This window comes from Brevibacterium yomogidense (genome assembly GCF_900163715.1).
In the GTDB taxonomy this organism is placed as follows: Bacteria; Actinomycetota; Actinomycetes; order Actinomycetales; family Brevibacteriaceae; genus Brevibacterium; species Brevibacterium yomogidense_A.
Genome location: NZ_FWFF01000001.1, coordinates 519043 through 576304 on the forward strand (window position 1 = coordinate 519043; position 57262 = coordinate 576304).

Below are 57262 nucleotides of genomic sequence, written 5' to 3' on the forward strand. Positions count from 1 at the left end.
CGACGGCAATGAACCGCCACCTGAGGAGGAACCGGAACCCGAACCGGAACCCGAACCGGGTTCAACTAACTGATCGCAGATAGTCACCTGAAGGTGGCCCCGCAGCACGCGGGGCCACCTTCGACGATTCACAGCCCCGTCCGCTAGCAGAACCGCCGAGAGCGCAACATCCGAGTGATTCCACGGCGCGGGTTCTAGGGGTGATCGCAACACCCCTAGAACCCGGAGGTGTGCGCGATGGCTGTCAATCGACCTGGGAAACTGCGATGGGCTGTGAAATACCCCGCAAGAGCCCAGCAAGCGTGGGATCTTTACCAGATGGGAACCACGCACAGCGAGATCAGCAAAGAAGTCGCTGCTCCACGTTCAGCCCTCCACGAGATGTTCCACACCGCAGGCGGCATCCGGCCCGCTCACCCGAAAGACCCGGATCGCTTCCTGTGCTTGGAAGAACGCTTCCGAATCAAGGAACTCCTGACCGAGAAGCACTCTCTACGGGCGATCGCGAGAATACTCGGCCGCAACGTCTCGACAATCTCCCGCGAGGTCAAACGAGGAAGCTATCGACCAGGCCGATCTTCCTATCGACCCACCCGAGCCCAGCGTGCGGTGTGGGAGAACCGCAGGCGTCCGAAACCGTTGAAGATCCCCTCCGACCCCGAGCTGCTGGCCCGAGTCCAGGCCGGTTTGGAGGAGAAGCTCTCACCTGAGCAGATCGTGGGACGATTGCGCCGTGATCATCCCGACGACCCGCGATTCCACGTGAGCCACGAAACGGTCTACAAAACGATCTACCTGCAGGCCAGGGGCGGGCTGAAGCGAGAATTGGCTGCCCTGACCCGCACCGGGCGCACGATCCGTCATCCGCACCGGAAGACCGGTGAGCGCCGCGGCAGGATCCGCGGGATGGTCTCAATCTGGGACCGACCTGATGAGGCTTTGGACCGATCGATTCCTGGCCATTGGGAAGGCGATCTGATCATCGGGAAGAACGGTCACTCCGCGATCGGCACGGTCGTGGAGCGCCACTCGAACTACCTTCTCCTGGTCCATCTGGAGCCGACGAAGAACCGCGTCGAGGCACTATCCGACGGGCTGGTGTCCAAGCTTGCAGAGTTGCCCGAGGCGCTCAAGCGCTCGTTGACCTGGGACCAGGGAACAGAGATGTACGCTCATCAACGAATCGCGCAGATGGCCGGTATCGACATCTTCTTCGCGGATCCTCATTCGCCGTGGCAGCGAGCGACGAATGAGAACACCAACGGTCTGTTGCGTCAGTACTTTCCCAAGGGCACTGATCTCAGCGTCCACAGCCAGATCGATCTCGACCACGTCGCCGATCAGATGAACCGCCGACCACGTCGGCGTCTGGAATTCGCGACTCCCTACGAAGTACTCTCAGACCACCTGTTGCGATGACCCGTTGAAACCGCCGGCTCGAGGCGTCCAGGTGTTGCGCATTCGAATCGCCAGCCCAGTCCCTCTGGTTCCGTTCCCGTCGGACCCGTGCGCGCCCGGACCCGCCCCCGCGTCACTTAGGCTGACTCCTATGGACAGGATCCCCGTGAGCAGCAAGCAGCCGGTGTCGCCCGCGCAGGTCGCCGCGCCTCTGCTGGGTGGTGCGGGAACCCGCTTCGCCCGTGCGGATCGCCGCGGTGCGACCAGCATCGCCTGGGCCCTGATGGGCCTGTTCGGGCTGTCCGTGCTCGTGGGTCTGCTGCTGCAGGTGCCGTGCCAGACAGGCGGATACGAACTGCCGCGTGCGGGGTTCCGGCTGTGTCAGTCGCCCGTGGCGCTGGCGATGGGCAGCGACGCGCTCCCGGACGCCGCAGGACGTGTCACCTCAGGCCTTGCCGGCTTCGCGCCTCTGACCTACTGGTTCGTCATCCTCATGTCGAGTCTGGGCGCCACCGCGGGAGAGGCCATGGGCTTCCTCCTGGTCCTCAACACCGCAGCGTTCGCCGCCATGGGGGTGGGCGTGCTCGCACTGGCCCGGGCGCTGGGCTTCGGCGCACCCCGTTCGCGTGCGGTGAGCCTGTCGTGGGCCATGGTCGCCTTCGTGTCCCCGGTGATCGTGTTCAGCATCGGCCAGTCACTGGACCCCGTCGGCGTCGCGCTCGCGGTCTGGGCCTGCGTCCTGCTGAGCGGCGCACGCACCACCCCGACGCTGCTGTCCGCGGGTGCGATGCTCGCCGTGGCGGCCTTCACCGGTCCGCTCGGGCTCATCGTGCTGGTGGGGGTCCTCATCGGTGCTTCACGCGATCGGGGGAACGCGATCCTCGTGCTCGCCGGCTTCGCTCTCGCCTCGGGTCTCCTGACCCTGGCAGACGGACGGCTCCCCTCACGCCTGTCAGTCTGGATGGCCGACGCGGTGGATCGCGGATCGATCGCCTCCGTCGTCCTGGCTCAGGGGTGGGGCGACGAACCCACCTTCGTGACGGGTCTGCTGGTCGTCTGGACGCTGGGCGTCGTCGCGATCACCGCTATGGCCGCGTCGCGGATGATGCTCGCCCCCACAGCCGCCGCCGAGGTCGCAGACACCGATGCTGACAACGCCACTGCGGAAGACCTGTCCTCTTCCACGTCCTCTCGCCTGGATCTGCTGAGGAGGCTGGAGAAGACGGACGACGTCGCCCACCTGCAGCAGACGGTGCTCACCATCACGGCCCTCCTGGCGCTGTCCGTGGTGGTGGCGCCCGGCTCGTCGACGTCGATGTCCCTGTGGCTGCTGCCGTTCGCCGCACTGTCGGTGCGTCTGCTCCCCGTGATGGGACTGTGGTTCCTCACAGAGCTCGGCTTCGCCATCGCGGTGCCGCTCGCGGATGTCACAGCACTGGACGAGTCTGCGGGACTGGATTCGACGTGGATGGGGCTGCTGACCCTGCTGCGCTTCTTCGCACTGACCCTCATCATGGCCTTCGCGCTCGACGAGCTCTTCCGCGCAGGCCGCAAGCGGGTCGCACGACGGCAGGAGGCTGCGCGTGCGATGGAGCTGAACCCGGCGCCCGGTCAGGCGGGTGCGGAGACGGCGCCCGATCAGGCTCCTGAGGAATCGTCGGGCACCGCGTAGCGACCCCCGACTGCGAGGAAGACGCAGTAGCCGATCATCGCAGCCAGATAGATCGAGACAGCGATGACTGATGTGATCCCGAACGGACCTGCTGACTCAGTCCGCTGAGCCGTGAGTGCCACGGTGGTGCTGATGATCGCGACGAAGACGAATGTGATGCCCATGAGGAAGTCGATGTCGGCACGCATACGACGATTGAACGTCGGACGATTGTCCGGCGCCGTCCAGTAGGCGTGCGCGGCGCGGTCCGGCAGGTTGATCCACGACGCGTCGACGCGTGACACCAATGCCTTCGAACCGACGGTGACGAGCAAGAGGAATGCTCCCAGCCCCATCATGACGAGGACGTGGCTCGACTTCGAGGCCCACGCGTTCACCTCACCGCTGGAGCCGACGTGCTGGGGGACGGTGTCCGGGCCGATCAGGAGGGTGAGCAGCAGCCCGCAGACGTAGACGACGATGCCGATCCGCAGAGTGAGGCGGCGGAGTGGGTCTCTCATGGATCCAGCGTGCCACGCCGGAAGCGTGTGACGGCACGAGTCGTCGTGTGTCGTTCCGTGACGTTCCCGCCCGGACAGGATGGACGGGTCCCTAGCGTGCAGGTGAGGAGCGATGCACGGTGACCCGTCCATCGCGCAGGAATGTCCCGATCCACGAGGAGGACCCATGTCCGTCGCCACTGACACCACCACTGACACCGCCACTGACACCACCACTGCCAGCCCGGCCGTGACCGGATTCGATCGTGTGAGCCCGCTCGAACCGCTCGAGCTCCCCGGCGACGTCATCGCCGGGCTCCCACCCACGAACACCGATGCGATCCCCCCGCTTGCCGACCACTGGAAGCAGCTGGACCTGCGGGAGATCCTCAGGCGCCCCGCAGCCTTCGTATCCATCGGGCAGTCGAACTCCTGCTATCGGCCGGGCGGAGCTCAGTACGCCGAGGGGCACGCGCATCGTGGCACGCTGGACAAGACCGTGCGAGCCGCTGCCGCCGCGCGGCGGGCCGGGAACTTCGCTTTCAACTGGGTGGGCTACTCGATCTTCCGCGACGACTACCCGAAGTCCGATTTCGACCGCGTGCAGTACCACTCGTGGACCGGAGCGATCGACGCGACGCCGGAGCAGATCGCGTGGGACAACACCCTGGTGGGCGAACTGCGTGAACTCGTGGAGCCTGGTGACCGGGAATTCTTCGAGACGGCGTTCCAGACCGCCTTCGTCGGGACCGACCTCATGGGTGACCTGGCACGTCGCAGGGTCGAGGTCATCGTGCTCGCCGGCATCCACCTGGACTGGTGCATCGAGGGCAACGCGCGAGCAGCGCGGGACAACGGCTTCCTGCCGATCGTCATCGGCGACACCACGGGAGCCCAGAAGCCCGAACAGGAGCAGGCCGCCTTCGAGCGCATCAACGAGTTCTTCGCTCCGGTCATCTCCACCGAGGAGTTCGTCGGCCTCCTGCAGGACTGACGGCTGCTGAGCTGCCGGCTGCTGAGCTGCCGGCAGCTCAGCAGCTGACGGCTGTTCAGCAGCCGGGTGTTGAGCCGTCAGCTCCGCTGCTCACTGCGGGTTGCCGCCGCCGTGCGGCCGCGGGGCCGATAAGACGTCGCCCAGGGAGCCCCACTCATTGCGACCCAGACGGGCCAGGGGATCCAGGTCCTGCGCGAGCGGCAGGGTGCGTCCCCGCGCATCGGTGCTCAGCGTGCGGGTGTCCACAGCGACGTGGACGACCCGCCCCAGCACCATGAAGCTGTCGCCCACCGGGATGATGCGTTCGACGGTGCACTCCATGACGGCTGGGGACGATGCCACGCGCGGCGGGGCGACGACGGCGGAGGGCTCCTGGGCGACCGCGGCGGCCTCGAACTCGCTGACCTCCGGCGCGTAGCCGGCGGACGTCTGGTTGGCCTCCTCGAACTGCGGCCGGGAGACGAGCGAGACGGTGAACTCGCCGGTCGCCTCGGCGTTGGCGAGGGTGTCCTTGCGGCCGGTGGAGGAGAACATGACGACCGGCGGCGTCTCGGAGACCATCGTGAAGAACGAGTGCGGGGCGAGGTTCGCGACGCCTGCGTCGTCAGTCGTGCCCACCCACGCGATCGGGCGTGGGATCAGGATCGACTTCATGAGCAGCGTCGTCTCGCGGTCGCCCAGTGCGATCGGCTCGAATTCTGTACGTTGTGGTCGCATGAGGTCAGTATGCCAGGCGGTTCGCCGGATCCTCTGCGTTGAGCAGATGCACGGCTCTGACCTCGACGTATCTGTGCCACCTCCGGACGAACCGCCGCATGCCCGGTTCATGAGGCGCACATCTCTCTTTCGAATCACGAAACGTTGAGCTATCTTGAAGGCGGCGCTCGAGGTGGCCGAACGGACCATCATCGGGCCGCGAGCGCACGCTTCGTGCCTGCCCGCAGTCGCAGGAGTGCAGTGCACTCGCTGTGGAGAGTCGCACAACCGAGCGGACTCGCGGGGCGGGGAACTGACAGAGAGTGGACTGGTAGTGAGAACTGAACGTGTGAAATGGGGCGCTCTGGCAGCAGCGTCCGCGCTGATCTTCGCCGGCCTGGTGCCGACCGCGGCACAGGCGAGCCCAGCCGCAGCCTCGGCTGAACGATCTGCTGCGGCGGCAGCAGACGGAGATGTGGAAGCCGCGTCTCCCGGCCAGGAGGCCACGGATCTGACGAGTGGCGACCTGACCGCCGATGATCTGGTGGAGACGCTGATCGGCGAGGGCATCACCTACTCGAACGCCGTGTACACGGGCGCCGCCGAGGGTGCCGGTGAGGTGACCGGCATGAGCGCTGTCGGTGTGGAGGGCGGCGTCGCCCTGTCCTCGGGAAGCATCGCGGACAGCGACCTCGGTCCGTCGTCGGTCCTGGGGCCGAACGAACTCACCGGGAACACCTCTGTTCTCGGAGTGCCAGGCGATTCTGACCTGAATCTGATCGTCGATCCCCTGACCACCATGGATGCGTCAGTCCTCGAGTTCGACTTCGTTCCGGATACGGACCAGGTGAAGTTCACGTACGTGTTCGGATCTGATGAGTACAACGAGTACGTCGACTCGGACTACAACGACGTGTTCGGCTTCTACGTCAATGGCAGCAACTGTGCTGTCGTCGACACGGACGAGGGCACTGCTCCGGTCACGATCAACACGATCAACAACGGCGTGAACTCGTCCCTGTACAACGACAATGATGCGGAGGCCGGCCACCCCCACGAGACGGAGATGGACGGCTTCACCGAGCCGTTGGTCTGTGCTTCCGACGTCACACCCGGTGAGACGAACCACGTGAAGCTGGCAATCGCTGATACGGCTGACGCCACCCGTGACTCCGCAGTGCTGATCTCTGCGGGGACATTCGCGGCGAACACTGCGCCGACCGCGGAGGACGCGACCTACACGACCACCATCGACACCCCCGTCAGCACACCGCTGGTGGCCTCCGACCCGGACGGTGACGAGCTCACCTACACGGTGGTCGAGGAGCCGGCGGAAGGCACCCTGAGCGGGGACGCTCCGGATCTGACGTACACGCCGGCCGAGGGCTACGAAGGGCAGGAGACCTTCACATTCACGGCGAACGACGGCGCGGAAGACTCGAACGTCGCGACGGTGACGGTCAACGTCGTTGACGAGGCTCCTACGGCCGAGCCGACGGTCGAGCCCACGGCCGAACCGACACAGGAGCCGTCCGCGGAGCCCACTGACGATCCGACCACGAGCCCATCGCCGGCTCCGTCGGAGACGCCAGCACCGGCGCCTGAGCCCGAGCCGTCCGCGGATCCCCAGCCCGGCGAGGATCTGCCGCGCACGGGTTCAGATATCGGTGTCGCACTGACAGCGGGTGGCCTGCTGACCGCCGCAGGTGCAGTGTTCCTGTTCATCGCCCGTCGTCGCAGGGCATGAGTCTGAGTCGAGCCAGGGCCTCACACTGAGAGGCACCGGCGCGAGGAGCTGAAGGGGTGGGGCACTCGACAGAGTGCCCCACCCCTTCTGACTCCCGGCAGCAGAGGTGCGAGGCTCTCTACTCGTGCGGTAGACTCAGACGGCTGTCCTGTGCGCCCCTGTGCGCAGAACCACTGGGCAGCGCAACGCAATTACCCTCCTGCCACGGATGGACCGTGGCCGCTGAGACCAGAGGAGGTGGGTGACACATGCGTAAGTACGAGCTCATGCTCATCCTCGATCCAGAGATCGACGAGCGCTCCGTGAACACCAATGTCGAGAAGCTCTTGAAGGTCGTGCCCGCGCAGGGCGGGACCGTCGACAACGTGGATGTCTGGGGCCGTCGCCGCTTCGCGTACGAGATCAACAAGAAGTCGGAAGGCTTCTACGTGGTCATCGATCTGAACGCGGATCCGGAGACTGTGAAGGAACTCGATCGCCAGCTCGGACTCAACGAGTCCGTCATGCGCACGAAGATCCTTCGCCCCGACGCCAAGTGACCGCACCCGCGGTCTGATCCCACGGTTCGGATCCTTCCGGGTCCGACCCCACATCCCCACCCATCCACTCGAGTCGCACCACAACACTGCGCAGCAGAGGAGTCATCATGGCAGGCGAGACAGTCATCACCGTCGTCGGAAACGTCACTGCTGACCCGGAGCTGAGGTTCACCGCGAACGGCGCAGCCGTCGCGAACTTCACCGTGGCGTCCACGCCGCGGACCTTCGACCGTCAGACCAGTGAATGGCGCGACGGGGAGACCCTCTTCCTGCGCTGCAGCGCGTGGCGCGAAATGGCCGAGAACGTCGCGGAGACGCTGTCACGCGGCACCCGCGTCGTCGCGCAGGGCCGGCTGCGGTCCCGCACCTTCGACACGAAGGAGGGCGAACGCCGCACGGTGTTCGAGCTCGACGTCGACGAAGTCGGCCCCAGCCTCCGCTATGCCTCCGCGAACGTCACGAAGAACGAGCGCGGCGGCGGATTCAGCGGCGGTGGCCAGGGCGGCCAGCAGGGCGGATTCGGTGGCGGAGGCCAGGGTGGCGGCCAGCAGGGAGGGTTCGGCGGAGGCCGTGCCCCCCAGCAGGGAAGCCAGCAGGGCGGTCAGTGGGGAGCCAACCCGCAGCAGGGCGGACGCCCTGCGCAGGAGGACCCGTGGGCGTCGTCGAACCCGCAGAGCGGTGGCGGTTGGGGCAGCCCGACCAACGACGAACCACCGTTCTGATCGTTACTTCTCACATTCACACAGGAGCACATCATGGCGAAGCCGGATCCCCGGAAGCCCATCAAGAAGAAGGCCAACCCGCTCAAGCGCGGGGAAGCCGCAACCATCACCTACAAGGACACCGCGACGCTGCGCAAGTTCATCTCGGACCGCGGCAAGATCCGCGCCCGTCGCGTCACCGGTGTCTCCGTGCAGGAACAGCGCATCATCGCGAAGGCCGTGAAGAACGCCCGCGAAATGGCGCTGCTCCCGTACACCGGCGTCGGCCGCTGATAGGAGGAGAGAAGAATGGCAACCAGGAAGCTCATCCTCACCCAGGAAGTCGACCGTCTCGGCGCTGCCGGTGACGTCGTCGAGGTGCGGGCCGGATACGCCCGCAACCTGCTCATCCCGCGCGGTCTGGCCACTCCGTGGTCGGCCGGTGCGCAGAAGCAGATCGACGCACTCCGGAAGGCCCGTCAGGCCCGCCAGATCGCCGATCGCGACGAGGCACTCGCCCTCAAGGGCAAGATCGAGTCGACGACGGCTCGCATCGAGATGAAGTCGGGCAAGGGCGGACGCCTGTTCGGCGCCGTCACCTCGGCGCTCGTCGCCGACGCGGTCAGCACGGCAGTCGGCGCGCAGTTCGACCGTCGTCAGGTGGCCCTGCCGGGCCACGTGAAGGCCGCCGGTCTGCACACCGCGACCGTCCGCGTCCACGACGAGATCACCGCGAACGCCAAGTTCGAGGTCATCGGCAAGGCCTGATCGCACAGATCAGTGCCGGAGGCGCGTGAGCGTCGCCGCATGACGGTCGAGGCCCCGGGAACCCGCACAGGTTCCCGGGGCCTCGGCCGTTGTGAGCCTCCGCAGAGACGTGGTCCTCAGAAGAGGATCTCCGTGGTGGCCGGTTCCGTCCGCACGAGCTGCCGCCCCTCGCGGTAGGAGGCGATGACCGGAGCGTTGAAGCTCAGCGCGTCGTACCACGTGGGCGCATCGAGGATGATGAAGCTCGCAGGACGCCCGACCCCGAAGCCGTAGTCCTCCGCACCCAGATGCAGGGTGCGCGCCGCGTTGTGCGTGATGAACCGATAGCTCTGGTCGATCTCCTGCTTGCCCATCATCTGCGTCACGTGCAGTCCGTTGAAGACCACATCGCGCAGGTTCCCCGTGCCGAGCGGATTCCACGGATCGACGATGTCGTCCTGTCCGAAGCTCACGTTGATGCCGGCATCCGTCAGCTCCTTGACCCGCGTGACCCCGCGCCGCTTCGGATACGTGTCCATGCGGCCCTGCAGGTGCGTGTTCACCAGGGGGTTGGACACGAAGTTGATGCCGCTCATCGTCAGCAGGCGCAGCAGCTTCGTGAAGTACGCATTGTTGTACGAGTGCGTCGCCGTGGTGTGGCTGGCGGTCACGCGGTCGCGCAGGCCCATCTCCAGCGCGCGCGTCGCGAGCGTCTCCAGTCCGCGCGCCGCCTCATCGTCGATCTCGTCGCAGTGCACATCGACGAGCAGACCGAACTCCTCCGCCAGGCTGCACGCGAAGTTCAGCGAATCGACGGAGTACTCGCGCGTGAACTCGAAGTGCGGGATCGCCCCGATCACATCGACGCCCATCCCCGCTGCCCGCCGCATGAGGTCCTCGCCGTCCGGGAAGGACTGGATGCCCTCCTGGGGGAACGCAACGATCTGCAGCGTGACGAAGTCCTTGAGCTCATCGCGCAGCTCGAGCATCGCGTGCAGGGCCGTCAGCTCCGGGTCCGTGACATCGACGTGCGTGCGCACGTACTGGATGCCGAAGCGCGCCTGCTGTCGCACAGCGCGGTTGACGCGCTCCTTCACATCCTCGACGGTGAGCGAGCGCTTCCGCTCACTCCACACCTCGATGCCCTCGAACAGGGTGCCGGATTCGTTCCAGCGCGGTTCACCCGCGGTGAGCGCGGAATCGAGGTGGACGTGCGATTCGATGATCGGGGGCAGCCCCAGCCGCCCCTCCGCGTCGAACACCTCTTCGTCGGCCAGCGGCTCGAGGTGGTCCTCGATGGCCGCGAACACGCCATCCGCGACGCGGACATCGCTGGCCTCGTCCGCATCGTCAATCCGCAGATTCCGAAACAGCATGGTCCGCCTTCCCTTCTCCTGCGGCACGCTGGATGAGCGCGCCGATCACGTAGCAGATGACCCCGACGACGATCGCATTGATCGCGCCGATGCCCCAGTCCACGAACCAGCCTGCCAGTCCGCCGGCGACCACGCCCACGACGGCACCCCAGGCGACGACTCTGCCACCACGGTCGGGCGCGGCGTACGCCTTCCGTCGCCAGAGGTAGTCGACGATGATGATCGCGCCGATGGGCGGGAGCGTCGCGTTGAGGAAGTTCAGCCAGCCGATGAAGTTGTCGTAGAGCCACAGAGACGTGAGCGTGCCGAGGATGCCGGAGATGAGGACCAGCGGCCGCTTGCGGATCTTGGTGATGTTCGCGAGCCCCAGGCCCGTGGTGTAGAGCGCGTTGTTGTTGGTGGTCCAGATGTTGGCGCCCAGGACGATCAGGGCCGGGATCATGAGTCCCTGCGCGATCATCACGTAGAAGATGTCATCCTGGCCGCTGAACGCGCCGCCTACAGCACCGAAGCTGAACATCAGCGTGTTGCCGAGGAAGAAGGCGATGACTGTCATGAGGACCGCGATGCTGGCGGACTTCGCGAAGCGCGTGAAGTTCGGGGTGGCGGTTCCGCCGGAGACGAACGAGCCGATCACCATGCCGACGGCGACTGTCAGGGGCATGCCGGTCGACTGTCCGAAGATCGCTTCGAGGCCGCCGCCCTCCCGCGTCGCGGAGACCATCGACCACGTGCCGAGGATCGCGATGAGCGGCACGGATATGAAGCTCACGATCTCGATGGCCCTGATGCCGTAGTACGCCGAGGCCGTCATGAGCGCTCCCGCGACGATGACGATCGGCCACGGTCCGATGCCCAGCAGCTCACCGGTCGGGTTCGCGAACATCGCCACACCGACCCCGAACCAGCCCATCTGCGTGAAGGCGATCAGTGCGGACGGGAGGTAGGAGCCGCGGGTGCCGAAGGCACGCTGGGCGAGGAGGTCGAGGCCTTCGCCCGTCTTGGCGCCGATGTAGCCCAGCGCGCCGGTGTAGGCGCCCAGGATGAGGCCTCCGATGACCACGGCCCAGATGAACCCCGTGAGGTCCACTCCGTTCCCCAGCCCCGCTCCGACGCTCATCGAGGCGGAGAAGAACGTGAAGCCCAGCATGACGAAGCCGACTCGCCAGAAGCCGCGCCGCTTCGTCAGCGGCACCGCCTCGAAGGAGAAGTCCTCGTCTACCGCGTTCCGGGTGTGAGCGACGTCGTCGGACATTGCGACTTCCTTAGCCTCGATGAAGACCCGCGCAGAGTGGTCTGTGGACGAACCGGCTGCGCACAGTCGCGCATTCTCGTTGATCGTAGTGGAGTGACGGCATCATGCCCAGACGCCGTGAGACGACGTCTGGGCATGATGACCTGCGGTTCCGTCCTGGATCAGGCTGCCGGCGACCCGGGATAGGCGACTCCGTCGAGCTCTCCCTGGACCATCCGCTCCAGCACGCCCACCAGTGACGTGAGACCGGTGACCATGTCCTCGTCGGACGTGAACTCCCGCTCGCAGTGGGACACGCCGTCCGCAGACGGGATGAACATCATGACCGACGGCGTCACGGTGTTCATCGCGACGGAGTCATGGCCGGCCATCGTCTGCATCCGCACGATCCCCGCGCCCATGTCCGCGGCGACCTTCTCCTGGAGCTCGACGCCCTCGATCGGGTAGTAGCGGTTGGGACGGATGTCGAAGTCCTCCGCGACGATCCGCAGGTCCGTCTTCTCCTCGACCTTCGTGAACTCCGCGAGCAGCCAGTCCCGCGCGTCCTTGACGATCTGGGGATCGTTCGCGCGGAGATCCGCCACGAGGTGGACGCGCGAGTTCACGACGATGGGCGAGTTGGGCTCGACCGTCACCTGCCCGACGGAGGACACCAGCGTCTCCTCCGGGAAGCGCTCGCAGATCTCCTGGAACAGGAGGATGACGTGGGCCGCGCCGACCAGCGCATCGTGGCGGTCCGCCATCGCTGTGGCACCCGTGTGCGACTGCTCGCCGAGCACCTCGATATCGAGCTTCTGGGTGTACCAGGACGAATCGACCGCGCCCAGGGGCAGCCCGTCGCGCTCGAGGATCCTGCCCTGCTCGATATGGATCTCCGCATAGCCCTTGACCGAGTCCACCGGTGGCACGCCGGGCGCATCGTCGGAGCCCAGGTAGTCGATCGATGTGAGTGCCTCGCGGACGCTCACTCCTGCGAGGTCGGTGACCTCGAGCATCTTCTGACGGTCCATGAGGCCCGCATAGACGGAGCTGCCCATGATGGAGGGCGGGAAGCGCCCACCCTCCTCGTTGAACCAGTCGACGACGACGAGGTCGTGGTCCGCAGTCAGCTCACCGTCGCGGACCCGCTGCTCGACCTGAGCTGCGGCATGGAGTGACGCGAGCACGCCGTATGCGCCGTCGAACCGTCCCCCCTTCGGCTGCGAATCGAGGTGGGACCCGGTCATGATGACTCCCGCCTGCTCCTCTCGTCCTGACACGAGCGGGACACGAGCGAAGAGGTTCCCGATCCCGTCGACGCCGGTCTCCCAGCCGCGCTCCTTCGCGAACCGGACGAACCAGTCACGGGTCTGCTTGTCCTCCGGGGTCGCCGACTGGCGCTCGACGCCCCCGGACTCCGTGGCGCCGATCTTCGCGACCTCGTGGAAGTCGCGGAGGAAGGCGTCCTCTGGTGTCGTTGTCACTGCGGGTCTCCTTGCTGGTGAGATGGGGTCGGACCGATACCGTCCGCTCAGGTGAGGTACTGCGACGTGCCGCGCTTGAGGTACTGCCCGTCGCCCTTGCGGCCCAGGTACTGATCGTTCTGCACGACGATCTTGCCGCGGCTCACGACCGTGTCGACCTTCCCGTCGATCTCGAAGCCCTCCCAGGCGGAGTAGTCGATGTCCATGTGGGCGGTGTCCGCGCTGATCGTCGTGTGCCCGTTGGGGTCGTAGACCACGATGTCGCCGTCCGCGCCGGGCTGGATGACACCCTTCTTGCCGTAGAGGCCGAACATGCGAGCCGGCGTGGTCGATGTGATCTCGACGAACCGCTCCAGGGTGATCTTCCCGTCGACGACCCCCTGGTACAGGAGGTCGAGGCGGTGCTCCACCGTGCCGAACCCGTTGGGGATCTTCGAGAAGTCGTCCGCCCCGAGCTCCTTCTGCTCCTTCATGCAGAACGGGCAGTGGTCGGTCGAGACCATCTGGATCTCGTTCGTCCGCAGCGCCTTCCACAGGAAGTCCTGGTGCCCTTCGTGCTTGGAGCGCAGCGGCGGCGAGGCCACCCACTTGGCGCCTTCGAACTCTCCTCGTTCGGCGCTGTGTGCTCCGAGCTGGTCCTCGAGGCTGAAGTAGAGGTACTGCGGGCAGGTCTCTCCGAAGACGTTCGCCCCGCGGCCGCGGGCCTCGGCGATCTGCATGGCGGCCTGCTTCGCCGTCACGTGGACGAAGTACAGGGGACAGTCTGCGACGTCGGCGAGCATGATCGCCCGGTGCGTCGCCTCCTCCTCCAGCTGCCACGGCCGTGTGAGGCCGTGATTGATCGGTCCGGTCTCTCCCCGGCCGAGCGCCTGCTCCACGAGGACGTCGATGACCGACCCGTTCTCCGCGTGCATCATCATGAGCGCGCCGTTTTCCGCACCCTTCTGGAAGGCGCGGAAGATCTGGCCGTCGTCGGACAGGAAGACGCCCTTGTAGGCCATGAAGAGCTTGAAGCTCGTGACGCCCTCGTCGACGAGCTCGTCCATCGCGGTGAGCGATTCCGGCTGGATGTCGGAGAGGATCTGGTGGAATCCGTAGTCGATGGCGCAGTTGCCCGCCGCCTTCTCGTGCCACAGGTTGTACTGGTCGAGCACCCGCTGGTCCGGATACTGCGTGATGAAGTCGATGATCGTCGTCGTACCCCCGTAGGCGGCCGCGCGCGTACCCGTCTCGAACGTGTCCGACGCGAATGTCCCGCCGAACGGCATCTCCATGTGGGTGTGGGCATCCACGCCGCCGGGCAGCACGTACTTGCCGGTCGCGTCGACGATCTGATCGACGGTCCTCTTCAGGTCGGAGCCGAGCAGTTCGGAACCGGGAGGCAGGACGCCGACGATGGTCTCGCCGTCGATGAGGACGTCCGCCTCGACCCTGCCGGTCGTGTTGACCACGGTCCCGCCCGTGATGAGTGTGGTTGTCATCGTGACCTCCTGTGTCGTGTGCTGTCGTTGTGGTCTGGGGATGTGTGGGGCGGGGCTGCCGGCGTCGCCGTCAGCGGATCCCGGCCGGTGCCTCGGCGGGCGGGTCGGTCTGGGCCGTCGGCACGGTCGCATCCGCGCCCGAGGCCGCCCCCGCCGGGAGCACCGGCGACGGTGTGCGGGAGTTGAGGAGGGCGTACACGAGGCCGCCCACCACGATGCCCGCGGGCCAGGCGAAGGGCACGGCGTCGGACCAGGCGGGAACGAAGGTCAGCAGGAGGGAGATGAGGCCGCCCACCGCGAGCGCTCCGATCGCCCGCGGGTTGTAGCCGCGGCGGTAGAAGTAGATGCCGTCGGGATCGTCCGTGAAGAGCGACTCCGTGTCGAACCGCTTGCGGCGCAGCAGGTAGTAGTCGACCGTGACGATGCCGAACAGCGGTCCCATGAACGCGCCGATGCTGCCGATGAGCTGGTTGACGATGACGGGGCTGGAGAACAGGTTCCACGGGGTCACGACGACCGCGAGCACCGCGACGAGGGTGCCGGCGCGGCGGAACGTGAACCATTCGGGGCGGATGTTGATGAGGTCGTACACCGGTGCCACGAAGTTGCAGATGATGTTGACGCCGGCCGTCGCGATCGACACCGCGATGATCGTCACGAGCAGGATCGTCACGCTGTCGATGGCGCCCACGAGCTCGACGAGGTCCTTCGTCTCATCGCCGTACACCTTGTGCGCGGACAGGGCGATGACGACGGAGACGATGCCGAAGAGCGACGCGTTGATGAGGAGGCCCAGCGCGTTGCCGCGGCGGACCGACTGCTCGTTCGGGGCGTTGCGGGTGAAGTCCGCGAAATTCAGTGAGGGGCCGGACATGTACGCGGCGACGATGAACGCGGCGGACGCGACGCCCAGCACCTGGCGGGCGCCGGACGGGATCTCCGGTGTCGTGACGGCGGACAGGTCGATCGTCCAGCCGGCACGGGCGAGCATCCAGACGGCGAGCGCCAGCACGGCGATCCAGATCGTGGGGCCGGCGAAGTCGGTGAGGCGGCGGACCGTCTCCAGGCCGGACAGCAGCACGGCCAGCTGGAGCGCTGACAGCAGGAGGAAGCAGATCCAGCCCAAGGACGACAGTCCGAGGAAGGAGTTGCCCGCCAGGGCCGAGGTGCCGGGCGCGATCTTGAGGATGAGGATCATGACGGCCGCGGAGGCGAGCCAGGTCTGGATGCCGTACCAGAACACCGCGACGATCGCCCGGAGGATCGCGGGGATGTTCGCGCCGAACACGCCGAACGAGGCCCGGGCGAAGACGGGGAACGGGACCTTCTCGCGCTGCCCGGCGACGCCGGTGAGGTTGTTGAGGCCGTAGAGGATGATCGCGCCCGCGATGAACGCGATGATCGCCTGCCAGCCTGTCAGCCCGAACGCGAAGAGACCGATCGCCATCGTGTAGCCGGCCATCGAGTGCCAGCCGGCCATCCACCAGTTGAAGAGGTTGTGGGTCTTCCACGTGCTCGTCGCCGACTCCGGTGCCAGCTCCTTGTTGTAGAGCCTGGCGGATCGTGCGGGCATGTGGGACATGGACGGCCTCTTCTCGGGGGTCAAGCCAGCCCTGGAAGGTCGGAGACGCGTGCGCGGCCGGGCGGCATCATGAGTGGTGCCGTGGCCGCGACCGGTCGAGGCCCGCGCCCGCCTCCGCCAGGGCGGTCGGAGTGCTTCCATGCTCGCCGCTCGAGTGTGACGTGTCTAACATGCATCGGTGGAGAGGCTCGCCAGTGAAATCGATGAGTCGCCGGTGCTCAGTCCGTGAGCCTTCGGTTCACCAGCCCTCAGTCCGCGGTCGGCAGGTAATGCGCGGTGCAGGCGCGGACGAAGGCCTCGGCCCGGCGGGTCAGTCGCATGTGGGCCGGCCAGACGACGACGACCTCGATGCCGGGCAGTTCGTCGAGCAGCTCGAGCGCGACGAGATGCGCTCCGGAGTATGTCGCCGGCGTCGGGTGCTGGTTCAGCAGCGCGAAGCCGTGGCCCATCGCGGCGAAGGATCTCACGGTCTCGTAGTCGTTGAACCGGTACCGCACGTTCGGGGCGACGCCCACGAGCCGGAACAGCTGGTCGTAGTAGTCCCGCGAGTAGGGCAGATCGAGCTGGATGAACGGTTCGTCCGCGACATCGGCGAGGCGGATCGCACCGGCACCGGCGGCGGGGTGGTCGGCCGCGACGAAGACGTGCGGTCGGACGGTCTCGAGCACCCGCGTCTCGAACCCGGATCCCAGCCCGTGCGCGTACATGAGCGCGACCTCGCAGGCCCCGCTCGTGAGCGCCGCGCGGACCTCCTCGAGATCGCCGGCGACGAGGTCCACGTCGACGCCCGGGTGCTGCTCCTCGAACGTCGTGAGCACGCGGGGGAAGCGGAAGGGCGCGATGGGTGCGTAGACGCCGACGGTCAGCCCCCCGCTCAGGGTCCCGCCCAGCAGGGACCCCTCGTCCGTCAGGGCCGCGGCGCCCTCGAGGAACGACTGGGTGCGGGCGGCGAACTGGCGGCCGGCGGACGACAGCGTGACGCTCCGGTTGGGGTGCCGGATGAAGAGCTGGACCCGCAGGCCGCGCTCCAGCTGGGCCACCGCGGTGGACACGGCGGACTGGGACACGTGGAGCTCCTCTGCGGCGATCCGCATGCTCTCGTGGCGCGCGACCTCGTTGAAGTAGCGGAGCTGGTTGAGCGTGAACGGGAACTCCATGCTCCGATCCTGCCATGCGGAGCGGTTCGTCCCACAGACGCGACGCTTCGCAAGATCGGGGTCTTCCCCCAGGTGCGGACCGTCCAGTACGATCCGTTGCCAGTGGGACGCCTTGTCCACGATCCGCCTCCCGGCCGGGAGGAACGGCTGACTTCGCCGTCGGAGCACGCGGTCGCGCCTTCGCACCGCCCGCACCTGCCCTGCGTCGACGAGGACCCATGCGCCCACTCCACACCTGCTCCCTGCCCGTGCTCCTGTCCGCAGCCCTCCTGCTGTCCGCCTGCGGCGGGCCGGCCGATGCAGCTGACCCCGCCGCCGAGGCCGCAGAGACCGCCGCCGGCGACGACGGCTCCTCAGCCGGGGCCTCGGGCGCGGTCGACCTGATCGACAACTGCGGCACCGACCTGCGGGTCGAGTCGCCGCCCGAACGCATCCTCACCGTGAAGTCGACGGCGACGGAGCTCGTCCTGTCCCTGGGCCTGGGCGACCGACTCGTCGGCACGGCCTTCTCCGACGGTCCGCTGCCGGACGACCTCGCCGGGACGACCGATGCGCCGGAGATCTCCGACGGCGTCCCGTCCCAGGAGGCCGTCCTGGACCTGGGCCCGGACCTCGTCTTCGCGGGCTGGGAGTCCGCGTTCTCCGCCGACGGCGTCGGGGAGCGGGAGTCGCTCCACGAGTTCGGCGTGAGCACCTACGTCGCTCCCGCAGCCTGCCAGGGTGCCGGTGCCAAGCCGGAATCGCTGGACTTCGACAGGGTGTTCGACGACATCCGCGAAGCCGGTGCGCTGTTCGGCGCTGCGGAGTCGGCCGATGAGCTCGTCGCCGGGCAGCAGGAGCTGCTCGACGGGATCGAGCCGATCGGCGGAGAGCCCTCCGCGCTCTGGTACTCGTCCGGCACGGACACGCCGTACGTGGGCGCGGGCTCCGGCGCTCCCCAGATGATGATGTCCGCGGCGGGGCTCGACAACATCGCCGCGGACGTCGACGACACGTGGACGAGCCTGAGCTGGGAGGTCATCGCGGAGCGGGATCCCGAGGTCATCGTGCTCGTCGATGCCGACTGGAATTCGGCCGAGGACAAGATCGCCCGGCTCGAGGCCAGCCCAGTGACCTCCCAGCTGTCCGCAGTGCGCTCCGGGAACTACCTGCGGGTCCCGTTCGCCGCATCCGAGGCCGGAGTCCGCAACGCCGAGGCCGTCGGCTCGCTCGTGCAGCAGCACGCGGACCTGGCGGGGTGAGTCCCATGCTGCGGATGAGGAGGGCTGCACCGCCGCGTGGGCCGATCGCGTCGACGGGTGATCGCGATCCGCGTCGCAGCGCTGGGCGCTTCCGCCCGCTCGCAGTCATCGGGATGCTCGTGGCGGCGCTGCTGGGATCGATCGCCCTCGCCGTGACGCTGGGGCCCGCGGACCTGCGCGTGACCCAGGTCGTCGCGAGTGTGCTGGCCCGGATGGGCGGTCCGGATCCGGGACTCACCCCCATCGAGGACGGCATCATCTGGAGCCTGCGCCTGCCCCGCATCGTCGGCGCGGCGGTCGTCGGCGCGGGACTCGCGCTCTGCGGAGCGGTCATGCAGGCGACGACCCGCAACCCGCTCGCGGACCCGTACCTCCTGGGCCTGTCGTCCGGCGCGTCCGTCGGCGCGGTCATCGCGCTGGTCCTGGGCCTGCAGGCGCTCCTGCCGGTCGCCGCGTTCCTCGGGGCGATGGTCGCGCTCGTCGGCGCACTGGGACTCGCCCACCTGGCCGGCGGGCTCACGCCGGCCCGGACGATCCTCGCGGGCGTCGCCGTGTCCTCGCTGGGCGGGGCGCTCACGAGCCTGCTCATCTTCTGGCACGCGCAGGGCGACTCCTACCGCGACATCCTCAGCTGGATCATGGGCTCTCTGAGCGGGGTGGAGTGGAGCGCGACGGCGCTGGCCGCCGGTGCGCTGCTCGTCGTCGGCCTGCCGATCATGGCTGCGGCCCGTCTGCTCGACGCGTTCGCATTCGGCGACTCCGCCGCAGCCGCACTGGGCGTGCGCGTGGGCGCGGTGCGCTGGTCGATGCTCGCCGCGACCGCCGTCCTCACCGGTGTGCTCGTGTCGATGAGCGGCGCGATCGGCTTCATCGGACTCGTGGTCCCGCATGCGGCCCGGCTGTTCGTGGGGCCGGGCTATCGGACGCTCCTGCCCGTCTCCGCGCTGGTGGGGGCGATCCTCCTCGTGTGGGCGGACACCGCCGCGCGCACGGCCTTCGATCCCCGGGAGCTGCCCGTGGGCATCGTCACCGCGATCATCGGCGCACCGCTCTTCGCGCTGCTGCTCGCCCGTCGGAAGGGGGACTCATGAGGTTCGGGGACGGCTTCGGAGACGGTCTCGGGGACCGCGGGTGGACGGTTGAGCACCTCACAGTCGACCTCGACGGCACCCGGATCGTCGACGACGTGAGCATCGCACTGCCGCCTGGTGCGGTGGTCGGGGTCATCGGCCCGAACGGCGCGGGGAAGTCGACGCTGCTGCGCGGCCTCGCCGGCGTCCTGCCCGCAGCGGGCGCGGTGATGGGGTCAGGCGAGGACCTGCTGCGGCTGACTCCTCGCCGCCGTGCGCGCGTGCTCGCGCTCGTCGAGCAGAACGCCCACACCGAGGAGCGGCTGACCGTTCGCGAGGTCGTCGAGCTGGGTCGTGTGCCCCACCAGCCGCTGCTGGCGTTCGGCGGGGCGGATCCTGACGACGCCGCCCGCGTCGAGGAGGCACTGGAGGTCGCAGGCTGCGCCGCGCTCGCCGAGCGTCGCTTCACGACCCTGTCCGGCGGCCAGCGGCAGCGGGTGGGACTCGCCCGCGCACTCGCGCAGGAGCCGCAGCTGCTGCTCCTCGACGAGCCGACCAACCACCTGGACCCCCACGCGCAGCTGAGCATCCTCCGACTGCTGCGCCGGCTCGCGGACGCAGGGCTCACGGTTGTCACCGCACTGCACGACCTGTCCCATGCGGCCGGCGTCTGCGACTCCGTCGTCGTCCTGCGCGACGGGCGCCTCCACGCGGCAGGGGATCCGGAGGCCGTGCTCACCCCCGGCCTCATCCGGGAGGTCTACGGCGTCGACGCCCACGTCCTGCGCCATCCGCGCAGCCTCGATCCGGTCTATGCGCTGAGCCTGCCGGAGGAAGATCAGGCCGGGAGCCTCCGCGGGACGGGCGGACTCGAGGACCCGTGGGCCCAGGCGGATGCGGCTCAGAGGCCCCGGAGCCGCGGCAGGACGGACGCGCCGAACGCCTCGACCCACGCACTCTGGTCGGCGCCCACGTGATGGAGGTACACGCGGTCGAAGCCCAGATCGAGGTGCGCCTGGATGTACTCCCGGTGCGCGTCGAGGTCGGAGGAGATGTGGACGTGCCCGGCGAAGTCCTCCGGACGCACCGTGCGCGCGAGCTGCTTGAAGTCGTACGGCGAGCGGATATCGGATTTGCGAAACGGCATGGCCCCGATCGGCCACCGCTCGAGCGCCTGCCGCATCGCCTCGTCCTCGGTGGGCGCCCACGACACGTGCAGCTGGACGATCTTCGTCATGGTCGCGGGATCCCGACCGGACTCGCGGGCGCCGTCGGCGAACCGCGACAGCAGCTGCGGCACGCGGTCCCCGGGTGCGCCCACCGTGATGATGCCGTCGGCGGACCGGCCCACGCGCTTCGCGGCGACGGGGCCGGAGGCGGCGACCAGGACCTCGGGCGCGGTGTCCGGCATCGTCCACAGACGGGTCGACTCCATCGAGAAGTAGCGGCCCGCATGTCGGACGTCCCGCTTCTGCAGGGACGCGGCGAAGAGCTTGCGGATGAGGTCGACGGCCTCGAACATGCGGTCGATCCGCTCGGGGGCCTCGGGCCAGTACTGGGCCACGACGTGCTCGTTGATCGCCTCGCCGGAACCGATCCCCAGCCAGTGCCGGCCGGGGAACATCGCAGCCGTCGTCGCGGACGCCTGTGCGACGACGGCGGGGTGCCAGCGGAAGCTGGGGGTGGTGACGCCCGGGCCCAGATCGCCTCTCGTGCGCTCGCCGATCGCGGACAGGACGCTCCACACGAACGGGGCGTGGCCGCCGTCGGGCAGCCACGGCTGGAAGTGGTCGGCGGCCATGACGCCGGAGAACCCGTGGGACTCTGCGCGCACCGCGAGGTCGACCGCAGCGCGCGGGTGGAGATGCTCGAGGCGCAGGGACAGACCGATCGACGCCATTCATGCCTCCCGAGGGGCAGGGGGAACTGCGGCAGGCGGTTCCCTGCGGCAGGCGCCCCGCGCGCCCCGGAGTGTCGTCACGACAGCAGCGGGAGCGAGAGGAGCACCCCATGACACTACAGATCACAGCGCTCGAGGGCATCGGCGAGATCCAGCCGGGAGACGACCTGGGCGCAATCATCGTCGATGCGATGGAGGATCCTGCTGCGGCGGGGGCGTCCGGCGAGGCCGCGGAGTGTGCCGGACTGCCCGGCGGGCTGCAGGACGGCGACATCCTCGCGGTGACGTCGAAGATCGTGTCGAAGGCGGAGGACCGGTTCGTGAGCGCCGACGACCGCGAGCAGGCGATCACGGATGAGACGGTCCGCGTCGTCGCGAGTCGGGAGACCCCCGGCGGCACGGTCCGGATCGTCGAGAACCGGCTGGGCATCATCGCCGCCGCCGCCGGAGTCGACAACAGCAGCGTGCCGGTCGGCACGGTGCTCCTGCTGCCCGTCGACCCGGACGCGTCCGCGCGCCGGATCGTCGACGCGGTGCGGCAGCGGCTGGGCATCCGCGTGGGCGTCGTCGTCACCGACACGCTGGGGCGGCCGTGGCGGGTCGGTCAGACCGATGCGGCGATCGGCATCGCCGGGATGCAGGAGGTGCTCGACTTCCGCGGGACGGTCGATGAGTTCGGACAGGAGATGAACGTGACCGTCACGGCGGTGGCGGATGCGATCGCGGCGGCGACGGACCTCGTCAAGGGGAAGGCCGCCGGGCGGCCCGTCGCGGTCGTGAGGGGGCTTGCGGAGCTCGTCGACCGGGAGGAGTCCTCGACCCCGCGGTCCGCCCGCGCTCTGCTGCGCGCCCGCGACGAGGACATGTTCCACACGGGCGCCGCCGAATCCTGGGCCGCCGGCTACGCGGCCGCGCTGCGCGAGCACGGGATCGAGCCGTGAGGACTCTCGCCTGGGATCTCATCATCCCGGTCAAACGGCTCGAGGCGGCGAAGTCGCGCCTGGCAGGGCTCGAGGCCGCAGACCGGCAGCGGCTCGCGCTGTCCTTCGCGACCGACGCGGTCGAGGCGGCCAGATCCGCGACGCGGGTCGCCCGCGTCCTCGTCGTCACGGAGGATGCGCTCGCCGCCGCCGAGCTGGGCCTGCGCGGCGCGACGATCATCGGCGAAACCCGCGGCCCGGGCCTCAATCCTGCGATCGAGGCGGGGATCGATGCGGCTCTCCTCGAGGATTCGGTGCGCCGCATCGCCGTCATGACAGGCGACCTGCCGGCGGTGTCACCGGAGGACATCGACGGGGCGCTCGCGCTCGCGGCAGCGCACCGGCGTGCGATCCTCGCCGATGCGGACGGCACCGGCACGGTGCTGCTCACCGGGAACCCGTGGGCCGGAGGCACCGCGGCACCGCCGTACCAGTCGTTCGGCGCGCGGGAGGTGCCGGAACCCGTCCGGCCGCACCCGCGGTTCGGATTCGGGTCCTTCGCACATCACGTCGCCGCGGGCCATGTGCCGTTGGCCGGTGCATTCCCCGGCCTGCGGCGCGACGTCGATACCCGCGTCGACCTCGAAGCGGCCCAAGGCCTGGGCCTCGGAGCGGCGACGGGCGCGCAGCTGGCGGTGCTCAGCCTCGGCTCATCCGCTCCGCGAGGTCGACGGCGGCCCGCGCCATCTCCGCGGTGACCGCGTCGTCTCCCATGAGCAGCGGGACGGCCGCGGCAGCGATGCCGGCCGCCTCGATCCGCGGCACCGACCCCGCGTCACGCGAGTCCACGAGCCAGCCGTCCAGCAGTCCGCCCACGGCGCGCGCCCCGTAGTGCTCGGCGACGCCGGCGGCGGAGACCTCGGCGCCCACCGCGGTGAGGCACTGCGCGGCCATGCCCAACAGGTGCGACCCGCCGATGATGGGTGAGAGCCCGACGACAGGCGCAGCAGCAGCGGCCAGCGCTTCCCGGATCCCGGGGATCGCGAGGATCGAGCCGACCGACACGATCGGGTTCGACGGAGCGAGGAGGACGAGGTCGGCCGATCCGATCGCCTCGAGGACGCCGGGAGCGGGCACCGCCGCCGAGGCCCCGGCCCGGACGAACTCGCGCGCCGGCAGCGCTGCCCGGTGCCTCACCCACCACTCCTCGAAGTGGAGGGTCTCGGTCTCGCCCACACGGACACGGGTCTCGACCTCGTGCTCGGTGGCGGGCAGGAGCGCGGCCCCCAGGTCCCACCTGGACGTGAGGACACGGGTGGCCTCCGCGAGGCCCCGACCCTCCCGCAGCAGCTGGCTGCGGGCGATGTGGGTCGCGAGGTCGAGGTCGCCCAGGGTGAACCAGTCGGCACCCACGCCGTAGGCGAGCAGCTCCGCGCTCACCCGCTCCGATTCCCCCGCGCGACCCCACCCGCGCTCCGCGTCATTGACGCCGGCGAGGCCGTACATGACCGAGTCGAGGTCCGGGCACACCCGCAGACCGTTGAGCCACATGTCGTCGCCGACGTTGACGATGCACGTGAGGGTGGAGCGCGGCTCGCCCTCAGCGGATCGGAGGAGGTGCCTCACCCCGCGGGCGAACCTCGCCCCGCCGACTCCGCCGGAGAGCACGACGATGCTGCGAGGACAGACGATGCTGCGAGGAAGACGGTCCCGATCGGTGTGCTGCGCGGTGTCCACGGCTGGGCCTCCTCAGGCGTCGGGGTGGACGATCCCGTTCATCCTCGCAGGTGACGGCACTGCCGGGAAGGGGCTGGGAGGGGGCTCATCGGTTTCAGTGGCGAGTCTGTTGCGAACTCGATGTTAGACACGTCACACTCCGGGGCTGAGGATGAGAGCAATCCCGTCGCGACCCCCACGCCGACGGAGACATCCACGAGGCATGACGCCCGACCCGGAGCCCGCCGGGCAGGCGTCCACAGCATCCCAGATCCGAGGAGACACATGGTTCGCGTCGCAGTCACCCAGACCACTTGGACCGGCGACAAGGAGTCCATGCTCGACAAGCACGAGCAGTTCGTCCGCGATGCAGCCGGGCAGGGGGCGGAGGCGATCAGCTTCCAGGAGCTCTTCTACGGCCCGTACTTCGGGATCACCCAGGACAAGAAGTACTACGCGTTCGCGGAAGCCGCAGACGGCCCGATCGTCCAGCGGTTCCAGTCGCTCGCGAAGGAATTGGGCATCGTCACGATCCTCCCCATCTACGAGGAGCAGATGCAGGGGGTCTACTACAACTCGGCAGTCGTCGTCGATGCCGACGGGACGAACCTGGGCACGTACCGGAAGAACCACATCCCGCATGTCGCGAACTTCTGGGAGAAGTTCTACTTCCGTCCCGGCAACCTGGGATGGCCCGTCTTCGACACGGCGATCGGCCGGATCGGGGTCTCGATCTGCTACGACCGGCACTTCCCGGAGGGGTGGCGGATGCTGGGCCTCGCGGGAGCGGAGATCGTGTTCAACCCGAACGCGTCCAAGCCCGGGCTGTCCAACCGGCTCTGGGAGCTGGAGCAGACCGCGGCAGCCGGCGCGAACCAGTACTTCGTCGCAGTCTCCAACCGGGTGGGACGGGAGGACAACGAGTACGGCGACGAAGCCGTCGACTTCTACGGCTCCTCCTACTTCGCCGACCCGCAGGGCAACTACGTCGGCGACATCGCTTCGCGCACGGACGAGGAGATCCTCATCCGTGACCTCGATCTGAGCCTGGTGCGCGAGGCCCGCGACAACTTCCAGTTCTACCGGGACCGGCGCCCGGACACCTACGGAACGATCACTGCTCCCTGAGCAGAGCCCACGCCGCGCCGGCGATCCCGGCGCGGCACCCCACGAATCGAAGGAGCATCAGCAATGGATTTCGGAGTCGTCATCCAGGCCAACCCGCCTGCAGCACGGACCATCTCTCTGGCCAAGAAGGCGGAGGAGCACAAGTTCACGAACTTCTGGACCTATGACTCCCACATCCTGTGGCAGGAGCCGTACGTCCTGTACTCGCTCATCCTCGACGCGACGAAGCGCATCAAGGTCGGCCCGATGGTCACGAACCCCGCGACGCGCGACCTCACCGTGACGGCCTCGACGTACGCGACGCTCAACCACCATTTCGGCAACCGGACGATCTGCGGGATCGGACGCGGCGACTCCGCGCTGCGCGTGCTGAACAAGAAGCCCGTGACGCTCAGGGAGTTCCGCGAATCGATCGGCACCATCCGGGAGCTCGCGAACTCCCGGTCCGTCGAGATCAACGGGTCGGAGATCCGCTTCCCCTGGTCGCAGGACTCCCAGCTGGACGTGTGGGTCGCGGCCTACGGACCGAAGGCGCTCGCCATCGCGGGGGAGACGGGCGACGGCTTCATCCTCCAGTGCGGCGACGTCGAGATCGCCGAATGGATGATCAAGACGGTCCGTGACGCCGCCGAGGCCGCAGGCCGGAACCCGGACGACGTCGCCTTCTGCGTCGCCGCCCCGTTCTACGTGACGGACGGCACGGAGGAGGGCTACCGCCACGCGATCGAGCAGTGCCGCTGGTTCGGCGGCATGGTCGGCAACCACGTCGCGGACATCGTCGAGCGCTACGGCGCGGACGGAACCGTGCCGAAGGCGCTCACCGACTACATCAAGAACCGCGAGGGCTACGACTACAACGACCACGGCCGATCGGGCAACAGCCATGTGGATTTCGTGCCGGATGAGATCGTGGAGCGCTTCTGCGTGATCGGCACGGCTGAGCAGCACGCGGAGAAGCTCGAGCAGTACCGGAAGCTGGGCGTCACGCAGTTCGCGGGATACCTGGACCATGACAACAAGGAGGAGACCCTGCGCGTGTACGGGGAGAGCCTGATCCCGCAGTTCACCGAGCGTCTGCAGGCGAAGTCGTGAGAGACGCCGGCCCGGCCCCGCGCCGGGGCCGGGCCGGCGTTCCTCCCTCGACTCCTCCGAGCCGGTGATCCGGGTCGCGACGACTTCGCGCGACCACGGGACTTCAGAAAGTACAGCAGCTCCCCAGACGTCACCTGAGAGATGTGCCTCCGGCAATGGCGCCGGAGGCACCTGAGTCGGCCACTGGAGCCGGACGAGGAGAGGACCATGTCAGCATTCGGATGGAAACTGCACGGTGATGGGAAGAGCGTCAAGCCGGGAGGCGCGGTTGCGCCCGGCGAGAGGCTGAGCTGGCCGCGGACGGCAGGACTGGGCGCTCAGCACGTCGTGGCGATGTTCGGGGCGACATTCGTCTTCCCGATCGTCATGGGGCTGAACCCCCAGTTGGCTGTGCTGATGAGCGGTTTCGCGACGATCATCTTCCTGCTCATGGTGAATGGGAAGGTGCCCAGCTACCTGGGCACCTCGGCGGCCTTCGTCGGCGGCGTCGCGGCGGTGACCGCGCAGGGAGGCACGCCGCAGCAGGTGACCGGTGCGATCCTCATCGCGGGCATCGTGCTCGCACTGGTGGGTGTCTTCATCCACTTCCTGGGTGCCGGGATCCTCACCAAGGTCCTGCCGCCCGTCGTCACGGGCGCGGTGGTCATGCTCATCGGATTCAACCTGGCGCCGGTCGTGGCCGGGGTGTACTGGCCGCAGGATCAGTGGATCGCCGTCATCGTGATGGTCGTCATCATCCTCATGTCCGTGGCTCTCAAGGGCTTCCTGGGCCGGATGGCGATCCTGCTGGGCCTGGTGTTCGGATATGCGCTGTCGTGGGTCTTCGACCGTGTCTTCGGTCAGATCACGGCCTACAACGCCACCACGGACGCAGTGGACACCCACTTCCGTGTGGACTGGTCCGGGGTGGCGGAGGCGTCGTGGATCGGATTCCCGCCGGCCACCGACGCCGCGGCCGGGATCGTGGGTTGGCACCTGCCGGAGTTCAACGCGGCGTTCATCATCCTCATGCTCCCCGCCGTCATCGCGCTCGTCGCGGAGAACGTGGGCCACGTGAAGGCAGTGGAGGAGATGACCGGTGATCGTCTCGACCCCTACATGGGCCGTGCCGTCGCAGCCGATGGTGTCGCGACCATCGTGGCGACCTCCATCGGCGGTTCGCCGACCACCACCTACGCAGAGAACATCGGCGTCATGGCGAACACCCGCGTCTACTCGACGGCGGCCTACTACGTCGCCGGCCTGGTCGCGATCGTGTTCGGCTTCTCACCGAAGTTCGGTGCCATCATCTCCGCGACCCCCGGTGGAGTGCTCGCCGGCATCACCGTCGTCCTCTACGGAATGATCGGCCTGCTGGGTGCGAAGATCTGGATCGAGAACCGCGTCGACTTCTCGAAGCCGATCAACAACGTCCCGGTGGCCGCCGGCATCATCATCGCGATCGGCGATGTGAGCCTCGTCGTCACAGAGACCTTCACGCTCGCCGGCATCGCATTCGGCACGATCGTCGTGCTCGTGATGTACCACGTCGCGAACTTCTTCGTGGGGAGCGAGGAGCGCGCAGACGATGATGATGCGGGAGGAACGATGATCGCAGTCGGCAGGGAGGGACACGACAGCCTCGAGTCCCTGCGGCTGCGGGAGAACTACGGCCTGTACGGTCATCGCGTGCTGGGCCGGACGCAGACGGGCGACCTCATCGTGGAGGAGACCCCGCGGAGCACGCCGGTGGACCCCGACGATGACGGCGGCCGCGCCGCGCATCGAGTCCGCACCGACCGATCAGTCGAAGAGGAGCGGACGCAGACTGACTGACGGTACTGACTGACGGTACTGAGCGGAGCCGCTGTGCACGTGCGGGAGCACGTGGGTCCCACGTGCCTGTCCCACGTGCGCGCACAGTGCGTGCACGTGGGACAGATGACCCACGTGGCACGGATGATCAAGGAGATGGAATGACGACTGGGGGAGACCAGATGGCAGAGTCGAAGAGCGTCGCGATCCTGGGGGGAACCGGGAACCTGGGTCACGGCATGGCCGTGCGCCTGGCTGGAGCCGGGCACACGGTGAGGATCGGATCCCGCGACGCAGGACGGGCGGAAGAGGCTGCACGGCAGGTCTCCGCCCTCGTCCAATCCGCCGCCGTCACAGGTGCCGACAACGGCGACGCCGCCGACGGTGCGGACTTCGTCCTCGTCGCAGTCCCCTTCGCCAGCCAGGCCTCGACTCTCAAGTCGGTGAAGGATCGGCTGCGTGAGGGGCAGATCGTCATCGACGCGTGCGTGCCGCTGGGCACTGCGATCGGGGGCAAGCCGACGCAGCTCACCGGTGTGTGGCACGGATCGGCGGCGGAGCAGGCTGCGGCGCTGGTTCCCGACGGCGTGCGCGTCGTCTCCGGCCTGCACACGCTCAGCGCCGACGATCTCTCCGATCCGGATCTGTCACTGGGTCAGGACACACTCATCTGCGGGAACAGCAAGGCGGACAAGACGGCGGTGACAGAGCTCCTCAGCACGATCGAGGGGCTGCGGGTCGTCGATGCCGGTCGGCTGGAGTCGAGCCGGATGGTCGAGGGCCTCACCCCGATCCTCATCGGCATCAACATCCGCTACAAGGTGCACTCCGGATTCCGGATCACGGGTCTGGAGTGACCTGCGCGCGGTAGCGTTGGGCTGTGACCATCGAACCGTCAGCTCAGAGTCCCCGCGGGTCGCCGCCGTCTCCCGCTCGCGCGGGCACGGTGGCCGAGGACGCGGCACGTGCCGTCGCACTGCGCAAGATGCGCGTGCTCGCGACATCACTGCTGATCCTCGCAGCGATCATCTTCCTGCTCGTCCACCTGCTCACGGACATGACCGGCGTCTGGGGCTTCGTCGCGCGGGCCTCCGAAGCGGCGATGATCGGTGCGATCGCGGACTGGTTCGCGGTGACGGCCCTGTTCCGTCACCCGATGGGGCTGCCGATCCCGCACACCGCGATCATCCCGCGGAAGAAGGACACGCTCGGAGCGAGCATGGCCCACTTCGTTGCGGCGAACTTCCTCCAGGCGGAGACTGTGTCGACGAAGATCCGCACCGCAGAGCTCACGCGCAGAGCCGGTGACTGGCTCATCGCACCCCGCAATCAGGACGTGGTGGTCCGTCGTGCAGGCCAGGGCCTCGAGTACGTGCTGGCACGGGTGGACGATGAGGCGATCGCGGACCTCACCCGCAATGTGCTCGTCCCCAAACTCGTGTCGACCCGGAAGTCGCCCGCTCTGGGGATGCTCATCCGGGAGATCGTGGACGAGGGTGCGCACCACCACCTCGTCGATCTGATCGTCGGCGAGGCGCACGCATGGCTGTCGGAGAACCCTCAGGTCATCGATGACATCGTCCAGCAGAAGTCGCCCGACTGGGCTCCGCGCTTCGTGAATGACGTCGTCTCCAATCGCCTGCGCCGCGAGGTCCTCGAATGGACGGCAGAGGTCCGCGATGACCGCTTCCATCGCGCGCGCCAGGCGCTGGACGCGTGGCTCGTGGAGGTGTCCCAGGACCTGCGCGGGAACACGCCGTTGTCCGAGCGCGCGGAGAAGGTCCTCGACGACCTGCTCACACAGGACGGCGTCGTCGACGCGGTGCTGGAGATCTGGTCGTCGCTGAAGCGCCTGCTGCGGGCCGCCGTCCTGGATGAGGACGGACCTGTCCACGCGCGTGTCCGCGCTCTCCTCACGGAGGCCGCGGAGCGCATGCGCACGGATCGCGCCTTCGCCTCAGAGATGGACGAGCGGATCGCCACGACCGCCGGAGACCTGGTCGAATCGTTCGGTCCGGAGCTCGCCTCCGTCATCTCGGACACGATCGCCGGCTGGGACGCGAAGGAGGCCTCCGATCGCATCGAGCTGTACGTCGGCCGCGACCTGCAGTACATCCGGATCAACGGCACGGTCATCGGTGCGCTCGTGGGCGTCGCGATCCATGCCCTGACCCTCGTGCTGCCCGCCGGGTGACGGTGTCCGCGAGCCGCACGACGACCAGGACGAGCACGACGACCGCGACGACGATTCCACACAGACGAGACACGGAAGAGAGGGGCACTCCATGACGTCATCCGATGACGCGACAAAGAACGACCGGCCGACGATGAGGGCGATGCGCCAGGAGGAACACGGCGGGCCCGAGGTCCTCCATGAGGTCGAGGTCCCGCGCCCCGCTCCCGGCATCAGCGAGATCCTCGTGCGGGTCGAGGCCGCGGGCGTGAACCCGACGGACTGGAAGCACCGGTCCGGCCGCCGTTTCCTGGGCGATCCGCCCTACACCCTGGGCTGGGACGTGTCCGGAGTGGTCGAGGAGGTCGGCCTCGGCGTCACGCTGTTCGCACCGGGCGACGAGGTCTTCGGCATGCTCCCCTACCCCTACGGCGCCGGGTCCCATGCGGAGTACGTCGCGGGCCCCACGCGGGCATTCGTCCCGAAGCCCGCGGCGATCGACCACGTGCAGGCCGGGGCGATCCCGCTGGTCGCGCTCACGGCGTGGCAGTCGCTGGTCGACACCGCGCAGGTCGGAGCGGGGGACCGCGTCCTCATCCACGCCGCAGCGGGCGGGGTGGGCCACGTCGCCGTGCAGATCGCCAAGGCGCGCGGTGCCTACGTGATCGGCACGGCCAGCGCGCCCAAGCACGACTTCGTCCGCGGTCTGGGCGCAGATGAGGTCATCGACTACCGCGAGACCGACTTCGTCGACGCCGCACGGGACATCGACATCGTGCTCGACACCATCGGCGGCGACAACCAGCTGCGCTCCCTGGAGACCCTGAAGTCCGGAGGCATCATGGTCTCGACCGTGCCCGTCGGCGCGGATGGCCTGCAGGAGAAGGCGGCGAGCCTCGGAGTGCGCGCCGCCCTCATCCTGGTCGAGGCCGACCGCGGCGCGATGCAGGAGATCGCACAGCTGGTCGAGGACGGGAAGCTGCGGGCGACCATCGCAGAGACCTTCCCCTTCACACAGGCCTCCCGTGCGCACGAAGCGGGCGAGACGAACCGGACCTCAGGCAAGCTCGTCCTCACGATGGGCGACCAGCCGGCTCGGTGACGGTGACCGCACCGGGGCACTGACCTCGCCGCACTGCGCCGCCGAGGCCCCGGCCGGTCCCCAGCGTTCCGCTGGGACGTGGCCGGGACCTCGGCGGCGTCAGATGCGGCCCACCTCCCGACGGCGCCAGCCCAGCAGCCCGATGGCGATTCCCGCTGCGCCGATCGCGGTGAGCCAGACGACCGGCTCCCAGGCGATCGCCTCGACGGGGTACTCCGCGAGGTGACCGAACGGGTCCATGTCGAACACGAACTCCGGCAGCTCGAGCAGCGAGCCGAAGGTGCCGATGATGGCGGAGAACGCCACGAGCAGCCATCCGACGGGCACAGCGAGCCGCGGCAGCCAGCCGAGCAGCGCGGTGACGACTCCCAGGATGCTCAGCACTGCAGGAGCTTTGAGCACTCCTGCGGCCAGCAGGTCGCCGAAGCGGGAGGCGCCGTCCTCCTCGAGCGAGAGAGCGGCGCCCGCTCCCATCGCCGCGCCGACGGCGACGAGGATCAGGAGCACCCCGGCGATCGTGATCGTGAGGTGCGCGCCCAACCACGCGGTGCGGGAGATGGGGGCCGACAGTCCGTACTCGGCGCGACCGCTCGCCTCCTCGCCCCTCACCTGCTGCAGGCTCCCCACCCCTGCGGCGGTCACGAAGACGGCCATGAAGAGCGCGATGTATGCGAGGTATCCCAGCATGATGTCCTCGCCGACGAAGACGCCCGCGAGCTCTGGCGGGAGGGAGTCTGCTGAGTCGAGCATCGTCTGCGCGTACGAACCGAACATGAGCGACGTGAGCACCAGGGCGATGGCCCAGCCGCGCAGCGTGCCCAGCAGCGACCGCAGGGCGAGGCCCAGCGGAGTGCCGAGCGAAGGTCGGCCCTCTGCCCTGCCCAGCCTGGCCGGCAGCAGTCCGGCCCCCACGTCGCGCCGGGTGGACAGCCAGTACCCCAGCCCGGCGAGCACGGCGGCGCCACCGGCGAGCGGCAGCAGCGGCCACCAGAGGTCATCGACGTAGGGCGCGGTCTGCTGAGCCCATCCCAGGGGCGAAGCCCACGAGAGAGCGGTGCCTCCGACCTCCGGCGCATCGCCGGCCATCCGGATGACGTAGGCGAGACCCAGGAGGCCTCCGCTCAGCGCGGTGGCGCTGCGCGACGACTCGCCCAGCTGCGCCATCGTCGCCGTGGCACCGGTGAAGAAGAGCCCGACGGCGGCTGCGGTCGTCGCCACGAGGAGCGAGCCCTCCCACGCGTAGCCGGCGCTCAGTGCGCCGACGAGAACGAGTGCGGAGGCGGTGAGTACGAGCCCCGCGGTCACGAGCAGCGTGGCGGTGAGGGTCGCATGGCGACCCACGACATTGGCGCGGACGAGTTCCGCGCGCCCGGCCTGCTCGTCCGCGCGAGTGTGTCGGACGACGGTGAAGATGCTCATGAGCGCGCCGAGGATGTAGATGAAGACCGCATATCCGGCGGCGAAGAAACGTTCGTGCGTGGGGTCGTCCATGCCGAAGCCGGGACCCACCATCATGCGGCCGACCGGATCCGCGTAGAGCCCGGCGAGGCTTGCGAGCGCCGTGTCGTCCTCGGCGATGATCTGGATCGCGTGGGCGAAGTAGAAGCCCATCGCGCCCACGCCCAGTACCCAGACGAGTGCGCGGATGCGGTCGACTCGCACGATGAGGCGCGCGAGTGCGAGGGTGCCTGTGAGCGGACGAGAGCCGCTGCGTGTGCGGGGTGCGCTGCGTGTGCCGTGAGCCGTGTGCTCGGACGCGCGCGTGACGGTGGACATCTCCGGTCTCCTCAGTGCTTCGCGTCGTCGGGCGAGGCGGGGGCGTCTGCGGCGGCTTCGTCGGTCGCGGCGTGTCCGTAGTGGCGCATCAGCAGCTGCTCGAGCGTGGGCGGATGGGCGACGAGAGAGCGCACTTCCCGCGGGGCGAGTGCGGTCATGATCTGGGGGACGCGGTCGCCGTCGACGTCGAAGACCGTCCGGCCGGCTTCAGTGCGGAGTCCGTGCACGCCCTCCATTCCGCCGAGGTCGCCGACCGGATGGGCGGTTTCGACCTCGATGGTCGTCCGCGTCACGTGGCGCAGCTCCGTGAGAGAGCCCGATTCGACGATCCGACCGGCACGGATGATCGAGACGCGGTCCGACAGCGCTTCCACCTGAGACAGGATGTGGCTGGAGAGGAGCACCGAGACGCCATCGGCACGCTTCTCCCGGATGACCTCCTGGAACACCGCCTCCATGAGCGGGTCGAGGCCCGCGGTGGGCTCGTCGAGGAGCAGCAGGTCGACATCCGCGGCCAGCGCCGCGATGAGCGCGACCTTCTGCCGGTTGCCCTTCGAATACGTCCGCGTCTTCTTCCGCGGGTCCAGGTCGAAGCGCTCGATGAGTGCATTGCGCCGGCGGGCGTCATAGCTTCCGCGCAGGCGCAGGAACATGTCGATGACCTCACCGCCGGTGAGGTGCGGCCAGATCTCCACGTCGCCGGGGACGTAGGCGAGTCTGCGGTGCAGTTCGACGGCGTCCTTCCACGGATCGCGACCGAACATGCGGACGGCGCCGCGATCCGCCCGCAGGAGTCCCAGAAGAATGCGGATCGTCGTGGACTTCCCCGCGCCGTTGGGGCCGAGGAATCCATGGACCTCGCCGTGGGCGATCGTGAGGTCGAGGCCGTCGAGCGCACGCACGGATCCGAAGGACTTCACGAGGCCTTCAGCGGTGATGAGGGGATGCGATGGTGTCATGGCTGTGCTCCGGGATGAGTGTCGTCGTCGATGTCCATGAGATTGCGATAGACGTCAGCGTTGAGGACGGGCTGCGTGTACAGCTCGAGGACGCCGGCCATGTACGGGCCCATGTCCTCGGGGGGACCGTCGATGGGGTCGATGTCCAGGTGCCGCTTCATCTGGCGGTGCAGGAGGAGCGCACCGAACGACTGGAGCATCATGATGACCGCTCGGCGGCGCGGGTCCGACGAGGGGTGCACGAGGCCCAGCTCCTCGCCCTCCGCGGTGTAGACGAGCGAGTCCTCCACGAGCTGGTCGAACAGGTGGTCCGTCTGCTCACCGCCCACCGCGAATGCGCGGAAGAGGTAGAGGAGCAGATGCTTCTGCGTCTGCATCAGCTCCGTCACGTAGCTGCGCGGCAGATGACCGCGGTGGACGGAATCGGTCTTCGATCGGCTGATCTGGTCGGCGATGTGGTGATCGCACGCAGTCCGCAGACCCGCGGTGGATCCGTAGTGGTGGATGACCAGCGGCGCGGAGACGCCCGCCGCGACGGCGATGTCCTTGAGCGTCACGTGGTCGAACCCGCGTCGTCCGTAGAGGTCGATCGCGGCGTCGCGGATCCGCGCGGCGCCTCCCGGACCGTCACCGGTGACGTCGCGGTCGTCACCGCGGTACGTGTATGTCACCTTCGCTCCTCCGGTCGTGTGCGTGTGCTCCGCCTGGCGGAACGCCTGTGATCCAATTGCGGCTGAATGCGCATTAAGCCAGGTGACATGACGGTAGGCCGCTGAATGGTCGCGTGACAAGGGGCCTGAACGAAGTCGTCGCCGCGTTCAGCGCGACAGTCCACGCTCTCGCAGGCGAGGTTGACCCTCACGCAGCGTGAGGCCCCACCGTTGTGTCCGTGGTCGAGAATGGAGACATGGACGTGGACGACGACGGCCTGACGGTCGGCCGGACCGCCGAGTCGGTGGGTATCAGTGTGCGCACCCTGCATCACTGGGATGCGATCGGACTGGTGACCCCGGCGGAGCGGACGTGGTCGGACTATCGGGTCTACTCCGCATCGGACATCGCCAGGATCCAGCAGGTGCTCATGTACCGGGAGCTGGGACTGTCGCTGTCGGAGGTGCGGACCCTGCTGGACGATCCCGACGCGGACGTCGTCGAGCAGTTGGATGTCCAGCGCGCCCTGCTCTCCGAACGCATCGACCGCCTGCGGCACATGGTCGCCGCAGTGGATCAGATGAAGGAGGCTCATATGAGCGAGAACAGACTGACAGCACAGCAGCAGGCGGACATCCTGGGCGATGACTGGGATCCGGCGTGGGAGGACGAGGCCCGGCAGAACTGGGGCGAGACTCCGGAGTGGGAGCAGTCGGAGACGATCAAGAACCGCATGACCGCCGATGACTGGAAGCGGGTGAAGGAGGAGAACGACACGTTCGAGGCCGATCTCGCCTCCGCGATGGCGGCGGGCGTCGCACCCGGTTCCGAGGAGGCGAACGCGCTCGCGGAGCGCCACCGAGCCTCGATCGGCCAGTGGTTCGACATCAGCCACCGGAAACAGGTGTGCATCGCCCGCATGTACGTGCAGGATCCCCGGTTCCAGGAGCACTACGACAAGCGGGCCGCCGGGCTCGCGGCCTGGCTCACCGCGATCGTGGACGAGAACGCGCGCGCCCGGGGCATCGACCCGGACACCGCGACCTGGGAGTGAACGCGACCCGGGAGTGAACGCGACCCGGGAGTGATGCGGGCTCTCTGGTCTGACGTCTATCGGATCGAGTGAGTGCAAGTCGGCCCGTTTCCTGCCGGACATCTCCGGGTTGTACTCACTCGACGGGGGAGGAGGCGCCGCCGAGGTCGCGGCGGAGGTCGCGAGCGGGGTCGCGAGCGGGGTCGCGGTCGAGTCCCGGTCGAGTCGCGGTCGAGCGTCCCCGTGTCCGTCCCTCGGCCCATACTGGTGCGCATGAATGAGGTCACGTACCCACGACTGCGATCCACGGTGCTCGATACGACGGATGTCCACGGGCTCGCGGACTTCTACCGGCGGCTGCTGGGGTGGGAGCCCGCGCCCGGGAACGGGCCGGACGACGCCGAGGCAGATGAGTGGCAGATCATCCGCGGTGTCGATGGGCGGATGCTGGCGTTCCAGTACGCCCAGGAGGTCCCGCGGTCGACCTGGCCGTCTCCGCACGTGCCGCAGCAGCTGCACCTCGATTTCACGGTGGCGACGACCGCAGAGCTGGAGGAGTGCCACGACCGGGCACTGACTCTGGGAGCGTCGCTCATCCGTGACGAATCCGACCATCCGGACGAACCGATCTGTGTCTACGCTGATCCGGCGGGCCACCCGTTCTGCATCTTCGTGATGGAGTGGTGAGGGTGACCGCTGGTGGGTGATCCGATACGTCTGACTGGTGCGGTGAGAGGGCCACGACGCGATAGCCTGGAGTGCCCTGCACCTGGTGCTGGGCGAGTGTCCTCAAACGGTTCTGTGCGGTGCGCGCGGGGCTGACCGGTGGTTCGTGGCGGCGGTGCCGTCGGGTGTGTGTGGAAAGGCGTGTGCGTGAGCGAATCGGGTGAGTGGCAGCGGTCGGACGCGGGTATGCGGACGCCTCCGCAGGATGTCGAGGCGGAGCAGAGCGTCCTGGGCGGCATGCTGCTGTCGAAGGACGCGATCGCGGACGTCATCGAGGTGCTGCGCCCCGAAGACTTCTACAAGCCGGCGCACGAGACGATCCACGAGACGATCCTCGACCTCTATGCGAAGGGCGAGCCCGCGGACGCCGTGACGGTGGCGGCCTCACTCACGAAGTCGGGTGACCTGGCGCGGATCGGCGGAGCGGCCTACCTCCACACGCTCATCGCCTCCGTGCCGACCGCCGCCAATGCGGGCTACTACGCGCGGATCGTCAGCGAGGCCGCACTGCTGCGGAAGCTGGTCGAGGCGGGCACCAGGATCGTGCAGATGGGCTTCGACGCGGAGGGCGACGCGGAAGAGCTCGTCAACAGCGCACAGGCGGAGATCTACCAGGTCACCGAGCGCCGGACGACGGAGGACTACCAGCAGCTGGGCGTGGTCATCGACCGTGTCGTCGACAACATCGAGAAGCTCAGTGACAACGTGGACGGTCCCGCGGGCGTGCCGACGGGCTTCGAGGAGTTCGACCAGCTGACGAACGGTCTGCACGAGGGGCAGATGATCGTCATCGCGGCGCGTCCCGGTGTGGGCAAGTCGACGCTGGCACTGGACTTCGTCCGGTCGGCGGCGATCCAGAACTCGCGGGCCACCGTGTTCTTCTCCCTCGAGATGTCAGCCGATGAGCTGGGGCTCCGACTGCTGAGCGCGGAGACGGCGATCCCACTGCAGAACCTGCGGCGCGGGGAACTGGATTCGAGCGATTGGACGTCGGTCGCGACGACGATGGGGCGGATCCACGAGTCGCCGCTGTTCCTCGACGATTCGCCGAATATGGCGCTGCCGGAGATCCGCGCGAAGTGCCGCCGCCTCAAGCAGCAGCACAACCTGGGCATGGTGGTCATCGACTACCTGCAGCTCATGTCGTCGGGCAAGCGCGTGGAATCGCGTCAGCAGGAGGTCTCGGAGTTCTCCCGTTCGCTCAAGCTGCTGGCGAAGGAGATCCAGGTGCCGGTCATCGCGCTGTCGCAGCTGAACCGTTCGTCGGAGCAGCGGACGGACAAGCGGCCGATGATCTCCGACCTGCGTGAGTCCGGCTCGATCGAGCAGGACGCGGACATGGTGCTGCTCATCCACCGCGAGGACATGTACGACAAGGAGCACCCGCGTGCGGGTGAGGCCGACATCATCGTCGCGAAGCACAGGAACGGCCCGACGGGTGACATCCCGGTCGCGTTCCAGGGCGCGAAGTCGCGCTTCGTCGACATGCCGCGCTAGGGCGGGTCAGAGCACTCGCGCTCGACTCGCCACTGACCAGAACCACGACCACGGACCGTATCGACCGCGACTCCAGGAGAGACATGTCCAGCATCCCGGCCCTCGTCGACACCGACTGGCTCGCCGAACACGCAGCAGATCCGAACCTCCTGATCGTCGATGCGACGACCTTCCTGAACCGGCCGGCGGGTGACGGAGCGCGCGTCGCCGAAAGCGGGCGGAGCACCTACGAGCAGGCGCACATCCCGGGGGCGGTGTTCGCCGATCTGCTCCTCGAGTTCGCCGATCAGGAGTCCGGGAGGTACTTCACGGTGCTGCCGAGCGAGGCCTTCGCGCGGAGGGCCGGGGCTCTGGGCATCGGCGAGGGAACCCACGTCGTCGTCTACGACCAGGGGGAGGACATGTGGGCGACCCGGCTGTGGTGGAACCTGCGTCTGGAGGGCTTCGACGAGGTGTCGGTCCTCGATGGCGGGTTCGCCGCGTGGCAGGAGGCGGATCTGCCCGTCGCCGCAGGTGTGGAGACGACGCCTGCGGCCACGTTCACCGCACGGCGTCGGCCCGAGCTGCTCGCGGATCAGGCGGCGGTGCTCACAGCACTCGAGACTGACGATGTGCAGCTCATCAATGCGCTGGACCCGGACATCTTCGACGGTGCGAAGCAGGTCTACGCCCGACGGGGCCACATCCCCGGATCGGCCAACGTCTTCTGGCGCGACCTGAAGGTCGATGATCGTGCAGGGTCGATGGATGCGGTGCGACAGCGGCTCACTCCGACCGGAGCACTCGATGAGGATCGGAGCGTCGTCACCTACTGCGGCGGAGGGATCGCCGCGACCTACGTCGCGTTCCACCTGGCCCAGCTGGGCCGCGATGACGTGGCGGTGTACGACGGGTCGATGACCGAATGGGCCGCCGATGATTCACTGCCCCTGGAGATCACCGGCGACTGAGGGCAGTCGACCGCCCACTGCTGAGCGCGCCCATGCCATGAGTGCGCATGACGAGAGCGCGCGGGTGACCGGAACAGATCCGTCACCCGCGCGCTCTCAGTGCTCAGCGCGTGGAGAGTGCTCTGATCAGTGCTGCGCCAGCTCGTGGCGGCCGACCACCATGTGGTGGACCTCATCCGGTCCGTCGGCGAAGCGCAGGTGCCGCACGTCCGCGTACAGGTCGGGAAGCGGCGTGAACTGCGACATCCCGTACGCACCGTGGATCTGGATGGCCTGGTCGATGATCTTGCAGGCCTTCTCCGGGACCGCGGCCTTCGCCATCGACACCCAGATGCGGGCCTCCTTGTTGCCCAGCACGTCCATGGCCTTGGCCGCCTTGAGCACCAGCAGGCGCATCGACTCGATCTCGATCCGCGCCCGGGAGATCTTCTCGAGGTTGCCGCCCAGCTTGGACAGCGGCTGTCCGAACGCCGTGCGTGAGTTGCCGCGCTTGACCATGTAGTCCAGGGCGACCTCTGCCTTGCCGATGGTGCGCATGCAGTGGTGGATGCGACCCGGGCCCAGACGCAGCTGCGAGATCTCGAATCCGCGACCTTCACCCAGGAGGATGTTCGACTCCGGGACGCGCACGTCGGTGAGGCGGATGTGCATGTGGCCCGCAGGGGCGTGGTCATCGCCGAAGACGTGCATCGGGCCGACGACCTCCACCCCGGGGGTGTCCATCGGCACGAGGATCTGCGAGTGGTTGCGACCCCGCTCGCCGTCATCGTTGGTCTTGACCATCATGATCATGATCTTGCAGCGAGGATCCCCGGCACCGGAGATGTAGTGCTTCTCGCCGTTGATCACCCACTCGCCGTTCTCCAGCACTGCCGACGTGCTCACGTTCTTGGCATCGGACGTGGCGACGTCCGGCTCGGTCATCGCATACGCCGAGCGGATCTCGCCGTCGAGCAGCGGCTGCAGCCACTTCTCCTTCTGCTCAGGCGTGCCGACCCGCTCGAGGACCTCCATGTTGCCGGTGTCCGGTGCGGAGCAGTTCATCACCTGCGAAGCCAGGGGGCTCTTGCCGAGCTCGATCGCGATGAAGGCGTAGTCGAGATTCGACAGGCCCTCACCGGTCTCCGAATCGGGCAGGAAGAAGTTCCACAGGCCCTCCTCCTTCGCCTTGTCCTTGGCCGTCTGCAGAATCTCGAGCTGTCCGGGGGCGTAGGTCCACCGGTCCTCGTGGCCCTCGCCGAGCGTGAGCCACTCCTCATGCATCGGGTCGACGGTGTCCCTGATGAACTGCTTCACGTGGTTCAGCAGCGGCAGGGCCTTCTCGGACATCCGCAGGTCATTCAGCTGGTCCTGAGGGTCGGCGCCGCCCATGCCGTCCTGATCGTTGCTCAAAACTTCCTCCTCATCGTGGATGTTGCACAACTCTTGGATTGTGCCTGTTACCGCGATCACGCTGCAGGCGCGTCCGCATGGCGTACTCCACTGGTGCAGGGTCACATCGCGGACCCGACGTGGTGCCCACCACAGCCAGCAGTAGCATTGCTCCTCGGATTAGTCGGACGTCCGACTGAAAACTGAAGAACGCCGAGTGGTCCGGCTCCGCGCTGAGGCGCCGGCCGACCGGGGAGAGGTACGTACATGTCGTGGGGACTCATAGGCATCTTCGTGTCATTGGCGTTGCTGATCGGACTGGCCTATCGGGGCCACTCGGTGATCGCAGTCGCCCCCATCGCCGCAGCCGTGGCGATGCTCTTCGCCGGAGTGCCGCTCCTGGCCGGGTACACCCAGATCTTCATGCCCGCACTGGGCGGCTTCATCATCAGCTACTTCCCGATGTTCCTCACCGGGGCGATCTTCGGGAAGCTGATGACCGTCAGCGGGTTCGCGGAGAGCATCGCCAGCTGGATCGCGCGCGTCGTCGGAGCCCGCCACGCCATCTTCATCACCGCACTCCTCAGTGCGCTCTTCACCTACGGAGGGATCAACGCGTGGGTCGTCGTCTTCACCGTCTTCCCGATCGCCCGGTCCCTCTTCCAGCAGGCTGACATCCCCAAGCGCCTGGTCCCCGCAGCGATCGCGGCAGGCTTCCTCACGTTCGCGCTCGGCACGCTGCCGGGCTCGCCGCAGATCCACAACACGCTGCCCACCAGCTACTTCGGCACGACCACGTTCTCCGCGCCCTTCCTCGGCCTCATCACCGGTCTGGTGATGTTCGGCCTGAGCATCCTCTACCTGCGGTGGAGGGAGAAGAAGATCCGTGCGGCCGGAGAGAGCTTCAACGACCTCACCGTGATGGAGCGGCGAGGGGCGGCTCCGCACGCGGAGGGCGGGGCCGGCGACGACGGTTTCGCCGACGACAGTGCGGTCCCCGCAGCACCCGGCACCGCCGGTGCGGCGACCGCGGTCGACGCGAAGCGGACGACTCTGCTCGAATTCCTCGCCGGTCTGTTCCCGCTTATCGCGGTGATCGGCGCGAACGCACTCTTCACGTTCGTCATCATCCCGTCGTGGAACACCGACTACCTCGCCGAGGACCTGTTCGGCAATGTGACGGTCGCAGACGTCATCGGTGTCTGGTCGGTGACGGCGGCGATGCTCGTCGCCATCCTGTCCGTGTTCGTCCTGCGGCCCCGGCGGGCGCGCGCCATGGTCGACGAGCTGTCCGAGGGTGCGAAGAACTCCGTCCTGCCGGTCTTCAACACCGCGACCGAGGTCGGCTACGGTGCCGTGATCACCTCACTGGCCGCGTTCACCGTCATCCGCGACGGGCTGTTCGGCATGGGCGGGAACGCCGTGCTCACCTCGAGTGCGACGACGGCCGTGATCTCCGGTGTGACGGGGTCTGCGTCCGGCGGCCTCGCCATCACGCTCGAGGCCTTCGGGGACCAGTTCGCCCAGATGGCTGCGGCGCAGGGCATCGATCCCGCGATCATCCACCGCGCAGTCGCCACCGCGTCGACGAGCTTCGACTCGCTGCCGCACAACGGCGCGGTCATCACGCTGCTGCTGGTCACCGGGCTCACGCACCGGGAGTCCTACAAGGACATCGGCGTCATCACCATCGGCACGCCGATCATCGGCGTGGCCCTCATCGCGGGACTGGGCTTCCTCTTCGGCGCGTTCTGATCGCCCCGTGTCTCACCGCGCCTGACCGCGCCCGGCGGCCCAAGCCTCACGATCCACTCCCGTGTGTCCCCGTGCGACGCCGCATGACGCCGTGTGACGCGAGCCACTCGGTGAGGTCGCGTCCCTCACTACGTTCGATCTCGTCTGACTCCACATCACGGTCAGCACACCTCACGACGATCACACGAGGCGACGGTCCACGGCCCGCCGCTCAGGAGGCCCACCACGGATGTCGACCACCACCGCGACCCCGCCGAGCCGCACGCTCCCCGCTGACTACGAGTCGCTGAGCGATCGGTTCCGCCCGCTCTTCGCGCGGATCGCCGAGGGTGCGCTCGCCCGCGAACTCGACCGCCGCCTGCCGTTCGACGAGGTGAAGGCGCTCGACGAGGCGGGGTTCGGGGCGCTCCGCGTCCCGCACGAGCACGGCGGCCCCGGAGTGACCATCGAGACCTTCACCCGTCTGCTCATCGACCTCGCTGAGGCCGACTCCAACATCGCCCACCTCTACCGGTCGCATGCCGGGTTCCTCGAGGCGCTGCGCTTCCAGCCCGCCCACATCCAGAACGCGTGGTACCCGCGTGTGCTCGCCGGTGCGACGGTGGGCAACGCGTCCACGGAGAAGGGCGGCAACGCTCTGGGCGATCTCAGCACGGTCCTCACCGGGGCCGTCGGATCCTGGCGCCTCACAGGTCAGAAGTTCTACTCGACCGGCACGATCTTCAGCGACTACACCCGTGTGTCCGCCTCGTTGGATGGTCAGGACGGCCGCCGCTTCGCCGTCGTCGCGATCGATGCCCCCGGGGTCCGCGTGGACGACGACTGGGACGGCTTCGGCCAGAAGCTCACCGGCACCGGCACGACGACCTTCGAGGACGTGCCGGTGGACGACGACGCCGTGTTCGACCGCATCACGGGCACCGTCGAGGCCATCCACGAGGCCGCGTTCTTCCAGCTCGTGCTCCTCGCCGTGCTCGCCGGCATCGCCCGCGCCTCCCGCCGCGATGCGGCCGCGACGATCAGCTCCCGCAAGCGCACCTTCAACACCGGACTGGGTCTGCCGTTCCGTGAGGATCCGCTCATCCAGGAGGCGACGGGCCGCATCGCTGCCAAGGCCTACGCCGCCGAGGCGACCGTCCTGCAGACCGCCCGCGTCCTCGACGAGGGGATCGAGGCTGCGACCGCATCCGGTGCGGATCGCGCGGACTTCGCAGGCACCGTGCCCGAGGCGGTCCAGACGTCGGAGATCGCCGTCGAGCACGCGCAGGTCACCGTCCCCGAACTCGCCCTGGGCGCGGCACAGGACCTCTTCCTCACCGTCGGCGCCTCTGCCACCTCGAGGTCCAAGGCGCTCGACCGTCACTGGCGCAACGCGCAGACCGTCGCGACGCACAATCCGATCTCGTTCCGCGCCCGAGCGATCGGCGACTACTGGATCAACGGAACCCTCCCGGTGGGGCTCAACGCGATCGGCGATGCGAAGCCGACGGCATCCGATACCGCGACGGCATCCGACGCGACGGCAACGTCCGATGCGACGACGGCGACCACGACGGGACCGAGCGCATGACGTCGGCGGTCACGACGACCTCGGCGGCGGTCCCCTCCGGATCGCAGGGACTGTTCGCGGGCAAGCAGCGCGTGCTCGCGTCGGCCTTCGCCGGCACGACGATCGAGTGGTACGACTTCTACCTCTACGGCACGGCGGCGGCCCTCATCTTCAACGTGCAGTTCTTCCCGACGGGCACGGAGCTCGGCAGCACGCTCGCCTCCTTCGCGTCACTCGCGGTGGGCTTCTTCGCCCGGCCGTTCGGCGGCATCATCGCAGGCCACCTGGGCGACCGGATCGGTCGGAAGGCGCTCCTCGTCGCCTCACTGATGACGATGGGCGTCGCGTCGACGCTCATCGGCCTCATGCCCACGTTCGAGGCGATCGGCTGGTGGGCGGCGTTCGGCCTCGTCGTCCTGCGCATCGTCCAGGGCCTGTCCGCGGGCGCCGAATGGGGCGGCTCCGCGCTGCTGTCCGTCGAGCACGCGCCGGTGGGCAGACGCGGATTCTTCGGATCCTTCACGCAGATCGGTTCTGCCGCGGGCATGCTGCTGGCCACGAGCTCGTTCTTCCTCGTCCAGACCCTCCTGACGGATGAGCAGTTCGCGCAGTTCGGCTGGCGCATCCCGTTCCTCGCGTCGTCGCTGCTCGTCGTGCTCGGACTGTGGATCCGGCTGGGCGTGGCCGACGCGCCGGAGTTCCTCGAGCACAAGGAATCCGGCAACGTCTCCAAGCAGCCGCTGTGGGAGGTCGTCACGAAGCACCCCCGCGTGCTCCTCGTGACGATCGGACTCCGGCTGGCGCAGAACAGCGTGTACTACCTCATCACCGTGTACATGCTCACGTACCTGGCCGACCAGCGCGGCGACTCGACGTCCGGCATCACCGCCGTCATGATCGCGTCCGCGCTCGGCCTCGTGACCGGCCCGTTCTGGGGCTGGGTCTCCGACCGGGTGGGCCGGAAGGCCGTGACGCTGGGCGGCATCATCGGCATCGGCGTGTTCGGGTGGATCTTCTTCGCGTTCCTGGACAGCGGACCGCTGATCTTCCTGCCGATCATCGTGGTGCTGGGGATGAACCTCGCGCACGACGCCGTCTACGGGCCGCAGGCCGCGTGGTTCGCCGAGCAGTTCCCCATCGAGGTCCGCTACTCCGGCGTGAACATGGGCTACCAGCTGGGCACCGTGATCGGCGGCGGGATCATGCCGATGATCGCCGCACTGCTGTTCGTCGCGGGTTCAAGCACGCCCTGGCTGATCTGCGGCTACCTCACCCTGCTCTGCGTGCTGTCCGCCCTCGCCGCCCTCGCCGCACACGATCCGGCCCGTGCTGAGGCGTCACTCCGCGCCGCCGCAGCATGAGCCCGTTCCCCTCGAACCAATCCCTTCGAACCGATCCGCCTCGAACCATTCAGGAGTCCTCCCACCGATGACACAGAAGCCTATCCAGCTCAACGCCTTCGACATGATGGTGCCGGTGCACCAGTCACCGGGCCTGTGGCGGCACCCCGAATCCGGGGTCGCGGACTTCACCCGGCTGTCCTACTGGACGGACGTCGCCCGCACGCTCGAGGACGCGGGCTTCGCGTCGCTCTTCCTCGCGGACATCCCCGGCGTCTACGACGTCTACGGCGGGGGAGCGGATGCGACGTACCGGGGCGGGGTGCAGTTCCCGCTGCTCGACCCGCTCGTCGCGATCCCCGCGATGGCGGCGGTCACCCGGACCCTGGGATTCGGCGTCACCGCGTCCGTCACGTACGAGCAGCCGTATCTGCTCGCACGGACGCTGAGCACGCTCGACCACTTCACGGACGGCCGTGTCGCGTGGAACATCGTGACGAGCTACCAGGATTCCGCGGCACGGAACCTGGGGATGCAGGGGCAGATCCCGCACGACGAGCGATACGATCGTGCAGATGAGTACATGGAGGTCATGTACAAGCTGTTCGAGGGCTCGATCGAGCCGGGCGCAGTGCAGGCGGACGCCGACGCGAACGTCTTCGTCGATCCGGCCAAGGTGCACGACATCGAGCACGAGGGGACGTTCTTCTCCGTTCCTGGCCAGGCGCTCACCGCGCCGGGCCCGCAGCGGACACCGCTGCTCTTCCAGGCGGGGTCGTCGAGCAGGGGCCAGCAGTTCGCGCTCGACCACGCGGAGGCGATCTTCCTGTCCGGCGGCACCACGAAGCTGGTGCGGCGCTGGGTCGACGGGATCCGCGACGGCCTCGAGGAGCGCGGGCGCCCGCGGGACGCCGTGAAGATCTTCACGCTCGCCACCATCGTCGTCGCGGCCACGGATGAGGAGGCGCAGCAGCGGTTCGACGAGTACCGCGAGCACGTCGACACGGAGTCCGCGCTCGCCCTGTTCGGGGGGTGGACGGGGGTGGACCTCGCCGGTGCGGAACCGGATGCGCCGCTGGAATACATCCAGACGGATGCGAACCAGTCCGCTCTCGCGTCCTTCACGACCCTGTCCGACGGGAAGACCTGGACCGTGCGGGACCTCGCGGAGTTCGTCGCGATCGGCGGTCGGGGACCGGTCATCATCGGATCGCCCGCCACCGTGGTCGACGAACTGGAGCGCTGGATGCAGGAGACCGACGTCGACGGCTTCAACGTGTCCGCGGCCGTGCGTCCAGCGGACCTCGAGCGGTTCGGCACGTATGTCACCCCGGAGCTGCGCCGGCGCGGCCTGCTGGCCGACGGCGAGGCCGGTCAGACGGTGCGCGAACGGCTGCTGGGCTCAGGGCCGTGGCTCGCGGACGACCATCAGGGGGCGTCCTACCGGGTCAGCTCTGACGGCTGAGTCGCTGCTGCCGAGGCCCCTGCGGAGGGTCGCACAGACGGACGACGGCCCCCGCCGAACCCGGCTTCGTTCGCCCCGGAGGGCGTGGTCCACAATGGGTGCATGCCCGTCCCGCGTCCCTCTCACCGTCCGTCGTTCGGACAGCGGGACTCCTACCGTGAGGTCCTCTCCGAGGGGTATGCGCACGGGCGATTGAACGACGCGGAGTTCTCCCGGCGCACGGAAGAAGCACTCGCGGCGACGTCGCTCGAGCGCCTCGAAGAGCTCGTCACCGACCTGCCGCGCGGCGACCTGCCGGTCCCCGCAGCACGCGGGCGTGGACATGACGGAGCGTCTGCCGGACGCGGAGGCCGCGGAGGCACCCGGACGGTGCGGCAGTCCGTGGGGGCCGTCATGACGGTGGCCGTACTGGTGGGCCTCGCAGGCGGCGTCTTCGCCGCACCGCTCATCGACGATCCGCAGCCGGGCGACCGTGGGTCGACGCCCAGGGAGTGGCTGAGGGCCGGCTGACCGATGCTCTGTACGAGGAGCGTCTGGCCGGCGTGGAGTCCGCCACGACCTTCGGCGACCTCGATGCACTGGTGGCAGACGTCCCGTTCGAACCCGCCGATGACGCCGAGGCCGCCCGGACCCGTCCGCGCTGGCGGCGGATCACTGCACTGTCCGTCGTCGGAGTCGTGACGGCCGGCGCCGCCTGTGCGGGCGCGCTGCTCGTCCGGGGAGTGAACCCGTTCGCGGGCCCTGCTGCCTCTCAATCTGCATCCGTGGGCGATGACTCGATGGACGACGGGGATCCCGGTGGTCCGTGGGAGCCGCCGCCCATCGCGGAGGAGCTCGACGCCGTCGTCCCCATGGACGAGACGACCGTGGCCGCCGCTCTGGACCGTGCGGCCGAAGCCGGGCTCATGAGCATCGAGCAGATCGTTCTCGACGAGGAGTCGACCAGCGTCATCGGGGTGGACGAGGACGACGAGCTCCGATCCCTCTACCTGCAGACGACGGATGTGGGACGCGTGTCCGATATGGGCGACAGCAGCGACGGCGTGTACCTGGATGAGGACTCACTCGACGTCGATCTGGACGCGGCGATCGAGGAGGCGCGCGGGGCCTCCGACGCGGGGCCGGACCAGGACGTCCGCAGTGTCCTGATCTACCGCGGCGACGGTTCGGCGGAACGCGCGGGCGAGGAGGGGAACCTCCTCCAGGTGTCCTTCTCCGGGGGACCGGACGTCACACTGCGGGCGGCCAACCTCACCGTGCTCTGATGAGAAGCACCGAGCTGTGGTGAGAGCCGCCGCGATCAGTACGAGCGGCTGCGCGACCGACCGGAGTCGCGACCGGCACTGCCGCGACCGGCACTGCCGCGACCGGCACTGCCGCGGCCCGCGGAGCCTCCGGGTCCGCCACCGGCACCGGTGCTGCGACCGCCCTCGGATCCACCGCGAGGGGCACCGCCGGTGCCTCCGCCGGATCCGCCGCGACCGCCTCGGCGACCGCGGCCTCCGCCGCCGGCACCCTGACCGCCACGGCCGCCCTGGCCACCGCGACCGGCCTGACCGCCGCGTCCACCGCGGCCGCCCTGGCCTCCGCGACCCTGCTGCTGCGGCGGGGCCGGGGGAGCAGGCTCCACGTGCGGGGCGATTTCGCCGACCAGGCGAGCGACCTCTGCGGATTCCGCAGTGACCGCGACCGGGGTGACCTGGACCTTGGCCTTGCGCAGCAGCATCTGGGTGTCGCGGCGCTGCTCGGGCAGCATCACCGTGACGACGTCGCCGGCGCTGCCCGCACGCGCTGTGCGGCCCGAACGGTGCAGGTAGGCCTTGTGCTCAGCCGGCGGATCGACGTGGACGACCAGTTCGACGTCATCCACGTGCACACCGCGGGCGGCGACGTCCGTGGCGACGAGCACGCGGGTGCGTCCGCCGCCGAAAGCCGCGAGGTTGCGATCGCGCTGCGGCTGGGACAGATCGCCGTGCAGATCGACGGCGGGGATGCCCTGCTTCGTCAGCTGCTTGGCGTAGCGCTTCGCCTGGTGCTTCGTGCGGGTGAAGAGGATGCGACGGCCCATGCCGGACGCCAGCCGGGCGACGAGATCCTTCTTGTCGTCGTTCGGCACCTCGAAGACGTGGTGGGTCATCGCGGACACGTGGGATTCCGGAGCGTCCACGGAGTGCAGGACCTCGTTGTGGAGGAAGCGGCGCACCAGCTTGTCTACGCCGTTGTCCAGCGTGGCGGAGAAGAACATCCGCTGACCGTCGGTCGGGGTCTTCTGCAGGATGCGCGTGACGCCCGGGAGGAAGCCCAGGTCAGCCATGTGGTCGGCCTCGTCGAGGATCGAGATCTCCACAGCGTCGAGCGTGAGCGCGCGCTGCTGGAGCAGGTCCTCGAGGCGACCGGGGCAGGCCACGACGATGTCGACGCCGCGGCGCAGGACGGAGATCTGCTTGTTCGCGCTCACACCGCCGAACACGGTGGTGGTGCGCATGCCGTACACCTGTGCCAGCGGCGCGATGACCGCGTCGATCTGGGTCGCGAGCTCGCGGGTGGGTGCGAGGATCAGTCCCCGCGGACGCTGCGGCAGGTTCGCGGCGTCCTTCTGGGCGCCCAGGCGGGCGACCATCGGGATGGAGAAGGCGAGCGTCTTGCCGGAGCCCGTCTTGCCGCGGCCCAGGACGTCACGGCCGCCCAGGGTGTCGGGAAGCGTGTCCTGCTGGATGGGGAAGGCGTCGACCTTGCCGTCGGCGGCGAGGGCGCGCGCGACGGGAGTGGGAACGCCCAGTTCGGCGAAGGTGGTCGGTGCAGAAGAAGTCTGTGAAGCGCTGATGGAACAGCCTTTCAACGTGCCGGTGCACGGTGCAGCGCATCTGAGATGACGAAGGACCATGCCGGGGCAGTGGCGGGCACACCGGATGGTGGGCTCGTTCGCCGCAAGGAATGGGCTTCGGAATCGAGAACCGGCAGTCCACACGGTTCGAATGACGAGGCGTCCAAACGACGCAGGGAACCCGTCACCGGGCTCGCAAGTACCCTCACCCTAGCCGACGGGAGGCGGCGGCCCGTCCTCAGCATGCGCACAGGCCTGCGGCGAGGCCGGCGCGCCACGCCCGAGCGCCGTCGCTGATGAGCGCTGCGATCGGCGGCGGCATGCGGCGGATCCAGCCTCGGCGGCATCGTCTTGTCGCCTCTCCACAGTGACGTACATCTCCCGATACCGTGGACCCATGACGGACACGACTGATTCTCCGGCACCCGACGGTTCCACGACGACTGCACGCATCCTGGTCGGCGTCGACGAATCGGAGCACTGCGCGCGCGCCTTCGACATCGCCCTGTCGCTGGCCCAGCGGCGCGGGTGGTCCCTGCGGCTGGTCGCTGCGTACGACCTCCCGCCCTACGACTTCGAGGCGGGCGACCAGATCCTCGGCTCGTTCCGGGACATGGCGTCGGCGGAAGCACGGAAGCCGCTCGATGACATGGTCGAGCAGGCCGAGGCCGCGGGGGTCCCGGTCAGCGCGGACGTGCAGGAGGGGAACGCCGCGCAGGTCCTCATCCGTGAGAGCGAGGAGGCCGCGCTCGCCGTCGTCGGCAAGCGCGGCCGCAATCGGTTCGCCGGCCGCTTCCTGGGCAGCGTGTCCGGCGCGCTCGCGGCGCACTCGGCCTGTCCGACGCTGGTAATCCCCGCGAAGTGGGACGCGGAGGCCTCGGAGGCCCTCTTCGCTCCCCGACAGGATCTGCCGGGCGGCGAGGCGGCGGCGACGGAGCCCGCAGAGCTCGTCTCCGCATCCGGTGCGGAGCGTGAGGACCGCCGTGCGTTCGAGAACGTCGCGGAGGCCCTCAACTTCGACGGAGACGTCATCGCGGCCGTCGACCTGGGGGAGAGCTCCGGTCCCGTCGCCGCCCGCGCTGCGGAGTACGCGGCGATCACGGGTCGCGCGCTGACCCTCGTGGCGGCGGTCCCGATCACCGTCGGCACCCGCTTCCCCTACCCGGGTCAGGGTGCGCTGGAGGTCCGCTCCATGCACGAGTACCGGGCGGAGCACCTCACGTGGATGACCGGCACGATCCGGGAGAAGCACCCGGACCTGGAGGTGCACTGGCGCCTGTTCGACGGCTCGCCCGCCGGTGTCCTGTCGGAGGCCACCCGGACGGCGGCCCTCGTGGTCCTGGGCACCCGCGGGCACGGCGGCTTCAGCGGACTCCTCCTGGGGTCCGTGAGCCAGTCGGTGCTCAGCCGCACCGTGTCACCGGTCCTCGTCGTGCCGACGCAAAACGCCTGACCCGCCGCCGAGGCCCCACCGGCTTCCGCAGTCACGCGGGCTCCGGCGGATTCACCAGCTGCTCTGCTCCCACCGCTCTGTTCTCACCAGTCCCATCAGGAAGGCCCCCATGCCCGAACCGCTCATCGTCCGCACCCGTGAGGAGCTGCGCGCAGCGACCTCCGGGACCGTCGCCCTCGTTCCGACGATGGGAGCGCTGCACGCCGGGCACCTGTCCCTCATGGAGCACGTGCGCCCGCTCGCGGACACCGTCGTCACCTCGATCTTCCTGAATCCCACGCAGTTCGCTCCGGGAGAGGACTTCGACGAGTATCCGCGCACGTTCGATGCCGATGTCCGGAAGTGTGCGACGGTCGGGGTCGACGTGATCTTCGCGCCCACCGTCGAAGTCATGTACCCCGCGGGGCTCGACGGCACGGTGCGGGTGGACCCGGGTCCGCTCGGGCGGATCCTCGAGGGCGAGCACCGCCCCGTCATGTTCCAGGGAGTCCTCACGGTCGTCGCGAAGCTGTTCGGCCTGGTGCGACCGGACATCGCGATCTTCGGGGAGAAGGACTACCAGCAGCTGACCCTGATCCGCCTCATGGCGGAGGAGCTGTGCCTGGGTGTCGAGGTGCTGGGCGGTGACACGGTCCGCGAGGACGACGGCCTCGCGATGAGCTCCCGCAACGCGTACCTGGAGCGGGAGGAGCGTGCGCTCGCCGCGTCGATCGCGGCCGCTCTGCGGGCCGGCATCGACGCTGCCGGTGGCGGAGAGGCCGCCGCGCTCGAGGCCGCTCGCGCCGTCCTGACCGCCCACGGCATCCAGCCCGACTACCTCGTCGTCACGGACCCGGACCTGGGCGAGGCCCGTCCGGGTCAGGAGGCCCGGATGCTGGTCGCAGCCCGGGTCGGGTCGACACGGCTGCTCGACAACGTCGCGGTGCGCCTGGGCGGTTGACGCGACCGGTCAGTGGCGGTTCCGACGGTCGACGTGACTGGGACGCCTCAGGTGACCACGGAGACCGAGGCGACGACTCAGTGGCGGCCGCGCGGGGTCCGACGCAGCTGCGGCGCGATCTTGCGCGTCCGACGCCGGCCGGGAGCCGCACCGTCCTCATCACCGTGACGAGTCTGGCCGGCCTCGGCGCGGTACGCTGCTGACGAGAGCCGGATGGCTCGGCCCCGCTGGACGTCGTCGGCGTACTTCTTCGCCTGGATGTCGCTGGCCTTCGTGCTGCGGACGGGCAGCTGGAGCTCCTCCTCCGCGGGCAGCCCCGCGCGCAGCTGCCTCACACGCTCGATCTCGCTGTCCAACTGGGCGCCGAACAGCAGGGTCGAGTTCATGATGAAGACCCACAGCATGAGGAGGATGACGCCGGTCAGCGCACCGTACGTCGCGTTGTATGTGCCGAACTGCGAGATGTAGAACAAGAATCCCAGCGTCGCGAGGATGGACACGAGGATCGCGACGAGGGCGCCGACGCTCAGCCACCGGAACCGCAGCCCCTTGACGTTCGGGGTCGCGTGGTACAGCAGCGCGACGAGGAGCAGGACGATGAACGCGAGCACGAACCACCGCGCGACGTTCCAGACCGTGAGCGCGATGCCGCCCATCCCGAGCAGGCCTCCCACGGCCTCGGCGATCGGTCCGGAGATGACGAAGACCAGCAGGACCAGGGCGCCCAGGATCAGGATGACCGCGGTCAGCAGGTACATCACCAGGTTGAAGACGATGAGGCCGCGGCCCTCCGGCACTCCGACGACGGTGTTCATGGCGCGGCTGAACGCCTTCACGTAGCCGGACGCCGACCACAGCGCGATGGCGAGGCCGACGATGAGCCCCCAGCCGGGTGCCGGGGTGTCGAGCACGGACTCGAGGAAGGGGCGCACGGAGCTCAGCGTGTCGGTGGGAGCCACCTTCTCCGCCTCATCGAGCACCGAGGTGATGACCGAACCGCCCTGGCCCAGCAGGCTGAGGATCGACACGAGCGCGACCAGGGCGGGGAACACGGACAGCAGTCCGCGGAAGGTGAGGCCGGCGGCGAGGTCGATGGACTCATCCGCGAAGAACTCGCGGAACGCCGTGCGGAGGATGTGGAACCACGCGAACTTGGGCGGGCGGGTCACGGAAGACGGGGGCAGCTGCGTGCCGGCGGTGGTGCCGGTGGTGATGGCAGGTGCGCCCGCTGGTGCCGAGGTCCCCGGGGTGGGCGCCGCGGTTGCGGGCATCACCGCTGTGGCGGGGTCCGCCACCGCCATCGGAGTCGTCGGAGCCGTTGTCGCCGGGATCGCGGCAGTGGTCGCCTCGCCGCCATCGGCCGCGCCGGCTGCGAGGTTGCGGCGGTCGCGCGGGCTGTAGCTCATCGGCGGTCTCCTGGGTCATCGGTGCACTGCGGGGGACGGGGTCCGCTGCGGGATGGCGGAGGCTCCCCGCGCAGCGTCACTCACGTACATATAACCAGGTTCCTTGCCGTTTCTGCGGGGTCTGCGCACGTATTCGGCCATCGTGTCGCCGCACGGATCGTGGCCACTAGGCTGGGGGTCCAGGCCCCCGCGTCGGAACGAGGTCCACCGTGCGCCCCGCCCCGCTGAATCCGCTCACCCGCGCCGCGTCGCTGCGCGCGCTCGACCGCACCTCGCCCGCCACTCCGCTCGACGTCCTCGTGGTCGGCGGCGGGGTGACCGGTGCCGGCATCGCACTGGATGCGGCCTCCCGCGGTCTGAGCGTGGGGATCGTGGAGGCCGCCGATTGGGCGAGCGGCACCTCGTCCCGGTCATCGAAGCTGATCCACGGCGGTCTGCGGTACCTCGAGATGCTCGACTTCCCACTCGTCGTGGAGGCGCTGAAGGAGCGCGACCTGCTGCTGACGCGGATCGCTCCGCACCTCGTGAAGCCGGTGTCCTTCATCCTCCCTTTCGAGAACCCGCTGGCCGATCGCGTCTACGTCGGCTCGGGGGTCACCCTGTATGACGTCATGTCCGCCCGTCTCGGTCAGCGGCGGGCGGTTCCGACCCACCGGCAGCTGGGTGCGACCCAGTCGCGGGAGAGGTTCCCCGGTCTCAGGACGCCCCACGGCGGGATCGAGTACTTCGACGCTCAGGTGGACGACGCCCGCTTCACGCAGGCACTGGTGCGATCAGCGGTGGGCCTGGGGGCCTCGGCGGCGAACTACGCCCGCGTCGTGGACTACCTGCGTGAGGACGCGCAGGGCGCTGCCGGCACCCGCGTCACCGGCGCCCGGATCCGCGACGAGGAGACGGGGGAGGAGATCTCCGTGCACGCGCACGCGACCATCCTCGCGACGGGCGTGTGGACCGGCGAGCAGCAGGACTCCGCCGGCGCGGACACGGGGCTGGAGGTCCTCGCGTCGAAGGGGATCCACGTGACGGTGCCCCGCGACCGGATCGACGCGCCCGCGGGGGCCGGCGTCATCACCCGGACGGAGACCTCGGTCCTCTTCCTCATCCCGTGGGGCGACCTGTGGCTGATCGGGACGACGGACACGCCGTGGCACGAGGACGTCGGCCGCCCCCTCGTGACGGCGACGGACATCGACCGGGTGCTCGAGGCCGCGAACGCCGTGCTGGAGAATCCTCTCACCAGGGAGGATGTCATCGGATCGTTCGCGGGACTGCGACCGCTGCTCCAGCCGGTCGACGGGGCGGAGGACAGTGCGCGGGTCTCCCGCGAGCACGCCGTCATGGAGGTCGCACCGGGCCTCAGCGCGATCGCGGGCGGCAAGTTCACGACCTACCGGGTGATGGCGGCCGACGCGGTGGACTTCGCCGTGCGCAGCCGGTTCCCCCGGTCGCGGTCGCGCACCGAGGACCTCCCGCTGCTGGGCGCGGACGGCGCGGAGCTGTCCGCATCGCGCAGGTCGCTGCTGCTGGCGAACCGCGACCTGCGCGCCCACGGCTGGGACGAGGCCCGACTCGACAGGCTGCTGTCCCGGTACGGCGGGCGGCTGGCGGACCTGCTCGCGCTGATCGATGCGGATCCCGCGCTCGCCCATCCTCTGCCGGGGGCCGAGCACTGCACCGCCGCCGAGGTCGTCTACGCCGCCCGCGCCGAGGGCGCCCTGCACCTGGAGGACGTCCTGCACCGCCGGCTGCGGCTCGAGTTCGAGGTGCCCGACCGCGGTGTGGCCGCGGCGGAGGCGTCTGCCCGGCTGGTCGCTCCCGTGCTCGGGTGGGATGAGGCGCGAGCGGCCGAGGAGGTCGCGCGGTTCACCCGAGAGGTCGAGTCCCGGCTGCGCGCTGAGGCGGCGGCGACCGACGCCGAGGCCGTGGCCGCTGCGGGCGGCTGACCCGCCGTCACCGCCGCGTGTGAGCGCCGAGACGCAGAGTCTCAGTCCTGTCACGGGTCTACAAATCAGCTGTGCAGAAGAGTAAAATCGTGACATGAACGACATGCGCGAATCCACGGTCAGAGATCAGGTGCTGGTGGGCGTCGACGGATCCGCCAACAGCGCACGAGCGTTCGAGGTGGCGCTCGCCATTGCGAAGAGGCAGGGCTGGAGCATGCGGTTGGTCGGCTGCTACAGCGTGACGTTCGCCGACCACGAATCGGGGCTGACGGTCTCGGAGAACTTCCGCAGGGCGATGGAGTCCAACGCGCGTCACCCGCTTGAGGCGTTCGCGGAGCAGGCGAAGGCCGACGGCATCGAGGCGAGCTTCGCCACCTACGACGAGCACGCCGCAGATGCACTCGTGCGTGAGAGTGCCACCGCCCGCCTCGCGGTCGTCGGCAAGAGGGGACGCAATAGGTTCGCCGGCCGGTTCCTCGGCAGTGTGTCCGCAGCTCTGGCCGCGCATGGGCACTGTCCGGCGCTCATCATCCCGGAGAGATGGGAGACACCGGATGCCAGCAGGATCTTCGCACCGGGGCAGGATCAGCCGGGCGGCGAGCATGCGGCGACGGAGCCGACGGAGCTCCTCTCCGAGTCGACTCCGCCCAAGCCGCGGCGGAAGGCGTTCCACAATGTCGCGGACCAGATGAACTTCCGGCAGGAGATCGTCGTCGGCATCGATCTGGGTGAGCCCTCCCGCCGCATCGCGCTCGCCGCAGCACGGTTCGCGGAGATGTTCGGTCGCTCCCTCACGCTCGTGTCCGCCACGCCGCTGAACGCGGATGCGTGGTATCCGAACCCGGTCGAGCACAACATCGACATCCCCAGCATCCGCTCGCGCTACACGGATCACCTCTCCACGCTGGTGACGATCGTCAAGGACCGGCATCCGGACCTCGACGTCCACTGGCGCTTCTATGACGGAACGCCTGCGGGCGTGCTGTCGGAGGCAACGCGATCGGCGTCGGTGGTCGCGCTCGGAACCCGCGGCCACGGAGGGTTCACCGGTCTGCTCATGGGCTCGGTCAGCCAGTCCGTGCTCAATCGCAGCGCCTCGCCGGTCCTAGTGGTGCCCACGCTGAAGAACACGGTGTGACCGGGCATCACCTGCACTGCTGTAAAAACTTCGGGAATTCTTGTGAAGAACTCTTGTGGCACCGAAATGGTCGTGTTACTGTAAATGTGATTTCTTCCACACGCTCCAATCTTCGGAGCTCTGAGAATGAGTCACTCGGGTTCAATCTCGAGTCAAGCGAGTTGAATGCCGGATCATCGGCATCTGCGGCCAGTAGATGATCTGCGGCCAAGCAGAAAGGGGGGCGAGAACGATGAAATACGATGCAACGAAGCTCGTATCCGCGACAGGCGGACCGTCCCTTGGTGCACACGGAGGCAGAGCCCTCCCGCTGCTGGAGCGGCGCGCTTTCCACCGCGCTCATTAACGGTACTCGCCGTGGCGCGGGTGCAGTGCCTCCACGTGGGCGTAGAGCCTCCAAGGGCGCGTTCGTCGTGCACAGCCATCGCGTTTCCCCCGATCGAGCAGGGCCTCAGTGGTTTTGCAGGCGGGTGGCCTGCGCGTCAGGCGTGCGCAGCATGATGCACTCAGTGTGAGACTCGTCGTCTGAACTCTGCTTCTGCACTGTGCAGACCTATCTGAGGTCGTCGCCACCTGTCTTGGCGTCGCTGCCACGTGGCAGCGGTGTTCGGATCGAGCCCCGCTCTCGGTCATGTGCTTCACGGTCAATGCGGACGTCTGAGTCAGTGCGTGATCTCTCTTCGAATCATTTACGCCACTTCATGACATTGTCGACTTCGGCCTTCAGGCTGAATATCTGAGGCATTTAGTCAGTGGTCATGATTCGCTTCTTCCGTCATTCTCGACGGGCTATTAGTTATGCCCGAAAACAACTTTCTGAGGGTTCCTCATGTCCGTTTCCCGTCTTTATCCGATTCCGAACCGCATCGCTCTGTCCGTTGGCCTCGCACTGGTCCGCTGGGCGAGGAGTACGACTCGCGCTGCTGCGCCGGGACGTGGTCCTGTGCCTGTGCGTGCCGATCGTGATGATGAGGTCGACCATGTGACGGCGATCCGTCGCCACCAGGTCGAGCGCCAGATCGAGCGTGACCGCGATGCCGCCATGCGTCGCTACCTCACGCTG

At 68.5% G+C, this 57262-nt stretch carries 51 protein-coding genes (2 of these 51 running past the window's edge); 35 read left to right on the forward strand and 16 right to left on the reverse strand.

All coding sequences use genetic code 11. The features are described from left to right. The 3 genes from FM105_RS02105 to FM105_RS02115 all read left to right on the forward strand — a co-directional run. Window positions 1-73 carry the end of a transglycosylase domain-containing protein gene (locus FM105_RS02105; RefSeq protein ID WP_087003922.1) on the forward strand. Its footprint begins 2339 nt before the window's first position, so the window shows 73 of its 2412 coding nt (coding positions 2340-2412); its start codon lies beyond the left edge, outside the window; the stop codon is at window positions 71-73. 245 nt (window positions 74-318) lie between these two features. After that, window positions 319-1419 carry an IS30 family transposase gene (locus tag FM105_RS02110; protein WP_373404765.1) on the forward strand — a complete coding sequence of 367 codons (1101 nt, stop codon included), beginning with the start codon at window positions 319-321 and terminating at the stop codon, window positions 1417-1419. Between the two features lie 130 nt (window positions 1420-1549). Beyond that, window positions 1550-3070 (forward strand): hypothetical protein, encoded by a 1521-nt coding sequence (locus FM105_RS02115; RefSeq protein ID WP_087003928.1) that lies wholly within the window; start codon window positions 1550-1552, stop codon window positions 3068-3070. Here the strand turns inward: FM105_RS02115 and FM105_RS02120 are convergent. Then, on the reverse strand, window positions 3037-3570 hold the full coding sequence (locus FM105_RS02120; RefSeq protein ID WP_087003931.1) for a DUF1648 domain-containing protein: 534 nt from the start codon (window positions 3568-3570) through the stop codon (window positions 3037-3039). The genes FM105_RS02115 and FM105_RS02120 overlap by 34 nt on opposite strands. 166 nt (window positions 3571-3736) lie before the next feature. Here FM105_RS02120 and FM105_RS02125 point away from each other — a divergent pair, with 166 nt between their 5' ends. Continuing rightward, entirely contained in the window at window positions 3737-4543 is an 807-nt protein-coding gene (locus FM105_RS02125; RefSeq protein WP_087003935.1) for a cysteine hydrolase, read from the forward strand. Between the two features lie 90 nt (window positions 4544-4633). Here the strand turns inward: FM105_RS02125 and FM105_RS02130 are convergent, their stop codons facing one another. After that, window positions 4634-5260: a flavin reductase family protein gene (locus tag FM105_RS02130; RefSeq protein WP_087003938.1), complete on the reverse strand. Its 627-nt coding sequence runs from the start codon at window positions 5258-5260 to the stop codon at window positions 4634-4636. Between the two features lie 313 nt (window positions 5261-5573). On the opposite strand from FM105_RS02130, the gene FM105_RS02135 reads away from it, so the two are divergent. The 5 genes from FM105_RS02135 (at window position 5574) to rplI (ending at window position 8994) form a co-directional block, all read left to right on the forward strand. Continuing rightward, entirely contained in the window at window positions 5574-6986 is a 1413-nt protein-coding gene (locus FM105_RS02135; RefSeq protein ID WP_143275787.1) for a choice-of-anchor L domain-containing protein, read from the forward strand. A gap of 248 nt (window positions 6987-7234) precedes the next feature. Continuing rightward, a complete protein-coding gene (gene rpsF / locus FM105_RS02140; protein WP_087003944.1) occupies window positions 7235-7525 on the forward strand; it encodes a 30S ribosomal protein S6 in 291 nt (96 codons plus the stop codon). 107 nt (window positions 7526-7632) lie between these two features. Continuing rightward, window positions 7633-8247, forward strand: a complete 615-nt coding sequence (locus FM105_RS02145) for a single-stranded DNA-binding protein (RefSeq protein ID WP_087003947.1) — start codon at window positions 7633-7635, stop codon at window positions 8245-8247. Between the two features lie 33 nt (window positions 8248-8280). After that, window positions 8281-8520 (forward strand): 30S ribosomal protein S18, encoded by a 240-nt coding sequence (rpsR, locus tag FM105_RS02150; protein ID WP_087003950.1) that lies wholly within the window; start codon window positions 8281-8283, stop codon window positions 8518-8520. 15 nt (window positions 8521-8535) lie between these two features. Continuing rightward, window positions 8536-8994, forward strand: a complete 459-nt coding sequence (gene rplI, locus FM105_RS02155) for a 50S ribosomal protein L9 (RefSeq protein WP_087003952.1) — start codon at window positions 8536-8538, stop codon at window positions 8992-8994. 116 nt (window positions 8995-9110) lie between these two features. On the opposite strand, the gene codA is transcribed toward rplI, so the two are convergent. The 6 genes from codA to FM105_RS02185 form a co-directional block, all read right to left on the reverse strand. Beyond that, window positions 9111-10349: a cytosine deaminase gene (gene codA / locus FM105_RS02160; protein ID WP_087003955.1), complete on the reverse strand. Its 1239-nt coding sequence runs from the start codon at window positions 10347-10349 to the stop codon at window positions 9111-9113. Then, complete coding sequence (gene codB, locus FM105_RS02165; protein ID WP_087003958.1) at window positions 10324-11604, reverse strand: cytosine permease; 1281 nt, start codon at window positions 11602-11604, stop codon at window positions 10324-10326. Before codB ends, codA begins: the two co-directional genes overlap by 26 nt. Window positions 11605-11765: 161 nt before the next feature. Further along, window positions 11766-13067, reverse strand: coding sequence for a M20 family metallo-hydrolase (locus FM105_RS02170; RefSeq protein WP_087003961.1), 1302 nt, complete (start codon window positions 13065-13067; stop codon window positions 11766-11768). 47 nt (window positions 13068-13114) lie between these two features. Next, the gene (gene hydA / locus FM105_RS02175) at window positions 13115-14548 is read right to left on the reverse strand and encodes a dihydropyrimidinase (RefSeq protein WP_087003964.1); all 1434 of its coding nucleotides are present in this window, start codon (window positions 14546-14548) and stop codon (window positions 13115-13117) included. Between the two features lie 70 nt (window positions 14549-14618). After that, window positions 14619-16130 carry an NCS1 family nucleobase:cation symporter-1 gene (locus tag FM105_RS02180; protein WP_179207018.1) on the reverse strand — a complete coding sequence of 504 codons (1512 nt, stop codon included), beginning with the start codon at window positions 16128-16130 and terminating at the stop codon, window positions 14619-14621. A 248-nt stretch (window positions 16131-16378) separates the two neighbouring features. After that, window positions 16379-17287, reverse strand: a complete 909-nt coding sequence (locus FM105_RS02185; protein ID WP_087003968.1) for a LysR family transcriptional regulator — start codon at window positions 17285-17287, stop codon at window positions 16379-16381. Between the two features lie 218 nt (window positions 17288-17505). Here FM105_RS02185 and FM105_RS02190 point away from each other — a divergent pair, with 218 nt between their 5' ends. The 3 genes from FM105_RS02190 to FM105_RS02200 are packed head-to-tail and all read left to right on the forward strand — an operon-like array spanning window position 17506 to window position 20575. After that, the gene (locus FM105_RS02190; RefSeq protein WP_087003971.1) at window positions 17506-18528 is read left to right on the forward strand and encodes a putative F420-0 ABC transporter substrate-binding protein; all 1023 of its coding nucleotides are present in this window, start codon (window positions 17506-17508) and stop codon (window positions 18526-18528) included. A gap of 14 nt (window positions 18529-18542) precedes the next feature. Then, the gene (locus tag FM105_RS02195) at window positions 18543-19619 is read left to right on the forward strand and encodes a putative F420-0 ABC transporter permease subunit (RefSeq protein WP_087004310.1); all 1077 of its coding nucleotides are present in this window, start codon (window positions 18543-18545) and stop codon (window positions 19617-19619) included. Then, window positions 19616-20575 carry an ABC transporter ATP-binding protein gene (locus FM105_RS02200; protein WP_087003974.1) on the forward strand — a complete coding sequence of 320 codons (960 nt, stop codon included), beginning with the start codon at window positions 19616-19618 and terminating at the stop codon, window positions 20573-20575. The genes FM105_RS02195 and FM105_RS02200 overlap by 4 nt, the downstream gene beginning before the upstream one ends. Here FM105_RS02200 and FM105_RS02205 read toward each other — a convergent pair. Continuing rightward, entirely contained in the window at window positions 20500-21498 is a 999-nt protein-coding gene (locus FM105_RS02205) for a TIGR03557 family F420-dependent LLM class oxidoreductase (RefSeq protein ID WP_087003977.1), read from the reverse strand. The genes FM105_RS02200 and FM105_RS02205 overlap by 76 nt on opposite strands. Window positions 21499-21608: 110 nt before the next feature. Here FM105_RS02205 and cofE point away from each other — a divergent pair, with 110 nt between their 5' ends. Continuing rightward, a complete protein-coding gene (gene cofE, locus FM105_RS02210) occupies window positions 21609-22439 on the forward strand; it encodes a coenzyme F420-0:L-glutamate ligase (protein WP_087003980.1) in 831 nt (276 codons plus the stop codon). Then, the gene (cofC, locus tag FM105_RS02215) at window positions 22436-23176 is read left to right on the forward strand and encodes a 2-phospho-L-lactate guanylyltransferase (protein ID WP_087003983.1); all 741 of its coding nucleotides are present in this window, start codon (window positions 22436-22438) and stop codon (window positions 23174-23176) included. The genes cofE and cofC overlap by 4 nt, the downstream gene beginning before the upstream one ends. Here the strand turns inward: cofC and cofD are convergent. Further along, window positions 23118-24155, reverse strand: a complete 1038-nt coding sequence (gene cofD, locus FM105_RS02220; RefSeq protein WP_256970157.1) for a 2-phospho-L-lactate transferase — start codon at window positions 24153-24155, stop codon at window positions 23118-23120. The genes cofC and cofD overlap by 59 nt on opposite strands. Window positions 24156-24419: 264 nt before the next feature. Here cofD and FM105_RS02225 point away from each other — a divergent pair, with 264 nt between their 5' ends. The 6 genes from FM105_RS02225 (at window position 24420) to FM105_RS02250 (ending at window position 31423) form a co-directional block, all read left to right on the forward strand. After that, the gene (locus FM105_RS02225; protein WP_087003986.1) at window positions 24420-25262 is read left to right on the forward strand and encodes a nitrilase-related carbon-nitrogen hydrolase; all 843 of its coding nucleotides are present in this window, start codon (window positions 24420-24422) and stop codon (window positions 25260-25262) included. Between the two features lie 63 nt (window positions 25263-25325). Next, complete coding sequence (locus FM105_RS02230; RefSeq protein WP_087003989.1) at window positions 25326-26354, forward strand: TIGR03842 family LLM class F420-dependent oxidoreductase; 1029 nt, start codon at window positions 25326-25328, stop codon at window positions 26352-26354. 207 nt (window positions 26355-26561) lie between these two features. Beyond that, on the forward strand, window positions 26562-28169 hold the full coding sequence (locus FM105_RS02235) for a uracil-xanthine permease family protein (protein WP_087003992.1): 1608 nt from the start codon (window positions 26562-26564) through the stop codon (window positions 28167-28169). A gap of 140 nt (window positions 28170-28309) precedes the next feature. Further along, a complete protein-coding gene (npdG, locus tag FM105_RS02240) occupies window positions 28310-29005 on the forward strand; it encodes an NADPH-dependent F420 reductase (protein WP_087003995.1) in 696 nt (231 codons plus the stop codon). A 23-nt stretch (window positions 29006-29028) separates the two neighbouring features. After that, window positions 29029-30342: a DUF445 domain-containing protein gene (locus FM105_RS02245; RefSeq protein WP_087003997.1), complete on the forward strand. Its 1314-nt coding sequence runs from the start codon at window positions 29029-29031 to the stop codon at window positions 30340-30342. 91 nt (window positions 30343-30433) lie between these two features. Beyond that, complete coding sequence (locus tag FM105_RS02250) at window positions 30434-31423, forward strand: NADP-dependent oxidoreductase (protein ID WP_087004000.1); 990 nt, start codon at window positions 30434-30436, stop codon at window positions 31421-31423. A 99-nt stretch (window positions 31424-31522) separates the two neighbouring features. Here FM105_RS02250 and FM105_RS02255 read toward each other — a convergent pair whose 3' ends face one another. From FM105_RS02255 to FM105_RS02265, 3 genes are read right to left on the reverse strand one after another with little or no spacing between them, the layout of a single operon-like run. Then, window positions 31523-33199: an ABC transporter permease gene (locus tag FM105_RS02255; RefSeq protein WP_087004003.1), complete on the reverse strand. Its 1677-nt coding sequence runs from the start codon at window positions 33197-33199 to the stop codon at window positions 31523-31525. Window positions 33200-33210: 11 nt separating this feature from the next. Continuing rightward, window positions 33211-34158: an ABC transporter ATP-binding protein gene (locus tag FM105_RS02260; RefSeq protein ID WP_087004006.1), complete on the reverse strand. Its 948-nt coding sequence runs from the start codon at window positions 34156-34158 to the stop codon at window positions 33211-33213. Beyond that, window positions 34155-34829 (reverse strand): TetR family transcriptional regulator, encoded by a 675-nt coding sequence (locus tag FM105_RS02265; protein WP_179207019.1) that lies wholly within the window; start codon window positions 34827-34829, stop codon window positions 34155-34157. Before FM105_RS02265 ends, FM105_RS02260 begins: the two co-directional genes overlap by 4 nt. A gap of 236 nt (window positions 34830-35065) precedes the next feature. On the opposite strand from FM105_RS02265, the gene FM105_RS02270 reads away from it, so the two are divergent. From FM105_RS02270 to FM105_RS02285, 4 genes are all read left to right on the forward strand, one after another. Continuing rightward, window positions 35066-35863, forward strand: a complete 798-nt coding sequence (locus FM105_RS02270; protein ID WP_087004012.1) for a MerR family transcriptional regulator — start codon at window positions 35066-35068, stop codon at window positions 35861-35863. A 252-nt stretch (window positions 35864-36115) separates the two neighbouring features. Next, a complete protein-coding gene (locus FM105_RS02275; protein ID WP_087004015.1) occupies window positions 36116-36529 on the forward strand; it encodes a VOC family protein in 414 nt (137 codons plus the stop codon). A 225-nt stretch (window positions 36530-36754) separates the two neighbouring features. Next, window positions 36755-38065: a replicative DNA helicase gene (gene dnaB / locus FM105_RS02280; protein WP_087004018.1), complete on the forward strand. Its 1311-nt coding sequence runs from the start codon at window positions 36755-36757 to the stop codon at window positions 38063-38065. Window positions 38066-38148: 83 nt separating this feature from the next. Then, entirely contained in the window at window positions 38149-39015 is an 867-nt protein-coding gene (locus FM105_RS02285) for a sulfurtransferase (RefSeq protein ID WP_087004020.1), read from the forward strand. Between the two features lie 126 nt (window positions 39016-39141). Here FM105_RS02285 and FM105_RS02290 read toward each other — a convergent pair whose 3' ends face one another. Then, window positions 39142-40407 carry an acyl-CoA dehydrogenase family protein gene (locus FM105_RS02290; RefSeq protein WP_218777887.1) on the reverse strand — a complete coding sequence of 422 codons (1266 nt, stop codon included), beginning with the start codon at window positions 40405-40407 and terminating at the stop codon, window positions 39142-39144. Window positions 40408-40653: 246 nt separating this feature from the next. Here FM105_RS02290 and FM105_RS02295 point away from each other — a divergent pair, with 246 nt between their 5' ends. The 6 genes from FM105_RS02295 (at window position 40654) to FM105_RS14765 (ending at window position 47760) form a co-directional block, all read left to right on the forward strand. Next, on the forward strand, window positions 40654-42141 hold the full coding sequence (locus FM105_RS02295) for a GntP family permease (protein ID WP_087004024.1): 1488 nt from the start codon (window positions 40654-40656) through the stop codon (window positions 42139-42141). Window positions 42142-42370: 229 nt separating this feature from the next. Next, window positions 42371-43711, forward strand: coding sequence for an acyl-CoA dehydrogenase family protein (locus tag FM105_RS02300; RefSeq protein ID WP_087004027.1), 1341 nt, complete (start codon window positions 42371-42373; stop codon window positions 43709-43711). Beyond that, entirely contained in the window at window positions 43708-45051 is a 1344-nt protein-coding gene (locus FM105_RS02305) for an MFS transporter (RefSeq protein WP_087004030.1), read from the forward strand. The genes FM105_RS02300 and FM105_RS02305 overlap by 4 nt, the downstream gene beginning before the upstream one ends. 67 nt (window positions 45052-45118) lie before the next feature. Continuing rightward, window positions 45119-46495 (forward strand): LLM class flavin-dependent oxidoreductase, encoded by a 1377-nt coding sequence (locus FM105_RS02310; RefSeq protein WP_087004033.1) that lies wholly within the window; start codon window positions 45119-45121, stop codon window positions 46493-46495. A 102-nt stretch (window positions 46496-46597) separates the two neighbouring features. Continuing rightward, window positions 46598-47005 carry a DUF1707 SHOCT-like domain-containing protein gene (locus FM105_RS02315; RefSeq protein ID WP_087004036.1) on the forward strand — a complete coding sequence of 136 codons (408 nt, stop codon included), beginning with the start codon at window positions 46598-46600 and terminating at the stop codon, window positions 47003-47005. Next, a complete protein-coding gene (locus FM105_RS14765; protein WP_087004038.1) occupies window positions 46987-47760 on the forward strand; it encodes a DUF1707 SHOCT-like domain-containing protein in 774 nt (257 codons plus the stop codon). Before FM105_RS02315 ends, FM105_RS14765 begins: the two co-directional genes overlap by 19 nt. A gap of 35 nt (window positions 47761-47795) precedes the next feature. Here the strand turns inward: FM105_RS14765 and FM105_RS02325 are convergent, their stop codons facing one another. Then, window positions 47796-49334 (reverse strand): DEAD/DEAH box helicase, encoded by a 1539-nt coding sequence (locus tag FM105_RS02325; protein ID WP_256970159.1) that lies wholly within the window; start codon window positions 49332-49334, stop codon window positions 47796-47798. 382 nt (window positions 49335-49716) lie between these two features. Here FM105_RS02325 and FM105_RS02330 point away from each other — a divergent pair, with 382 nt between their 5' ends. Both FM105_RS02330 and panC read left to right on the forward strand, forming a co-directional pair. Then, window positions 49717-50772: a universal stress protein gene (locus FM105_RS02330; RefSeq protein ID WP_087004043.1), complete on the forward strand. Its 1056-nt coding sequence runs from the start codon at window positions 49717-49719 to the stop codon at window positions 50770-50772. Window positions 50773-50881: 109 nt separating this feature from the next. Further along, window positions 50882-51712, forward strand: coding sequence for a pantoate--beta-alanine ligase (panC, locus tag FM105_RS02335; RefSeq protein WP_087004046.1), 831 nt, complete (start codon window positions 50882-50884; stop codon window positions 51710-51712). A gap of 77 nt (window positions 51713-51789) precedes the next feature. Here panC and FM105_RS02340 read toward each other — a convergent pair whose 3' ends face one another. Continuing rightward, a complete protein-coding gene (locus FM105_RS02340; protein WP_256970160.1) occupies window positions 51790-53118 on the reverse strand; it encodes a YihY/virulence factor BrkB family protein in 1329 nt (442 codons plus the stop codon). 209 nt (window positions 53119-53327) lie between these two features. Between FM105_RS02340 and FM105_RS02345 the strand changes: the two genes are divergently transcribed. The 3 genes from FM105_RS02345 to FM105_RS14450 all read left to right on the forward strand — a co-directional run. Further along, on the forward strand, window positions 53328-55061 hold the full coding sequence (locus FM105_RS02345; protein ID WP_087004049.1) for a glycerol-3-phosphate dehydrogenase/oxidase: 1734 nt from the start codon (window positions 53328-53330) through the stop codon (window positions 55059-55061). 94 nt (window positions 55062-55155) lie between these two features. Further along, the gene (locus FM105_RS02350; RefSeq protein WP_087004051.1) at window positions 55156-56199 is read left to right on the forward strand and encodes a universal stress protein; all 1044 of its coding nucleotides are present in this window, start codon (window positions 55156-55158) and stop codon (window positions 56197-56199) included. A gap of 829 nt (window positions 56200-57028) precedes the next feature. Then, window positions 57029-57262 carry the 5' portion of a hypothetical protein gene (locus FM105_RS14450; RefSeq protein WP_143275788.1) on the forward strand. The gene runs 15 nt beyond the window's last position, so the window shows 234 of its 249 coding nt (coding positions 1-234); its start codon is at window positions 57029-57031; the stop codon falls past the right edge of the window.

What these genes read in the sequence shown, in the direction of transcription:
- FM105_RS02110 (WP_373404765.1), top strand. Translation starts at nt 319, where the DNA reads ATGGGAACCACGCACAGCGAGATCAGCAAAGAAGTCGCTGCTCCACGT.
- FM105_RS02115 (WP_087003928.1), top strand. Translation starts at nt 1,550, where the DNA reads ATGGACAGGATCCCCGTGAGCAGCAAGCAGCCGGTGTCGCCCGCGCAG.
- FM105_RS02120 (WP_087003931.1), bottom strand. Translation starts at nt 3,570, where the DNA reads ATGAGAGACCCACTCCGCCGCCTCACTCTGCGGATCGGCATCGTCGTC.
- FM105_RS02125 (WP_087003935.1), top strand. Translation starts at nt 3,737, where the DNA reads ATGTCCGTCGCCACTGACACCACCACTGACACCGCCACTGACACCACC.
- FM105_RS02130 (WP_087003938.1), bottom strand. Translation starts at nt 5,260, where the DNA reads ATGCGACCACAACGTACAGAATTCGAGCCGATCGCACTGGGCGACCGC.
- rpsF (WP_087003944.1), top strand. Translation starts at nt 7,235, where the DNA reads ATGCGTAAGTACGAGCTCATGCTCATCCTCGATCCAGAGATCGACGAG.
- FM105_RS02145 (WP_087003947.1), top strand. Translation starts at nt 7,633, where the DNA reads ATGGCAGGCGAGACAGTCATCACCGTCGTCGGAAACGTCACTGCTGAC.
- rpsR (WP_087003950.1), top strand. Translation starts at nt 8,281, where the DNA reads ATGGCGAAGCCGGATCCCCGGAAGCCCATCAAGAAGAAGGCCAACCCG.
- rplI (WP_087003952.1), top strand. Translation starts at nt 8,536, where the DNA reads ATGGCAACCAGGAAGCTCATCCTCACCCAGGAAGTCGACCGTCTCGGC.
- codA (WP_087003955.1), bottom strand. Translation starts at nt 10,349, where the DNA reads ATGCTGTTTCGGAATCTGCGGATTGACGATGCGGACGAGGCCAGCGAT.
- codB (WP_087003958.1), bottom strand. Translation starts at nt 11,604, where the DNA reads ATGTCCGACGACGTCGCTCACACCCGGAACGCGGTAGACGAGGACTTC.
- hydA (WP_087003964.1), bottom strand. Translation starts at nt 14,548, where the DNA reads ATGACAACCACACTCATCACGGGCGGGACCGTGGTCAACACGACCGGC.
- FM105_RS02180 (WP_179207018.1), bottom strand. Translation starts at nt 16,130, where the DNA reads ATGTCCCACATGCCCGCACGATCCGCCAGGCTCTACAACAAGGAGCTG.
- FM105_RS02185 (WP_087003968.1), bottom strand. Translation starts at nt 17,287, where the DNA reads ATGGAGTTCCCGTTCACGCTCAACCAGCTCCGCTACTTCAACGAGGTC.
- FM105_RS02190 (WP_087003971.1), top strand. Translation starts at nt 17,506, where the DNA reads ATGCGCCCACTCCACACCTGCTCCCTGCCCGTGCTCCTGTCCGCAGCC.
- FM105_RS02195 (WP_087004310.1), top strand. Translation starts at nt 18,543, where the DNA reads ATGAGGAGGGCTGCACCGCCGCGTGGGCCGATCGCGTCGACGGGTGAT.
- FM105_RS02200 (WP_087003974.1), top strand. Translation starts at nt 19,616, where the DNA reads ATGAGGTTCGGGGACGGCTTCGGAGACGGTCTCGGGGACCGCGGGTGG.
- FM105_RS02205 (WP_087003977.1), bottom strand. Translation starts at nt 21,498, where the DNA reads ATGGCGTCGATCGGTCTGTCCCTGCGCCTCGAGCATCTCCACCCGCGC.
- cofE (WP_087003980.1), top strand. Translation starts at nt 21,609, where the DNA reads ATGACACTACAGATCACAGCGCTCGAGGGCATCGGCGAGATCCAGCCG.
- FM105_RS02225 (WP_087003986.1), top strand. Translation starts at nt 24,420, where the DNA reads ATGGTTCGCGTCGCAGTCACCCAGACCACTTGGACCGGCGACAAGGAG.
- FM105_RS02230 (WP_087003989.1), top strand. Translation starts at nt 25,326, where the DNA reads ATGGATTTCGGAGTCGTCATCCAGGCCAACCCGCCTGCAGCACGGACC.
- FM105_RS02235 (WP_087003992.1), top strand. Translation starts at nt 26,562, where the DNA reads ATGTCAGCATTCGGATGGAAACTGCACGGTGATGGGAAGAGCGTCAAG.
- npdG (WP_087003995.1), top strand. Translation starts at nt 28,310, where the DNA reads ATGACGACTGGGGGAGACCAGATGGCAGAGTCGAAGAGCGTCGCGATC.
- FM105_RS02250 (WP_087004000.1), top strand. Translation starts at nt 30,434, where the DNA reads ATGACGTCATCCGATGACGCGACAAAGAACGACCGGCCGACGATGAGG.
- FM105_RS02255 (WP_087004003.1), bottom strand. Translation starts at nt 33,199, where the DNA reads ATGTCCACCGTCACGCGCGCGTCCGAGCACACGGCTCACGGCACACGC.
- FM105_RS02260 (WP_087004006.1), bottom strand. Translation starts at nt 34,158, where the DNA reads ATGACACCATCGCATCCCCTCATCACCGCTGAAGGCCTCGTGAAGTCC.
- FM105_RS02270 (WP_087004012.1), top strand. Translation starts at nt 35,066, where the DNA reads ATGGACGTGGACGACGACGGCCTGACGGTCGGCCGGACCGCCGAGTCG.
- FM105_RS02275 (WP_087004015.1), top strand. Translation starts at nt 36,116, where the DNA reads ATGAATGAGGTCACGTACCCACGACTGCGATCCACGGTGCTCGATACG.
- dnaB (WP_087004018.1), top strand. Translation starts at nt 36,755, where the DNA reads ATGCGGACGCCTCCGCAGGATGTCGAGGCGGAGCAGAGCGTCCTGGGC.
- FM105_RS02285 (WP_087004020.1), top strand. Translation starts at nt 38,149, where the DNA reads ATGTCCAGCATCCCGGCCCTCGTCGACACCGACTGGCTCGCCGAACAC.
- FM105_RS02295 (WP_087004024.1), top strand. Translation starts at nt 40,654, where the DNA reads ATGTCGTGGGGACTCATAGGCATCTTCGTGTCATTGGCGTTGCTGATC.
- FM105_RS02300 (WP_087004027.1), top strand. Translation starts at nt 42,371, where the DNA reads ATGTCGACCACCACCGCGACCCCGCCGAGCCGCACGCTCCCCGCTGAC.
- FM105_RS02305 (WP_087004030.1), top strand. Translation starts at nt 43,708, where the DNA reads ATGACGTCGGCGGTCACGACGACCTCGGCGGCGGTCCCCTCCGGATCG.
- FM105_RS02310 (WP_087004033.1), top strand. Translation starts at nt 45,119, where the DNA reads ATGACACAGAAGCCTATCCAGCTCAACGCCTTCGACATGATGGTGCCG.
- FM105_RS02315 (WP_087004036.1), top strand. Translation starts at nt 46,598, where the DNA reads ATGCCCGTCCCGCGTCCCTCTCACCGTCCGTCGTTCGGACAGCGGGAC.
- FM105_RS02330 (WP_087004043.1), top strand. Translation starts at nt 49,717, where the DNA reads ATGACGGACACGACTGATTCTCCGGCACCCGACGGTTCCACGACGACT.
- panC (WP_087004046.1), top strand. Translation starts at nt 50,882, where the DNA reads ATGCCCGAACCGCTCATCGTCCGCACCCGTGAGGAGCTGCGCGCAGCG.
- FM105_RS02340 (WP_256970160.1), bottom strand. Translation starts at nt 53,118, where the DNA reads ATGAGCTACAGCCCGCGCGACCGCCGCAACCTCGCAGCCGGCGCGGCC.
- FM105_RS02350 (WP_087004051.1), top strand. Translation starts at nt 55,156, where the DNA reads ATGAACGACATGCGCGAATCCACGGTCAGAGATCAGGTGCTGGTGGGC.